Here is a 55,810-nt window from a genome sequence, read left to right as displayed (position 1 = left end):
ATCTGTGTGGTGAGGATCGGCCGGATTCCGAAATCAACGCTCCCTGTGACCAGGGCGATGCCAAGAAAGGCCGCCAGGATCAGAACGCCTGACACGGCTGTGACGATCAGAAACTTGGTTGAGGCATAGGCCCTGTTGGCGCCACCCCAGATCGCGATGAGCAGCCAGAGAGGAATCAGCTCCAGTTCATAGAACAGGAAGAAGAGCAGGAGATTCTGAGCGAGGAAAGCACCATTCACCGCACCGCTGATGACCAGCAGAAGAGCGAAATAAACGCGAGGACGGTTTTCGACCGAACGCGATGCTGCTGCTGCCACAAGACAGAGCACCCCGTTCATGAGCACAAGCGGGAGCGAAAGACCGTCAACACCGAGACTGAATTCGAGACCAACCTGAGGCAGCCAGGGGAGAATCTCCACCAGTTGCTGTCCAGGCTCGACCGCTGAGAAGGGAATCAGCAGGCCGAAGCTGAGCAGACTCTGCAGGGCGAGAGTGACCAGCGTGAATGTGCGGCTGCGGCTGGCCGTTTCGGCACCAGGTAGAACACTGATCAACAGTGCGCCGAGGAAGGGGATCAGAAGAAGAATCGTCAGCATGATGACCTCACTGCAGAACCCAGCTCAGAGACATGAGCAGCAACACGATGGCGCCGATCACCGTGAGCACATACGACTGGGTCTGACCGCTGATGCTGAGCTTCAGGCCTTCGGCACTCGACAGGGAGAAGCGTGCCAGACCATGCAGCACTCCATCAACGACATTGCGGTCAAACCAGCCGGCGAGCTGCGAGAAGGTGGCCACCACATTGACAATGGTGACCCGGTAGAAGCGCTCGGTGTAGAAGTCGTAGGCGAGCAGATCCTGGAACCAGCGAAGAATCGGATTGAGAGATCGTGACCAGGCCTTGTTGAGGGGAACGAGAGCCCCGGCAATCAACCCGGCGGCACCACTGGACACCACCAGAGCAGCGGCCCAGAAGGGGAAGGCGAGGAGACCGTCGAGCGATTCCAGACGGATCAGAAGAAACGGAGTCAGCACCACGATCACAGTGAGAGCCACCATCGGAAGCGCCATCTGCCAGTTGATCTCGGCCGCCCGTCGGGTCTTGGCCAGCGACGGACCAAGGAACACCTGTCGGAACACCCGGGTGAGGTTCAACGCTGTGAGGGCATTGGTGATCAGGAACACCGGCACGAACACCACCGCCCTGGCACCGACCAGCTCGACAGCCTGTGCCAGGCAGAGGAATCCTCCGAGTGGAAGCAATCCGACCAGACCGGCTCCGCCGACCAGAAAGGATCCGGTGGTGGCGGGCATGCGACTGCCGAGACCACCGAGCTCGGTGATGTCCTGACAGTTGGTCGAGGCGATCACACCTCCAACACTCATCGACAGGAGAGCCTTCGAGACGGCGTGGGCGTAGAGCAACAGCAGTGCCAGCACGGGCACCTGCAGAGAAATAGCGATGAACACAAGACCGAGATAGGCCGTTGTGGAATACGACAGCGTGCGCTTGATATCGACCTGGGCGATGGACACCAGGGAACCGCCGATGGCGCTGATGGTGCCGATCACCTGAAGCACCACGAGGGTGACCGGCGCGTGCTGCAGAAGAGGCATGACCTTCAGCAGCACAATGGCACCGCAGGTCACCACAACGGAGTTGCGCAGAATCGAGGCAGGATTGGGACCCTCCATGGCCTCATCAAGCCAGAGGTGCATCGGAAACTGGGCGCACTTGCCTGTGGGTCCGGCAACCAGTCCAAGACCGAGGAGTGTTGCAGCCAGTGGCGTCAGGGTGTCCTGAGCCGACCAGCTGTACAGATCGTCAAAGCCAGTGACTCCTGACCAGGCCGTTAGGGCCACCACACTCATCAGCAGCATCACGTCACCGACGCGTTTGGTCAGAAACGCGTCGCGGGCTGCGGTGACCACCAGCGGCTGGGCATACCAGAAACCCACAAGCAGATAGGTGGACAGGGTGAGCATCTCCAGAAGGAAATAGCTCTGAAACAACGAATCGCTCAGCACAACTCCCGACATGGCACCTTCGAAGAAACCGAGCAGAGCAAAGAAGCGGGCCAGCGCCCATTCCTTGTCGAGGTAGCCCAGCGAATAAATCTGGGAGAGAAGGCTCAGACCAGTGATCAGCTCGAGAGCGGAAACGTTGGTGAGCGAAAGACTGAAACTGATCTCAAGATTGAGATCACCCACAGACAGCCATGGCATGCCGATCACGGCCGGACCATTGGCCATCACATCCCTCAGCACAAGGCTGCCGTGGACCACGGCCAGCAGGGTCAGCAGGATGTTCAGATACGCCGGTGGACGATGGGCGTCCCTGCGGAACCATCCGAAGGCCCAGGGAAGGGACACCAGCATTCCTGCGAATCCATAAAGAGGAATCAACCAGGCGGTCTGAAGAGGCAGCGAAAGAGCTGGAGTCAAAAGCAACGAGACCTGAACGGCCGTTGAGGTGCGGGTTGGCCGGCGAATCTAGTCCGAAATGATGCAGAGGAACGTTATTGATCAACTACGCCTTCGCACATTGGTCGGCAGAAGCGCCGGCTCAACTTCCTGATGGGGACGGGCAATGATGTGGGCAGCCACAAGGCCGTCACCAACGCGTTCGCAGGCATCGGCACCTGCACGCACGGCGGCGTTCACAGCACCGGTCTCACCACGAACCATCACTGTGACGTAGCCACCGCCCACATATTCACGGCTGATCAGCTGCACTTCGGCAGCCTTCGTCATGGCGTCGGCGGCTTCGATGGCCGGCACCATGCCGCGGGTTTCGATCATGCCGAGAGCAATTCCCTGCACAGAAGGCTCCGGAGCAGCTGCGATCGACTTGGAGGCGCGACCTGAACCTGATGAGCCGGAAGACGATGAGGCGCTGCGGCGGCTGCCGCTCCGTGCCGACACGGCACGGCTGGAGCCCGACCTTGCGGTGGTGCTGCGACGGGTGGTTGTGGAGCGGCTGCTCGCGACCGGAGTCACATCCACTGTGGTTGAAGAGGCTTCGGTCTCAGCCGTCGAGGAAACCGCTTTTGACGCAGAACTGGTTGCTGCCCCAGCTGAGGCCTTGGCCGTCGTTGATGTGGTCGAAACTGCAGCAGCGGCTGCGGAAGAGCGACGACGGGAAACTGGAGAGGCCATGGTGAAGGTTTCAGGTGGATGGAATGGAGGGAGGGAGGGGTCGCGATCAGTTATCCATCCGGCATCCAGTGATCGATGATTCCACCGATGGTCAGATCCGTGAGCACTGAGCTGTTGGGGCATGCAAAACGGGCAGCGGAGCCACTGGAGGTGAAGACCCAGTTGCCCTCCCTGGCTCCGACAGGGTCAACGGCAACCAGCTGCTTGCCCTTGTTGTTCCTGAGAATGCGCAGGTGCATGTGATCCAACCCGGCCAGGCGGTAAGAGCAGACCAGTGTCCCCATCACCTGCATGATCTCCATCAGGGTTTCTCTCCTGGCTTGAGAGAGGGTGAGGGCTTGGAAGGTGCAGGGGCGGAAGGGGCTGCCGACGGGGGTTTGGGTGGATCCGGATCCCAGTGGTCGATGATTCCCACGATGGTGAGATCACTGGGGTAGGACTTGCTTCCGGCAGCTTCGCGGGCAGCGGAACTGCTGACGCAGATCACCCAGTCGCCTGGCTTTGCTCCGACTGCATCCACGGCCACTTTCTTGGTGCTGCCATCCAGAACCACCTGGAGGTGTTTGTGCTCGAAATCCGGAATCCGGTTGGTTGAAACCAGGGGCTTCAGGACCTTGACAATCAGCATGGTCAGTGAGCCTCCTGCTGGACGGGATCGAGTGTGGAACCTACCGCCACCGCAGGGAGCGGCTGGTCACGGTCGCGGATCGTGAGAAGCGTGTGGAGCAGACCTTCGTTGACGAGCGCTGAATAACGCTCATCGATGGCCTTCTGAATGCGCTGGCAATCGGCGATGGCACGCTCACGCGCACCGGGCACCTTGCCCGAATAATCGAAACGCACCACAACCGGAATCGGCAGATCGCGGGAGACATTGAGTCCCTTGAAGATTTTCACACCGACATCAAGATCAGGAGCTCCTTGTTCAACGGTGTCGAGGTGAGCGAAATAGGTGAGGTTGCGCAGATGCACCTCCTTGAAACCGATACCGACACCGATGAAGCGCTCAGCATGGCCGGCGTCGGGATAAGCGCCGTGATGAAGCGATCGAACGTAGTCCTGCTGGGAGATGTTGCTGACAAGCAATCGAGTAATGAAACGCACCATGCCTTCATCGGGAGCGGATGACACATGGGTCTGAACAGCCGCCTGAACAGCATCCCTGGCCTGCTGCACCGTGAGCGGAGCGGTGCTTTCGTAAAGCGATCTGGCACAGAGCCACTGATCGAGTCGGATCTCACCGTTCTGATCAGGAACATGAACACGTATGGCATCGGTGTCGGTGTCTAGACCGATCAGAAGCAGATCAACAGACGCACCACAGCAGAAGCTGTTTTCAACGGCTTCACGGAAGTCATGCAGACGCTGAAGTCCTGAAGCAGCAGCCAGCGCATCATCACTGCCATGGGCTGCACAACCCTGGTGTGATGGATCGAGCGAGCTGAAGTGATAGGCCACCACTTTCAGATACCTGGTCGGAGCCTGAGCCTCATTGGGCAGCTGCTCCCGGAAACGGCGATGTTCGGTCTTGATCCAGCGATTGACCGTGTTCTCGACATCAAACATCGCTCCTGCATGGGAGCGGCGGCGTACAGCACTGAAAGGAATTCTCAGCGCATAGGCGATCGTGTGCGCAAGACGACCATCTGCGCAGGGTGTGACGTCCAGCAGATGAAAACCACAGTCGAGAAGGAACGCATTGAATTCCTCCGAAGCTCGGCTGCCTGAAGCGGCTTCCAGGGGGTCGTCCTGGAAGAAACGTTCACTGAACAGCTGATGCGACTGAAAAACGCACCACGCAAACAGTGCGCGCATGTCGAGAGGTCTCACCCACGACTTCTCAAGAATGTGATCCGGAAGGTCGAAGCCGAGTTCCGCGCGGGCGAGGCGCTGAGCCTGAGCCAGAAAGTCGGGTTCGTGCTGCAGGGCAGACACCTGCTTCAGCAGAGGCACAATCCGGTCAAAACGGCCCTTCACCTCCAGCTCGTAGGCCTTGAGCCGTTCGTTCTCCGACTGGTCGGTCAGAGGATGGGAGTCCACCGACCAGGGGAGGGAAGTTCTGCTGAGATTGACGACCACGGACGTCCGGGATTCGCCACGCTTCATCCGGCCGGGCTGCTGGGGAGTGGGACGGCGCCGGTCAGCATGGGAACGGATGCGGCCACCGGATACGGAACCTGACTTGAGCAGAGCGGCCTTGCCGGAGACAGTCAGAGCCTGGCGCCGCTCAAGCGCCGACTGTCGCGCTGTGCTGCCGGTGGACGGGCTTGCCTCCCCTATGGATTCAGAGCCGGCGATGTCCCTGGCGAGTGATGCCTGGACCTGACGCCGCGTGGGAGCCGTGGGCGCAAGAGGTCGCCCGCCACGGGAAGGCATGGAGCGAACCATCTGCGAATCAGCCCCTTGCGCCGCCGGAGACGGTGATCAGAGAACCTTTATCGGTGTTGCCGTGGGAGCCGGTCACACGACAGACGGGCCACTCGGCCTGCTCATTGCGCTTGCGCTCGAAGGGAGCCATGGCCCCCATTGGACCGGGTCGGGTGGGGTTGCGGCGGCGTGCTGATGCACCCTCTGTACCGGTGACATGCTCGCCACGATCCCAGTCGTCACCTGTGACCTTGGTGGATGAACCCTCACCCGTCACGCGGGAGGTCGGCTCATCAGCCGGCTCACTGACAACGGCCACGGTGGGCTGGAAGTGTCGGCGCTGAAAATCGCGGTTGTCAAAACGGAACTGTTCAGTGCCGGTGACCTTGCCGCCGGCCATATCGAAAGGGCCGGTGATGCGATTGCCCTGTTCATAGGAGGTTCCGGTGACGGAACCCTGTGCATCACGCTGCTGTTGAGCCGCGCGGGCTGGTGACATCACACTGAAACGGGTCCAGGCGGCACCTTCCGGCGACTGACCGTGCGTGTCGGTACCGGCTGGAGCCTCGGCACCACAAGCTGCGGCAAGTTGATCCGCACCCACATAGGGAGTTCCGGTCACCGCTTCACAGGCACCACGCTTGTCACCTGTCATCACTCCGCCCACTCCGGGCTGAATACCGGTCATGGCGGCGGAAGGTGTCCCGGGACGAACGGGAGTACGTTCTCTGATCGCCTGGACTGCAGTCGTTCCGCAATGCTGACCCGCCTGCTCCAGGCCTGCATAAGGGGTGCCGGTCACGGCCTGACAGCTGCCGGGCTCATCACCGGTCACGTGCTCGGAACGTCCAGTGCGGGTGCCGCTGACGACCTGATTGCGGTTGGTGATGCTGAAACCGACCTTGGCCGCCTCGGGATCAGGTTTCCCTCCGCAGAAGCTGTTGACCTGTTCGGAGCTGATGTACTGGTCACCGGTGACGCGGTGACAGGATCCGAACTCATCTCCTGTGACTTGTGAGGAACGACCGACCAGGGTGCCGGTCACTCCCGTGCCTGAAAGGGTGGCTGACAGACCGACCTTCGCAGCAGGTCGACCATCGGGAAGAGGGTCGGAACCGAGATACTGATCACCGGTGAGACTTCGATTGGCACCTGCTTCGTCGCCGGTGACACTGGCGGAGCGGCCCACGATGACACCACTCACCGGGCGGCCTTCAAGAGTGAGGCTGTGGCCGACCTTGCGCGGTGATGGATTGGATCCGCCGCAATAGGCTGCAGCCTGATTGGCGGAAATGTATTCCGTACCGGTCACGCTCTTGCAGGTACCAGGCTCATCACCGGTGACCTTGCCCGACCGACCGACTTCGTTGCCGGTCACACGATTGCCGTGACTTGTCGCAGTGACGCGCACCTTGGCGGGCGTGGTGGGCTCGGGGGCTTGCTGACAGAAGGTCTGGAAGACTTCGGCGCCGAGGTACTCGGTGCCGGTGATCGAGCGGCAGGTGCTGGCTTCATTGCCCGTGGTCTTGACCGAGCGGTTGGCCTGCGTGCCGGTCACGGTCTGACCGGTGGTTGTGGTGCTTTCGCCAACTTTCCAGTGCGCATCAGCAGCAGCGGCCTGCTTGGCGCCATGGCGATTAGGGCCGCACGGGCGGGTGACACCGGCGTTCTGCTTGCTGATGGCACCGGCTTTGGCCCGCAGCTCGCGCACCTGTTGAGCAATCTCACGGCTGGAGAGATCGGGGTTGACCTGACGCGCAACCGCAGCAGCACTGGTGGGCTGCTTGCCTGCGGTTTTGCCATGTTTCGACATGGCTTCACGACGCGCCAGCACCAGGGCTCGGCTGGGATTGTCGATCGAGCGCCTCTTGGGAGTGGTTTTGCGTCGCTCGAGACCGGATCGGCCTGCACCGGAGCGAGGAGTCAGCTCGACAGTGACGGAGGGACGTTCGACTTTTTCAGGAGCAGCAACCGGTGCAGCGACGGAAGCTTCTCGAGCTACATCAGCACGGTTGCGATCCCGACTGGTAGACGCAGACTTGCCTCGACGGGAAAGTGCTTCACGACGGGAGAGGACCAGTTCGCGGCTGGGATGACGCTGCGCTTTCCCTTGGGGGCTGCGTGAGGGAGCCGCGGTTCGGGTCAGCGAGACCGGGGATTGCGCAACGCCGGCCACAGGAGCTGAGGTCGCTGGCTGAACCGCGTTTGTGGCATCGGTGCGAGTTGGACGGGCATCACTGGCCGACCTGATCCGATTGTTTCCACCGAGGGCAGCGGACGCTTTCTTCCCCGAGGTGGTCAGCGCTCTGCGGCGCTCAAGTGCGAGTTCTCGACTGGAAAGTCTTGCCATGTCCGCCCGGTGAAGTCGTCAAAGAGCAGGGGGCGCTGCCCCCGTTAAAAACTGGAGCCCTGAACAGAAATCAGGGCTCGGAACCAAGGGTTCGAAGGATCAGCGTCCTTCGAAAACCACGAAGCAGGCACCCTGGCTCTGGGTGTAGGCGTCGTAACCGACGATGCGCACGTGGTGGTCGGGGTAGGCGCGATGGCAGGCCTCGAGCTCACTCACGACAACATTGAGATCCTTCTCGCCGAAGAAGGGAAGCTTCCAATAGGACCAGTAGGTGGCCATGGAGTTGCTGGGATGGACATGCTCGATGAGCGGGCTCCAGCCCTGGGCGATGATGTAGGCGATCTGGTCGTAGATCTCGTCCTGGGTCATCGGCGGAAGAAAGCCGAAGGTCTCCAGGGTGGCGACTGTTTTGTAGTCACCCACGGTGCTCTGGAAAGGCATGGGGATCCTGGGTGTAAGTAAAAGGTGTGGCCGGTCGCTGAAACCGGCCGGGGTTGTGATCAGCTCTGAACGTCGAGCTTGTCGACGGTGTCGAACTCGAACTTGATCTCCTTCCAGGTCTCGAGGGCTATGGCCAGCTCAGGGCTGTGCTTGCCTGCTTCCAGGAGGATGTCGCGGCTTTCCTTCTCGATCTCGCGACCGGCATTACGTGCCTTGACGCAGGCTTCGAGAGCCACGCGGTTGGCAGCAGCACCTGCAGCGGAGCCCCAGGGGTGACCGTGGGTACCACCACCGAACTGCAGAACGGAGTCGTCACCGAAGATCGCCACCAGTGCGGGCATGTGCCAGACGTGGATACCACCGGAAGCAACGGCGAACACACCAGGCATGGAACCCCAGTCCTGATCGAAGAAGTTGCCGCGGCTGCGATCTTCAGGAACGAAGGATTCGCGCAGCTGGTCGATGTAGCCGAGGGTGGTCTGACGATCACCTTCAAGCTTGCCGACCACGGTGCCGGTGTGAAGCTGGTCACCACCGGACAGACGCAGACACTTTGCGAGAACGCGGAAGTGGATGCCGTGCTTGGGATGACGATCAATCACCGCGTGCATGGCGCGGTGGATGTGAAGCAGCATGCCGTTCTTGCGGCACCACTTCGACAGACCGGTGTTGGCAGTGAAGCCACCGGTGATGAAGTCGTGCATGATGATCGGCATTCCGAGTTCCTTGGCGAACTCGGCGCGCTCGTACATCTCCTCGGGAGTGTTGGCGGTCACGTTCAGATAGTGACCCTTGCGCTCACCGGTCTCCTGCTCGGACAGCTTGATGGCTTCCGCAACGAATTCGAAGCGGTTCTGCCAGCGCTGGAAGGGCTGGGAGTTGATGTTCTCGTCGTCCTTGGTGAAGTCCAGACCACCGCGCAGGCACTCGTAGACCACACGGCCATAGTTCTTGCCGCTCAGGCCGAGTTTCGGCTTGATCGTGCAGCCCAGCAGAGGACGCCCGTACTTGTTCATCCGGTCGCGCTCGACGCAGATACCGTTCGGGGGGCCGTAGCAGCTCTTGATGAATGCGATCGGGAAGCGGATGTCCTCCAGACGCAGGTGGCGAAGGGCCTTGAAACCGAACACGTTGCCGACCAGAGAGGTCAGAACGTTGGTGATGGAGCCTTCCTCGAACAGGTCGAGGGGATAGGCGATGAAGGCATAGAAGGATTCCTTGTCACCAGGAACATCTTCGATGCGATAGCAGCGGCCCTTGTAGAACTCGAGATCGGTGAGGAGCTCGGACCACACGGTGGACCAGGTGCCGGTGGAGGATTCGGCAGCCACAGCAGCGGCGACTTCTTCCTTGGGCACACCTTCCTGGCCGGTGCACTTGAAGCAGGCCAGCAGGTCGGTGTCTAGGGGAACGTAATCAGGAGTCCAGTAAGTGTCTCTGTACTCCTTTACCCCGGCGTCGTACTTCTTGCTCATGAGATAACTCCGTTAGGTCGTTGAAGGCGGGTGAGTCGTTGAAACCTCAAAATTTCAAAGGTTCAGACGATCTCAGTCCTTCTGACCGAGGAAGTTGCCGTTGCCGAGTGCAGGCTCAACTTCGCGGTGGGGGCGGGCAATGATGTGAGCAGCCACGAGGCCGTCGCCAACGCGCTCACAGGCATCGGCGCCAGCACGCACAGCAGCGTTCACAGCACCGGTTTCGCCGCGCACCAGAACGGTGACGTAACCGCCACCGACGAACTCACGACCGATCAGACGCACTTCGGCGGCCTTGGTCATGGCGTCAGCCGCTTCGATCGCAGGAACGAGGCCGCGTGTCTCGATCATGCCGAGAGCGATGCCCATGGTTTCGTTAGCCATTACCTACCGGGAATAGGGGGGGATGTTCGCCGGTGAGATTGCTCTGCCAGAGGTCGACCCGTCAAGGGCTAATGCGCTTTCTCTGGATCACTGTCCGTAGTGAACCTGATAAGCGCTGCTGATCACCCTGTCAGGGACTGATCCAAAGAACTGTGCGCTCAGCGGTCAGCACGCCCACACATGCGGTGGCCAAACCGGAAAAGACCCATAGCGTTATCCGCGGATACCTGAAAACCGGGCTTTCCGGGTGGGATGTTCAACCTGTTCAGGTCTCCACTGACGACAGAAGTTCAGAAGACTTACACCTGATCACACACAATGGTGCTCCCCATCCGGAGCCGCGCTTTGCGCACCCTGATCATCGCCAGCGGCAATCCTCACAAGGTTGCTGAGATTGAGTCGATGCTCGGGCCGATCGCCGTGGTCGTGCAGCGTCAACCGGCTGATCTGGATGTCGAGGAGACCGGCAGCACCTATCTGGAGAATGCGCGGTTGAAGGCCAGTGCCGCCGCGGCCAGAACCGGTTGCTGGGCTCTGGCGGACGATTCCGGGCTTGAAGTGGACGCTCTCAATGGAGCCCCCGGGTTGTACACGGCACGGCTTGCTTCCAGCAACGAAGCCAAACTCTCGAAGCTCATGGAGGCCATGGCGGGTGTTCCTTATCGAAGCGCCCTCTTCAGAAGCGCCATGGTGCTCTGTTCACCCGATGGTGTCTGTGATGAACAGGCGGAGGGAATCTGCTGGGGTGAGCTTCTGTCTGCACCGGCCTATCCGGGAGGCGGGATTGAATCGCTGTTCTGGGTGCGTGAGGCCGGCTGCAGCTATGGAGAACTGAACAGCTCACAGCTGGCCAAACTTGGAAGCCGAGGCAAGGCCGCCCGCGCTCTGGCTCCAGGCCTGCGCAGAAGACTGGCACTAGACTGAATGCTCAGCTCCGCGCGGCGCGTCGATTCACCAGATCAATCGCACGCATAGCGGCAGCTGCGGCCTCCTCAACATCGCCTTCCCGCCCCGCAAGCGTGAGGCGACCAAAGGCTCCCACGGCCTTGACATCGACCAGCGTGATGTTGGAAGACTTCTCCGCTTCATTGGCGGCAATCAGCACATAACCCGCAGGCTCTGTTTCCAGAATGAACATGCTCATTCCCGCCTCGATCATCGAGCCACGCCGGTTCTGACGGTTGATCAGGACAGCATGATCTGGAGTGATCGCACGAATCACTTCGGTCCAGCTCACCTCAGCGGGGGTTCGCTGGTCAACAGAGCTGCCGATGGCCTCCAGAACCACATCACCGGAATGGAGCACCGTGCTCTGGTCGCGGTGATAAAGCGCCATGGAGCCGAAGGCTCTTTCCACCACCATCTGACCCAGTCGCACATTGCTCGCTTTCAGAGCGATATCTGTGACTCGATGCACGGCCATGCCCGGCGAAACCTCCATCCACAGACAGGCATCCCCTGGAATCGGCAAAAACCCCTGACTCACCGTTCCCATATAAGCGGCCAACTGTGGCTGCAGTGAATCGATGAAGACATGGGTGCGCAGCTCGATTGACTGCACGAGACTGTTTTTCCGACTGAGCCGAGAAGACTCCGAGTCAGTTGTAACGACGCAGCTCGCTCCGCCGACAGAGGGGTTCACCTCCGTGCCAGTGACGAGAGCGCTTCCGCCAACCCGCCGCTCTCTGGCGTCGAAGCCGGCGAGACGATTCATAGCGCGGATCTTACCGGATGCCGATCGTCAAACAGCGCGCAGGTGCTTGCACAGCCCCACACAGCCGATAACTTCGGGCCATTCGCCCTGTGAGCCATGGCTTCCGCCCGTCGAAAATCAGAGGAACCTGGCCAGCTTTCCACTGAACTCAATGCCGAGCAGGCCCTGGGTCTGGTCAGCTACAGCCTGATGCAGCGTCTTGCCGGCGAAGGCCAGGCCGAGATGCCCTGGCTGGACACTGATGACAGCAGTCATGCCGGCATGGTTCGGAAGCTTCGTCAGAGACTGGAGCTCACCGCCCTTGCAGTGGATAGCGGAGCTCCCTTAACAACGACTGAAGTCACCTATCTGCTCGGGGCTCGCCCCGGAACGGAATCTGTTGAAAGGGGAGGCCTGACAGCTCGTCGTGTGAGTCGCAACGTCTGGCGCCTGAGCCGCATGGACGACTCCGATGGACGAGGCAGCGGCAGCTTTGCTGATGATCGCTTCCGCCGCCGTCTCTGATTACGTCTCTGAGTTCGTCTCTGGACAACCCTGATCAGGACTTCGGCTTCTCATCCGTCTTGACATCGGAGCTGTCATCGACAGCATCGACGCAGACTGTTGTGGATGCCAGTTGTGCTCGCGCCGCGAGCAGAGGAGCCGCCTTGCCCTTCAGTTGCTCTGCCGCTTCGGCCAGGGTTAGTTCCTTGTTCTTGCTGACTTCATCAACGGCTTTACGGAAGAGATCCACCTGATCTCGATACTCCTTGACCTCGGCCTTTTCAAGCTGACCCTCAGCTTTGTTGAGAGCAGAGAGAGCACCTTTGAGCTTGTCTCCCGCCTGTTGAGCATCCGCCACGGTGGAGTCAGGAGTGAGACCATTGACCTGCTCCATGGCGGCATCAACATCAGCCTGAGCCGCACAGACGGCTTCGACACCTTTGACGACCTTCACCTCATCGTTGTCAGCTTTCTTCTCGGCCGACTGGCAGGCCACAAGCGCCAGGCTCAGCGCAAGAGCGGCAGGTAGAACACGCAGAGAGGACATTGCCGGGAAAGAACTAGCCGAAATGTACCGAGATGCCCCAGAGCAGGCCGCAATGATCCCGAAGAGTTTCAGACACTTGCACTGTTGAGTCGATCTGGAGTCATGGTGAAGGGAAGGACAGATCAGGAATCCCGATGGGCGCCAATCTGCGGAAGGAATCTGGACCCCGGGAGGTGTTCTGTGGGCTTACATCGATCGTCTGGCTGCATCGACGCATGCCCGATGCCTTTTTTCTGGTGGTGGGGTCGCGCACCTGCGCCCATCTCATCCAGAGCGCAGCGGGCGTGATGATCTTTGCCGAGCCCAGATTCGGCACGGCCATCCTCAATGAACGGGACCTGGCAGGCCTGGCCGATGCCCACGACGAACTGGACCGTGTGGCCCGCGAGTTGCTGGCTCGACGCCCCGAGATCCGCACACTTTTCCTCGTGGGGTCCTGCCCAAGCGAGGTGATCAAGCTCGATCTTGCTCGCGCCTCCGAACGCCTCAACGAGGAATTGCAGGGCAGGGTTCGTGTGGTGAACTACTCCGGTAGTGGAATTGAAACCACATTCACCGAAGGGGAGGACGGAGCCCTGTCGGCCCTGGTGCCCTTCCTGCCCAGCACCGACAAGCGCCAGCTTCTGCTTGCGGGAACCCTGGCTGATGCGGTCGAAGACCGGCTGATTCACCTCTTCGCCCGTCTCGGAATCGAGACGGTGTGCAGCCTTCCACCAAGACAGTCCACGGAACTGCCGGGTGTCGGACCGGGCACCACCGTGCTGCTCACCCAGCCCTTTCTCAGCAACACCGCACGCTTGCTCAAGGAACGGGGCGCCAGGGTGCTGCATTCACCGTTCCCGCTCGGAGCGGAGGGAAGTCGCCGCTGGATGGAGACAGCCTGCAGGGATTTCAACCTGCCTGGAGATCGGGTTGCTGCCGTGCTGAACCCTCTGGAAGAGAGAGCACGCATGGCGCTTGAGCCCCACAGGGCGGAACTGGCAGGGAAACGCATCGTGCTGCTGCCGGAATCGCAGCTGGAAATCCCCCTTGCACGCTTTCTGCAACGCGAATGCGGAATGGAACTAGTGGAGGTTGGTACGCCCTATCTGAACCGCGAACAGATGGCGCTGGAACTGGAACTGCTGCCGGAGGGCACCGAGGTGACGGAGGGTCAGCACGTGGAGCAGCAGCTGGACCGTGTTCGCGACCAGCATCCGGATCTCGTGGTGTGCGGGATGGGACTGGCCAACCCCTTGGAAGCGGAAGGCATCACCACCAAATGGTCGATCGAACTCGTGTTCAGCCCCATCCACGGCATCGATCAAGCCGGAGATCTGGCCGAATTGTTCTCACGACCATTGCGCAGGAGGCAGCTGATTCATCCAGCACTGCATCCACAGACCTCGCATCCTTCCATCCACGCCTGATTCCCATGCAACTGACGCTCTGGACATACGAAGGACCACCCCATGTGGGGGCCATGCGCATCGCCGCCTCGATGCGCGGCGTGCACTATGTGCTGCATGCGCCTCAAGGTGACACCTACGCAGACCTGCTGTTCACGATGATCGAACGGCGGGGGCAGCGCCCACCGGTGACCTACACCACCTTTCAGGCACGCGACCTGGGAGGCGACACCGCGGAACTGGTGAAGCGCACTGTGCGTGAAGCCGCGGAACGCTTTCGTCCGGATGCCCTTTTGGTTGGCGAAAGCTGCACCGCTGAACTGATTCAGGATCAACCGGGTGCCCTGGCTCAGGGCATGGGACTGAGCATGCCTGTGGTGACCCTGGAACTGCCCGCATACAGCAAAAAGGAGAACTGGGGAGCAGCGGAAACCCTCTACCAGCTCGTGCGCAATCTGCTGAAGCCCCAGGTGCCTGAGCAGCCGCAGCATGACCCCAAAGCCTGGATGGCCGTCGGCCGTCGACCTCGGGTCAATCTGATCGGTCCGTCCCTGCTGGGATTTCGATGCCGTGATGACGTGCTCGAAATTCAGAGACTGCTGACCGTGCACGGAATCGATGTCGGGGTGGTCGCCCCGCTGGGAGCGGAGGTCAGTGATATCCAGCGAATCCCGCAGGCAGATCTGAATGTTTGCCTCTATCCGGAGATCGCTGAATCGAGCTGCAGCTGGCTGGAACGGAATTTCGGCATGCCCTTCACACGCACAGTGCCGATCGGCGTCGGGGCCACCCACCACTTCCTGGTGGAACTGCACACGCTGCTGGGCATGGACCCGCCAACGAACGAGGAGGGGTATCGCTGCTCAAGGCTGCCCTGGTATTCGGAATCGGTGGATTCCACCTACCTCACGGGCAAGCGGGTGTTCATTTTTGGCGACGGCAGTCACGCCCTGGCGGCAGCCCGGATCTGCAGTGAGGAGCTTGGATTCAAAGTGGTTGGCCTTGGCACCTACAGCCGCGAGATGGCGCGATCGGTCCGAACGGCTGCCAAGGAGCTTGGCCTTGAAGCACTGATCAGCGATGACTATCTGGAGGTGGAGGCGGCCATGGCCGAAGCAGCCCCCGAGCTGGTGCTTGGAACCCAGATGGAACGACACAGCGCAAAGCGCCTGGGAATCCCCTGCGCCGTGATCAGCACACCGATGCATGTGCAGGACGTTCCGGCTCGCAACAGCCCTCAGATGGGATGGGAAGGCGCCAATGTGATTTTCGATGCCTGGGTGCATCCGCTGATGATGGGGCTGGAGGAACATCTGATCGGCATGTTCCGCCATGACTTTGAGTTTGTGGATGGGCACCAGAGCCACCTGGGTCACCCCGGCGGCAAGGACCAGGCAGCTGAAGAACCCAGCCCGACCGCTGAGGTGAGTGCTGAGGAAAGGGGCCCGGTGTGGACCGCCGATGGTGAAGCTGAGTTGAAGAAAATTCCTTTCTTTGTGCGCGGCAAGGTACGCCGAAACACGGAAACTTACGCACGTCAGGAGGGGCGCCTGGAGATCAGCAGCGAAACGCTCTATGACGCAAAAGCCCACTACAAGGCATGAGCAAATTCACTCATTTCTTTTAATCAATACAAAGAAAATACAAGGGTCAAGCATTTCTGAAACGAAGGATCTTTTATTTCTTGGTGAATATCAGCTGGGGTGCATGTGTTGCTGTTGAATGAGATTGATCCCTTTTGCAAAGGTCCTGCATGACCACGACCCTGACGCGCCCAGCTGACGGAGAAGGCAGTGTGCAGGTCCTTCAGGACCCGTCGCTGAACATCCAGGAGGAGACCCTGGTGATCGCCGTCTACGGCAAAGGCGGGATCGGCAAATCCACCACATCCTCGAATCTGTCAGCCGCTTTCTCGAAGCTGGGTAAACGGGTTCTGCAGATCGGCTGCGACCCGAAACACGACAGCACCTTCACCCTCACCCACAAGATGGTGCCCACGGTGATCGACATCCTTGAGGAGGTGGACTTTCACAGCGAGGAGCTGCGACCGGAGGATTTTGTGTTCACAGGCTTCAACGGCGTGCAGTGCGTTGAAAGCGGAGGCCCCCCAGCCGGCACCGGCTGCGGGGGTTACGTGACAGGCCAGACCGTGAAGCTGCTCAAGGAGCATCACCTGCTGGAGGACACCGATGTGGTGATATTCGATGTGCTCGGGGATGTGGTCTGCGGAGGATTCGCTGCGCCCCTGCAGCATGCGAACTACTGCCTGATCGTGACAGCCAACGATTTTGATTCGATCTTTGCGATGAACAGGATCGTCCAGGCGATCCAGGCGAAGGCAAAGAACTACAAAGTGCGGCTCGGAGGCGTTGTCGCCAACCGATCCGCAGACACCGATCAGATCGACAAGTTCAATGAGCGCACGGGTCTGCGAACCATGGCTCACTTCAGGGATGTTGATGCCATTCGCCGCTCCCGCCTGAAGAAGTGCACCATTTTTGAAATGGACGACGACGATGAGGCGGTGAAGGCTGTCCGTCAGGAGTATCTGAATCTTGCGCAGAACATGCTCGACAAGGTCGAACCTCTTGAGGCCGTCTCGTTGAAGGATCGGGAAATCTTCGACCTGCTTGGATTTGATTGAGGCCTAGGTTCTGGCGCTCAGCCCCACCAACTGCATCGACAGCTCCCAGACCCTGCTGGCGGTCTGGGGATCGGTCACCTTGTCGGACAGATCCTGGCTGAACTGCTGTCCGTTTCTCTTCTGACGATTGCCCCAGCTCCAGTGCACCCCGGATTCTGCGAAATCCGGATCGGCAACGACCTTGGCAACACGCTCACCCGCCAGCGACTGGGAGACATAGCCGCCGGTGATGTTCTTCTGAAACCAAGGGAAGATTTTTCTGAAAAGCCTGGGGGTGTTGCGAAAGAGCGGCGTGTCGGCAACACACCCTGGATAGAGCGACGTGAAACTGATGCCGGTCTCGGTGCTGTAGCGCCTGTGCAGTTCCTGCGTGGTGATCATGTTGCAGAGCTTGCTGTCCTTGTAAGCCTTTCCAGGCTTGAAGGGTTGGCCACTGGCCATCGAAACGGGCTCCATGAAACCGGCCTCAAAACCGGAGAGATCACCCAGATCGGCTGGAGCTGGAATCGGTATCTTGCCTCCGAGCTCCTTGGAATTCGCTGTAACCGTGCCAAGGATCACCACACGGCGCGAAGGGTGGGTTGAAGCCTTCAGACGACGCATCAGCAACTGAACCAGCAGAAAATGGCCGAAGTGATTGGTGGCCATCGAGATTTCATAACCCTGAGGTGAGCGCTCCGGTCGTTTCAGCTTGGGCTTGTAAACAGCGGCATTGCAGACCAGGCAGTCGATCCGGTCCGGCATTCCCTCCACAGCCTGTCGGACACTGTCCAGGTCACCGAGATCCATCAGCACATGCTTCAACCGCTCTGCGGGCAGACCCAGCTCATCGGCGGCGGCCGCGGCACGCTGCGGAGAACGGTTGGCAGTGATCACAGTCCAGCCCTGTTGAACGAGAGCGCGTGCGGCATTCAGGCCGACCCCGGATGTGGTTCCGGTGATCAGGACAGTGCCTGGAACGGGCATCAGGAAAACGGTGCAGATCGCTCAGTCTGCCTTTCAGGCCAACACAACACCGCCCGCGGTCATGAATCTCTGCGGGCAGCTGTCAGCACAGACACAAGCTGATTCAGCGCCAGATCACCCTCAAACGGTTCGGCGCAATCCACTGCTCCTGTTCATCCATCAGGCGTTCATCCCCTCCGAGGGTGAACAGGCTGTCAAAACGATTCTGCAATCCCCTCAACTTGGTGGCTTCCACATCAACAACAGCCGCCAGCTCTCCATGTCGGTCGAGCCGCTCCTGATAAGCCATCGACAAACGCACGACACTTACCACCCCGAGAAAGATCAGACCAGACTTCACGGCAAGCGCCAGGGCGCTGCACAGCAGTTCCCGTCTGTCGTTCTGTTGCTGAAGCAGAGCCGCCAGCGAAGCGGCATCTGGTGCTGATGGAACGGGTTTCTGCATGTTCGCTTGTAACGCGGCACACCGCTCGTGCCAAGAGGCCAGGTGAAGTTCAGGCGCGATAGAGGCTCACACAGAGGCGGATCGCCAGCACGCCGGCATGGGCAGCCACCACGAGAGCGATGAAGATTTCGGTCTGGGTAAGGGTGCTGACCATGACGGAAGCTTGAAACCATTGCATTCTTTCCTGCGCAGGCCTCAGGGCGCCATCATTCGCAAAGGCCTGTCACACCCGCATGGAAGCCTTGAGTCCTGATTCCCTGGTGACCATCGATGCAGAAGCGATCAGGACACTGAACCTGCAGGCTCTCTCAGCCTGGATCGAACGGCCTCTTCATGTTCTGCTCGATGCCGGCGCTGTGCTGGAACTGCGCTACGAGTGGCCACGCGAGGTCGATGACCCAAGGGAACTGAGCGAATGCCCGGAGCCTCGTCTGTGGGCTCTGCGAGCAGACGCCCACTACCCCTGGCTTCCTCTGTTGCTGGATCGGTCCGGTGGGAGTCTGGCCCAGCATGTGGCCATGCTGGTTCCCCACGATTTCAGCCCCAGCGAAGGCATCCGCTTCGATCCTCAGGCCCTTGAGTTGTGGATCACCCATCGACTCATGCTGCTCAACCGGCTGGGCAGTTCGTCGGACGTTTCCGGAGGTCAGCGCGGCAACCTCAGTCTGATGGCGGCCAGCCTTGGTTTCGAGCTGGATGGGGGGTTCTGGGAGCTGCTCGATCAGACGCCATGAAATGCATCATGCGCCGCTGGGCCGGAGTATCTCTTCTGGCGATGACCCTCTGTTCCGGAGGCTGCGGATCCGAGGTGGAGTCAGGCCCACGGGGGCATCTCCCCGAAGCAGTACGGGTTCAATCGGCCCCGGAGCCCTTGCCACCAGGCCAGTCTGGGCCCAGCAGAACCTTGCTCACCAGCCTGCAGGGGAAGGCGGTTCAACTCAGGGCACGCCGCACAGACGTTCAACGAACGGACGGACAGCGTCAGTGGCTTCTCGAACTTCACGAGGGCGGAACGGTGCTGGCAAGGTGGAGTGCTGTGAGCGGAACCCCCAGCAGCCAGAACCGTGATCGTCGCTGGTCTCCCGGCAACGGAGCGCCCCTTCCGCAGGGCGACTACAGGCTGGGCCCTCCGGAACCCTGGGGCAACGACATCTGGATAACGCTCTCTCCTCTTTTTGACACGAGCCGCAGCGGACTGGGGATTCACCACTGCAATCCCGGCAGCGGCTGCCTCTGTCTGCCGGATCGTTCCTCGCTGCTGGCTCTCTCGGCCTGGATGCAGGAGGTCGAGCTCAAGACACTGAGCGTTTTGAACTGATCCCAGACGGTCAACCCAGCTGCATGGCCAGCTGAACAGCCCTTCTGCCGCTGTCGAAGGCCAGCAACAGCGACAGCAGCCTCAGCAGCCAGGCGAGTGTTCCTGTGTTGACGCGATCCAGCCGGGCCGCAGTCCACCGGGCTGACAACGCGGCAACGGCACCGAGAACGAAACCCAGCGTCCACTGACCGCGCCCTTCATGCAGAAACTGCAGTGAAGCGGCGCTGGCTGAGCAGGCCACCGCAAGGGTGCTGAGACGAATCGCCTGTCGAATCGGCAGCGAAAGGCCGTTCACCATCAAAGGAACCATCAGCAGACCACCGCCTAGTCCAAGCATCCCCCCTGCCAAGCCGGCGACGCCTCCCACCGCAGCAAGACCTTTCAGCGGCGGAGGCCCATCCGATTCAGGCCCATGGTCATCGCGATCACCACGAATCGTGAGCGCCAACAGCAGGTAAAGCAACGCCTGAAGCGTCAGCAGCTGCCAGCCTGCGGCGAGTCGACCCAGACGACTGAACACCAGTGCGGTGGCAAAGGCCGTCAGGCCGATCGACAGGCCTGGCCTGAGCTGAAGTGCCCGCGCGCGCCAATGGGTGTAACTGCCGCCGATCGCCGTGGGCACGATGGCAAAAGTGCTTGTCGCTAAAGCTTGGTGAGGACTGAGGCCCATCCAGAGCAGCAGAGGCGCGAAGATCAGACCACCTCCGATTCCCAGCAGACCGGCCAGAGCTCCTGCCAGGAGCCCCAAAGGCACGGCCAGCAGCACACCTGACAAAGTCATCGTTGCCATGACGCTGCATGCATCCTGCCGGTCCAGGCCTTCACGCCAGGGTCGTCTCCTGAACAACCTCACTCTCAGCGGCGCCGAACAGATGGCCTTGGACGCCCTGCTGCTGGAGCAGTGCTGGACCGAGGGACGGAAACAACCCGTCTTGCGCTTCTACCTCTGGGAAAGGCCTTCCCTATCCCTGGGCAAACATCAGCGGGAGATTCCAGACACCTGGCTGAGCCTTGCCAGAACAGGACAGCTGGATCTGCTGAGCCGCCCCAGTGGTGGCGGGGCCGTACTCCACGCCGGTGGGCTGACCTACGCACTCGTGTGGCCAGAGGCACCTCGGCAGAAACGGGAGGCCTACCTGCAGGTGAACCGCTGGCTGATGGCTGGCTTCGCCGAACTTGGCGTCAGTCTCAATCCGGGCAACTCCGCTGCGGAGCCAGGCGCAATCAACTGCTTCGCCCGTTCCACAGCGGCCGACCTGGTGGATCCACAAGGAACCAAGCGCATCGGCAGTGCTCAGTTCTGGCAGCGTGGTCATCTGCTTCAGCACGGTGAAATCCCCCTGAACCCACCGGCGGATCTCTGGGCTGCGGTGTTCGGGAACGAGCCACCGCAATGGACGCCGGAAACGCCTGATGTTTCGGCAGTGGAAAGGGCGCTCATCCGCAGTTTCGGCGAAGGGCTATCCAATCACGACTGGACTGATCAGCCCCTGAGCAGCGAAGAACGCACCTTGATGCAGCAAAGGGCTGAGGGTTATCGACTCGGCGCTTCAGCGCTTTGATCATCAAGCAACCCAGAAGCACGCATGCTCTTCACCACCTGGGCCAGGGGCATTCCGAACGGATAGGTGTTGGCGCGGCGAGCCGCCGTGAGCATGGCCTCCGGCAGTTTCACGGACAAGCCCCTGAGAACGGCCTCACCCAGGTCACAGCGATCGAGGGTTCCGTCAGGCAGACCGGCGGGGCCTAGCACCAGCAGACGCCCCTGCCCAGAATCTTCCAGAGCGAGAACCGCTTCCCAGAGAGGTGCGGACTGCTGAATCGAAGGAAGGCGCTCCAGCGGCTGAAGATGATCTCCAATGGTCTGGCGATCCCATTGCTGAACAGGAAGGTCCTTGAGCGGCTGATCCGTGATGAAGCCAATCCATCGACCGCCTCGACAGACAAGCACCCAGTCCGGAAGACAGGGCTCGCCACTGTCTGCCGTTCCCAGACGCAGCTTGCTGAGACTGCGCAGAGTCTGATCCGCCTCCACCACGCGGAATCGACGGGCCGTCGCCGGTCCGACCGTTTCTCTCTTGAGCACCTGTTGCAGAGCCAGGGTCTGGGTCTGACTGCGGGACGCGCTCATGCCGAACCAACCGAGAAGCACCAGCCAAAGACCGGTGAATCCTCCTCCCCTGAGCAGCAACCAGAAACCGATCATCACGGCGAGGAGTGACAGGAACCGACCACTGGCGGTCGCCACCTGAATGCCCCGACGTTGACTGCCAGTCCATTGCCAGACAATGGATTTGAGAATCAAGCCGCCATCCAGCGGCAAACCCGGCAACAGATTGAACAGCGCCAGAACAAGATTGAGGCCTCCCAGCTGAGCCACCAGATTTCCCAGGAGGGGGCTGACATGTTCAGCGGAATGAACACTGAACAGCAGCAAAGCTCCAAGAATCAGACTCACAGCAGGCCCCGCCGCAGCCACCCTCAGCGAGCCCATCGCCGTGGAGCATTCACGTTCCACCCGAGCGACTCCGCCCATCAGGAACAAGGTGATGCTGCTCACCTTCACTCCCTCGCGCAGAGCCACGAGGGAATGGCCGAGCTCATGCAGCAGCACGGACACGAACAGCAGCAGAGCGGTGAGAAGCCCCATTGACCAGCTGACCCAGACCGCACCGGCCGCCGCAGGCAGTTTGGCGACCTGCTGCTGAAAGGCCATGGTGAACAGCACCAGAATGATGAACCAACTGGGATGAACCTTCAGAGGGATCCCGCCGATACGCATCAGTTGCCAGCCGTCACCCAAATGTTTTTCCGGCGGGCTGGCCGGCAGTGTTGAAGCAATCCTAGAAAGGACACCTCATTCAGATCCACCATGGTCGATCGGGGCCTGTCCCTCAAGATCTGCGGCCTGACCGATTGCGACCAGGCCTGTGAGATCGCTGCCATGGGAGTGGATGCGATCGGCGTCATCGGAGTGCCGGCCACTCCACGATTCGTCGAGTCCGGTCAACGCAGGGCAATCTTCGCGAGGCTGGATCACGAGCATCCTCTGACCAAACGCGTCTGGGTTGTTGCAGACCCAGATGATGGACTTCTGGCAGCGGCACTGTCGGGGGAGGGACAGCCCTCGGTTGTGCAGCTGCACGGGGAGGAATCGCCTCGGCGATGCGCAGAGCTACGTCGGTTGTATCCCGGCATCAAATGGTGGAAAGCCCTGCGATTGCGTGGGGAGGAGGATCTCAACGGCATCGACGCCTATGCCGCCAGCGTGGATGCCCTGCTTCTGGATGCCTGGAGCCCGAAACAGTTGGGAGGAACGGGGCATCGCCTCGATCTTGCCTGGCTTGAGCGGCTGGAGACACGGATCTGCAGCGATCTTCCCTGGTGGCTTGCTGGAGGAATCAGTGCTGAGTGGGTCCCAGCACTGCTGGATCAGGTGAGCCCCTTTGGTCTGGATGCCTCAAGCCGGCTGGAGCACAGTCCGGGGGTGAAGGATCTCAGCCGTGTCGAAGAACTCGTCGAAGCGGTCAGGGCCAGTTCGGGTAACCGGAGATAGGTTGTGTCACCCCTTATCAGCAGCCATGTTCCGGGCCCTGTCAATTTGCCTCACCCTCGTGGCGGCAGCTCCGTTCGGGGCTTCAGCACAGGGCATGCTGCCGGGATGTCGACTGGAGAATGGCAGTCTTCAATGCGTGCCAGGTCTGACGGCCAGCCCTGAGCAACAGATTCAGGTGCTTGACGGACAGATCGACCGGGGGCTTCAACAGGAAGGTCATCTCGAGCAGACCATCGAAGGGCTGAAACGTTTCGCACTGGTTGGAGAGGCCAGGGAAGGCGCGTTACTGAAGACGAAACTGAATCCCCGGAGTGCTGATGTTGAAGAGCTCGACGTCCACTGGTATCGCCGCAGTGAACAGGGGAACTGGACCCTGGTGGAATCAGGATCCGGGCGTAATTACCGAATTGGCCCTAAGGATCAACGGAACGAGCTCATGGCGGTGCTCGTGGTGCGCAACCGCGATGGCAACATCAGAAGGATCAGCAGCAACGTGATCGGTCCGATCAGCGATTGAATGCCAGGGGTGCTGTTTGGGGCACCCCAATCCTCGACCAAGAGGCGACCGGATCAGATCAGTTACTCAGCAGCGCTTCCTGCTGGCGCACGAGCTCGAAGAATTCCTGCTTGAGGCTGGGATCATGACGGAAGTCACCCCGGACAACGGAGTTGACCATGCTGGTTTGGGGCTCTTTCACACCACGCCATTTCATGCAGTAGTGCTGTGCCTTGATGATGATCCCGAGGCCCTTGGGCTCACAGAGTTTCTCGATTTCGTCGGCAAGGATCATCACTGCCTCCTCCTGGATGTGAGGTCTTGAAAACACCCAGTCCGCGACGCGGGTGAACTTGGAGAGACCAATCACCCTGGCACCTGGCTTGATCCCGACCCAGCAGTTGCCCATGATGGGCACGAAATGATGGGAACAGGCGGATCGCACCGTAAGTGGGCCAACGGTGTAGATCTCGTCGAGCTGCTTCACATTGGGAAAGCTTGCGACCTTGGGCTGTTGGTGATAACGACCCTTGAAGACCTCCTGGATATACATCTTGGCGACACGTTCCGCCGTCTCTTCGGTGTTGTGGTCGTTCTCGATATCAATCACAAGGCTGTGCAGAAGATCGCGGAAACGATCCGCCACTTCCATCTGGAGGTCTTCCAGTTCACCGGGGAGAATATGGTCGGCGATGTTGTCGTTCGCAAGGAATGAAGCACCTTGCGAACGCAGACGCTCGCGAATCACATCGGAAATCTTGGCGTCAGTAATAGCGAACTGACCGCGGTTATGACTGAGCGCTGCATGCGAGCTCAGCTCACTCAGCGCTGCAGAACTGGTTCCGTTAGTGGAAGTAGGAAGTGTAGAAGTCATCTCTTTCAGAATTCAGAAAGCGCCTGTAGCTGGCATGAGGGTTAAATCCTCAACAACCTGAGTTGCAGGTTGCTGGGCCAAGTGAAGAAGGGCAGCAGCGGCCTGATTGACGGGCAGCATGGCACGTCGGTCGAAGTCACTGTCGACGGTCGGGGAGTCCCAGAGGGAGGTATCGACCGCACCGAGCGTGAGCGTGCAGGCACGAATGCCATGAGCACGTTCTTCCTCACCCAGGCAACGAGTGAAACTCGCCAGAGCAGCTTTGACGGTGCAATACGCTCCCCAGCCGGGAAAAGCGTTTCTGGCCGCATGGCTGCTCACGTTGATCACCAATCCTCCCGCTGGCCTCATGGCAGGGACGACGGCGGAACAAACCTGGAAGACACTGGTGAGATTGAGTTGAATCAACCAGTCCCAGCGCTCCAGAGGCATTCCAAGCAAATCCCCGGTCCATGCAGCACCCGCGTTATTGATAAGAACCGAGGGGCGAAGCCCCTGGTTCAGCAAATCATTGATACCGGGAGCAATGGCAGCCGAGTCGGTGAGATCGATCGCTTGATAAGCAACTCGAACACCACCAGCACTCAGTTCCGACTGGAGAGACTGCAGAGCAGCCTCGCTACGGGACACGAGAAGCAGATCCCAGCCAGCCTCGGCAAAAGCCTTGGCAGCAGCATGACCAATTCCACGTGATGCACCGGTGATCAGAACGGAAGGCAAGAAATCCGTGCAATCAGAAGCACCCTAGGCAGCAAATCCGTCTTCCGGCGAGGTGGCGTCGAGGAAACGCCCCATAGCCCTGAATTTCAAGTAGCGCTGATCTTTCAGATCCCCGACAGACAGAGCCAGCAGGTCGTCGAGATGGCGATTCAAGGCGGCCTTGAGCGTCTCACCGGCTTCGAGGGGAGCCCAGTTGTTGCCACCGGCCGGTTCAGGCAGGACTTCATCCACCACGCCGAGACTGAGCAGATCTTTGCCGGTGATTCGCAATGCGGCAGCAGCTTCGGAGGCCTTCGCCGCATCACGCCAGAGAATCGAGGCACAGGCTTCAGGGCTGGCCACGGTGTAGACGCTGTGCTCAAACATGAGCAATCGATCGGCGACTCCGATACCGAGTGCGCCCCCGGAGCCACCCTCACCGATCACCGTTGCGACGATGGGAACCCGCAGGCTGAACATCTCACGCAGGTTCACGGCAATCGCCTCACCCTGACCTTGCTCCTCCGCCAGAAGACCGGCATAGGCACCGGGAGTGTCGATGAAGGCCAGAATCGGGAGACGGAAACGATCGGCATGCTCCATCAGGCGCAGAGCCTTGCGGTAGCCACCTGGGGTCGCCATGCCGAAATTCCGTGCCACGTTCTCCTTGGTATCGCGCCCCTTCTGATGGCCGACCAGAAGGACCGAGCGATCTCCAAGTCGTCCAAGCCCACCAATCAGAGCCTGGTCATCACTGCCACGACGATCACCATGCAACTCAACCCAGTCATCGCAGAACATCTGGATGAAATCCAGGGTGCTGGGCCGATGGGGGTGACGAGCGACCTGAATTTTCTGAGCAGGGGTTAAGGAGCGAAAGATCTCATCACGTCGTCGCGCCGCCAGGGTTTCAAGCTGAAGAAGCTGCTGACTGACATCCACCTCCGAGTCTCTGGCGAGCTGGCGGATCTGCTCGATCTGCTGTTCGAGCTCCACCAGCGGTTTCTCGAAATCAAGCAGAGGGCGGGGTGCCATGGAGGAAGGGGAAAAAGACTTCAGACAACGACAGCCTGAGGCTGTCCTTGAAGATTGAGCGTGGAGAATCCATGGCGAACCGATGCGGCGCCGATGAAATCCATCTTCTCCAGGGTGATGTTGTTACGCCCCCAGCTGAAATTGGTGTGACACCCTTCGAATTCAAGCAACATCGCTTCAGCGAAACAGGCAAACATCTGTCGCTGCGGTTTTTCCATCTCAGCGATCTCCATCATCGTCCAGCCGATGTCACTGCCGAACTCAACGATTCCTCCCTTCAGAACATGAACACCTTCACTGGCGACTTTGGCATCGAGATTCTTTGGATAGCCGCCATCGATCATCAGACAGGGTTTCCGCAGCGAAGCTGAATCGATTTCGAGCGTGCGCGGCATGCTCGCAACCCAGACCACGACATCAGCCTCAGCGAGCGCTTCATCGAGTGTGAGCACTCTTCCGCCTCCCAGTTCGGCCTGCAGATCCTTGAGTGGCTGCTGCTGACGTGCAACCAGCAGCAGCTCAGCAACACCTGTTCGACTGGAAAGCCAGCGGCACACAGCGCTGCCGATGTCGCCGGTGGCACCCACCACGGCGACCTTGGCCTTGGTGAGATCAATACCCAGAAGTGGAGCGTTGTTTTCAACCTGGCGACTGATGACCCAGGCCGTATGGGTGTTGCCCGTGGTGAACCGCTCCCACTCCAGGGTTGTGCTGCGCACATGCTGATGCTGGAGCAGGTTGAAATTCTCGAAAATGATCGAGGTGAAACCACCGAGGGCTGTGATGTTGATGCCTTTCTTCTGGGCGAGCTCCATGGCATTGAGCACTTTGCGCCTCGCCGTCTTGAAGCGGCTCAGCATTTCAGGCACAAAGCAGGAATCGATGTAGGCACCGGAGATGGTCTTGCCGGTGGCGCTGGTGACCTCGACGTTTTCCACGAGCTGTGGGGGCGCACTGCACCAGACATCAAGATCTCCCCCGGCGATGTGATCGAAACCGAGATCTGAAGCTTTGCGCCTCGCTGCATCAAAGCTGGTGGAATGCCCGATCAGACCAAACATGTACTGCCGACGGTCGTACGTGTACGCATAGAACTGGGACTCACCCTGGCAAGGGTTGTCGATCATGCTCCCATGAAGGCAGTCTTAAAGGAAAACGTGCCTGTGATTGAACCGGACCTGAATCTTACAAACAGGATTTAAAAGGCTCTTGTCTGCCAGGGCTCAGAGAGCAGCTGCGGCCATACGAGCAATTTCACGCATGTTGAAGCCGATCTCGCTGAGGGCTTCCTGGTAGCCGATCAGAAAATCCTCGATCAAATCTTCCTTCTCCATATGAAGAGTGGCTGCATCAGAGGCAACCTGGTCGAGCATGGAACGAATGAGTGGAAGATTCTGCTTATTAGCAGCAAAAAGCTCTTCCTTACTTGCCTCAAAATTATTCTTCAACCAGATCTCTCCGTAGTTGAGATGAAGATATTCATCCTTGACAACACCCTCAGTAATCTTGCGAGCGAAGGGATCAGCAACTGGAATATAAATGTGATAGGCGGAAATAGCAAAAGCTTCAATCAGGAGTGCCTGAATCAGTAAACAGGTGACGACCTTGTCTTCCTTGAGAGCTTTCTGAAAGTTCTGATGAAGGGGCCCAAAGAACTCTTTTGCAAACGGCATGTCTGCTGTCACACCAAGATTACGGCCGCAAGAGGTGAAGCCTTTCATGTGCTTCATTTCCATCTTCGCCAGCTTGGCGAGCTCGTCTTTGTTTTCTGGGATCAATGTTCCCAGGGCCATGTAGTTGTCGTAGGCCTCCTGCTCCCCTTCAATCACGATCGCATTGATGCGGCTGTAGGCGTCCTTGTAGGCCTCAGTCGTGAAATCAGGCAATTGCTCTGCCGATGCATCCCGCTCGTCAAGGACGGCGACCTCGGTGCTGACGGGAGTCGACATAAATCTTTCCGTAACGTTCAACGCGGTTGAGTGTAACCAGTGTTGCCGAAATTGGATGTTCGGTTGATGGAGTTCAGATACGCCGCTGATCTCCACAAGGCGGCCAACTGGACGCCATCAGGCTTGTAAAGAGTCGATCCCAATGGGCCACAAGCGCAGTCTCCAACTGGCTTCCAAGCCTCGGGTCCGCGCCTCGGCTATCCCCGACAACACCGGAGCGGCTGAGGTCGGCGGTGAACCAGGCGAGAGGAGCAGGACCTTCAAGACTCCAGCCTTCAGGGGGAGTGGCGGCCGCCCCATCGCTGACATGATCTCCATCCAGAGGCCTCTGTTCGCCAACCAGCGATGGCTCAAGCGCCAGCATCAGACTCGTTTCGGCAAGTCCTGCATGCAATCCATGCGCAAGCTCATCAGCAGGAACGAGGGACTCGAGTCCTGCGACACCACTCCAGAGAAAACAGGGAAGAACGGCCATGGACGGCGTTTCCGCTGCAAGTGCGCGGGCAGCGGTCTGCAGCAGACCGATCTGTCCTCCGTGGGCGTTGAACAACACGAGACGCTGCACACCCTGATCCGCGAGCTGCTTGCCCACTTCCTTCACAAGGCGAATCAGGAGTTCAGCGCTGAGGCTCAGGGTTCCTGGAAAGCCGCGGTGTTCTGGTGAAAGACCGATCTTCTGTATCGGCAGCGCCCAGATCGGCAGAGATTCCGGCAGTCCCTCCAGAACGTGATCAAGAATCCTCTCGGCAAAAAGAGCATCGGTGAGCAGGGGAAGCTGCGGGCCGTGCTGCTCGAAAGCTCCGAAGGGCCAGACAAGGGTTGAACCGTTCCGTCCCAGAGCCTGAGCAGCTTCGGGCCAGCGCATGCATTCCAGACGCCTGAGGTTTTGTCCACCGTCGCCGCTCATCCTGAATCAACCTCCTGCTGTCAGACTGTCTTGCCAAGGACGATGGGTCCCATGGCCGGAACAGAACGTCAGAATTCAAGACTTGATGGTGGCAAAGCTGCTGCAACTTCTGCGCAGCCACCACGGAAACCGCTTCAGGTGATGCACATCAGCAAGCGGGAGGAGCAGGATCGGCTGCGCAAGGAAGCCGAGGACGCGCGAGCGGCAGCCAATGCAGCGGTAGAACACGCTGCTCAGCTCGAGCAGGCCGCACTGGCGGCGGAGGGTGGGCCGTCATTCGCTCCGAATCCCCCTTCAGCTCCGAGAGCGCCACTCCAGTCGTCCACCCCATCGAGGGATACGGATGACGATGATCTGGCCGGGATGACAATGGCCGACCTGCTCGGGCCATCTGATTCTGGTCGCAGGCTGAACACTGCGCCCAGCGACGCGTCAGCTGTAGCGAGCCGCAGCGTTGACGATTTTGATTTCGATGAGGATGCCTTCCTTGCAGCTCTCGATGCCAACGAGCCGGTTGGCACGACGGGGGAGGTGGTCACCGGCACCGTGATCGGCATGGAAAGCGATGGTGTCTACGTGGACATCGGCGGCAAGGCTCCGGGCTTCATGCCCAAAAGCGAATGCGGGCTGGGGGTGATCACCAACCTGAAGGAACGCTTCCCCAAGGGTCTCGAGGTTGAGGTGCTCGTCACCCGTGAGCAGAATGCCGACGGCATGGTCACCATCAGCTGCCGTGCCCTGGCCCTTCGCAAAAGCTGGGACAAGGTCAAGCAGCTCGCCAAGGAGGGCAAGGTGGTTCAGGTCAAGATCACTGGTTTCAATCGAGGTGGTGTCACCTGCGACCTGGAGGGTCTGAGGGGTTTCATCCCCCGATCTCAGCTGCAGGAGGGCGAAAACCACGAAGCACTGGTTGGCAAAACACTTGGCGTCGCCTTTCTGGAGGTCAACTCCGAGACCCGCAAACTGGTCCTCTCCGAGAAGCGTGCAGCAACGGCAGCCCGTTTCTCCGAGCTTGAGGTGGGGCAGCTGGTGGAGGGTCAGGTGGCGTCCATCAAGCCCTATGGACTGTTCATCGATCTGGGAGGCGTCAGCGGACTGCTGCATCAATCGGTGATCACCGGCGGCAGTCTTCGCTCAATGCGGGAAGTCTTCGGACAGGGCGAAACCGTGAAAGCCCTGATCACCGAACTTGACCCGGGTCGGGGCCGGATCGGACTCAACACCGCCTTGCTGGAAGGGCAGCCTGGAGAACTTCTCGTGGACAAGGACACCGTCATGGCTGAGGCTGCCGATCGAGCCAACAGAGCCCGTAACGTCCTCAGGCAGCAGGAACAGTCAGCTGGATGATCACAGCTTCCATGTCTGCCGGTGACGCCGGCCCCCAGTTGCGGACCCAGCGTCAGGCCGACTGGGAGCTCGATTTCTATTCAAGGCCCATCCTGGAAAAGGATGGCAAGAAGCGCTGGGAGCTTCTGATCATCAGTACCCCGGAGATCAACGCCGACGGATGCTTCCGTTTCGCGAAGATCTGCCCTGCGAGCGAAGTCAATTCCACCTGGCTGGCCGCGGCCCTGCGCGAAGCACTGGCAGAGGCTGAAGACCAGGGTTGGAAGCCACCGCAGAGACTGCGCGCCTGGCGCAGTGCCATGAAAACCATGGTGCAGCGTGCGGCCGCAGAGCTGCTGCTGGAAGTGGTATCGAGCAGGCGCACCTACGCACTGCTCGACTGGCTTGATGAACGTGAGCGGACGGTGTACCCCGAAGAAGAGGGTTTCATGGCTGGTCCCCTTGCCTTGCCTCCCTCTCCTGTTGAAACGCCGCCTCTACCATTGCCGGAAGCTGTCCGAGGCGACGCCTGGACCTGGGCAGGACTTCCGGTCGGCAGCCTGAAGGAGGCGAGTGAGTGGCCCCTCGGATTCAACGGCCTGATCCCTGTGCCACCCTCTCTTGAGGCGAAGCTGGAAGTTCCAGGACTGCGTCTGTTCAGTCGCACCAGAGCCCTGGCCCTGGCCGGTTGGCTGGGAGGACTGGAACCCGTTCGGCTGCGCGTGAGTTCCAGTCAGTTGATCCTCGATGCTGGTCAGGACGACTGCTGGCTCGTGAGTGACCTGAGCCAGCAGGAAGCCGAACAGATTTCAGCCGCACTGGAAGCGTCGCGCATGAATCTGCATGGTCTTCAGTTCATTGCTGTGCAGAGCGCTCCCGACAGTGAGAGGTTCGAAGGTTTCTGGATGCTGAGAGATCAGCCGCAACCGTGAGTTCCGCCGAGGCAGCCGACCAAGGGGTTGGGGCAAAGGATCCTCTGTCAGAGCCCGACAGCCGCTTCAACACGCTGCCGGGATGGACCTGGGTGGGATGTTACGGAGGGTATTACCTCTCAGCCGATCAGCTGCACGATGCAGGCTTTGAACATGGATTCTTCACGCGCCGCTGGCAAGGTCGTGGTCCCGACGAGCTGGCTGGGTACCTGTCATGCGGTGTCTCAGTGCATCGCCCGCAGCAGGTCCACGGGAGCGTCGTGCTTGAGGCCTCCTCCGCCTGTGCAGCGCCGTGGCCGGATGGCGACGGCCTGGTGAGCGACAGGGGTGGCCAGAGCCTCTGGGTTTGCGGAGCAGACTGCACTCCCGTACTGCTGGCAGATCCCAAAAGCGGCCACGTCGCCGCTTGCCATGCGGGCTGGCGCGGCGTTGCCAGCCGCATCCTGCCCGCGGCCATCGCCAGGCTTGAGCAACGAGGGGCCATCAGGGACCAGTTGATCGTTGCCCTTGGACCAGCTGTGAGTGGAGAGCGCTATCAGGTGGAGGAATCAGTGGCCCTTCAGGTGGGCGAAGCACTGGGAACCGATCCCAGCTCACTGAAGGAGCTGCAGAGACAAGCCGTGATCCGGCCAGATGCCGAGAAGGGGCGTTGCCGACTGGATATCCGACAAGCCGCCGTGCAGCAACTGAAAGCGGAAGGGATTGACGGCACCAGGATCAGCGCATGTCCTCTCTGCACCATGGCTGAACCCAGCCTGTTTCACTCCTGGCGACGTGATCAGGTGAAGGCGGTTCAGTGGAGCGGAATCGTGGGGCAGGCTGAGATCTGAATGGGTTCCGCCTCAGCTCGAGCTCTGCGCGAGCAGACGCAGTGCCACTGCTTCAGCCGCGCGGATGCCGTCGATGGCGGCAGAAAGGATGCCTCCGGCATAACCGGCACCCTCTCCGGCGGGAGTAAGCCCCAGCACATTGTTTGATTCCAGGCTGTCATCCCTGGTGATCCGCAACGGCGAGGAGGTGCGTGTTTCCACCCCAGTCAGCACCGCATCGGGATGGTCATAACCGGAGATCTTCTTGCTGAAGGCGGGAAGAGCTTCCCTCAGGGCTTCCACCATCGGAGCCGGCAGAAGGTCGGCAAGGTCTGAAGGTCGAACACCAGGTTGGTAGGAGGGACTGACCGTTCCAAGGCAGGTGGAGGGCCTCCCGGCCATGAAGTCCTCTTGTCGCTGCACCGGTGCGCTGTAGTCCTCACCGCCGAGGCGGAAAGCGAGAGATTCGAGCTCACGCTGAAACGCCAGGCCAGCGAGTGGATCCCCAGGCCAGCGCTCATGAGCCTCCAGGTCTGCATCCGAAACAGGCACCACCAGCCCGCTGTTGGCATTGCGTTCGTTGCGGGAATGCTGGCTCATGCCATTGGTGACAACACGCCCCGGCTCAGAGGTCGCACCCACCACAAATCCGCCAGGACACATGCAGAAGCTGTAGACGCAGCGGCCGTTGGCTGCGTGGTGCACCAGCTTGTATTCGGCGGCCCCGAGCAAAGGGTGGCCAGCGGCCTCTCCCCAGCGGGCGTTGTCGATCAGCGACTGCGGGTGCTCAATCCGTAGACCGATCGCGAAGGGTTTCCGCTCCATGGCGACACCGGCACGATCCAGCATCGCGAAAGTGTCCCTCGCCGAATGGCCAGGGGCCAGAACCACCTGACTGCAGTCAAGACGACTCCCATCAGACAGTTGCAGACCGGTGACCCGCATCGGCTTGCCGTGACTGACTTCCGCGGGCTCGAGCAGAAGCTGTTCAACCCGGGCATCGAAGCGGACTTCACCGCCGAGATTCTCAATCTGAGCGCGCAAACCTCTGACCACTGTCGCCAGCTTGAAGGTGCCGATATGGGGACGATGACGGGTGAGGATGTCGCGATTGGCGCCACATTTCACCAGCTCCTCCAGCACTTTCCGGCCGTAGTGAACGGGATCGCTGACCTGGCTGTAGAGCTTCCCATCGGAGAAGGTGCCGGCCCCCCCTTCGCCGAACTGCACATTGGATTCAGACTTGAACGCCGATTGACGACGCCAGAAACCAAATGTGTCGCGGCTTCGCTGCTTCACAGCCTGTCCCCGCTCCAGCAACAGTGGGCGAAATCCCATCTGTGCAAGCAGAAGTGCTGCGAAGTAGCCACAGGGTCCTGCACCGACAACCACGGGCCGCCCCCCCGAGGCATCCGATGGAGTGGAGGGAGAGCGGCCTACGTAGTGATAAGACTCATCCGGACTGCGACGAATGCGCCGGTCGGCCGAGCGTCGACGCAGCAGCGCTTTTTCCCCTCGCACCTGCACATCAACGCTGTAGATGATCCGGATTCGGTCCCGACGGCGAGCGTCAATGCTCTGCTTCACCAACTGCTGGGAGATGAGCTGCTCCCGGGGGACTCGCAGACAACGAAGAACAGCCTGTTCGAGATCACTCTCGGTATGGTCGAGTTCCAGTCGAAGCTCGCTTAGCCGCAGCACGAGCTCACTCCGTTCCTGGCCCTTCCTACAACCTTACCGGCCCGACATTGCTCAACTTCCATCGCCACAAGCGCGTTCCAAGAGGCCGAATTCCGGGTCCGCGTCGATGACCCGGACCATGACAGTTGGCCCGTGGAGAAACCGTTCAATGTGATTCCCCGGATTCATCGGCCTCTGGCTCCGGCTCTGGGCTGCCCGAGGGAATCGCCAGTGAAAGCAGACCGGCGATCAGCAGCAGACTGCCGATGCAGATGGCGAGAGAGCGATTGTCCGACGCCGCCTCTCCCCAGATGGCCGTGCTCAGAAACGCAGAACCAAGCAGCACGCAGGGCACCATGACAATCCCCGAGGCGATGCGGTTGCGTGCCATCTCAGGCTGCTGGACAAGTGACCTGAGCAAGCCCTTCGCTCACCAGAGCAGAGCCGAGGTCGAGGTCATCTCCGATCGGGGTGACCCTCGCCAGCAGAACACCATCGGCACTGCCCTCAGGCCGCAGGTTCACCCGTCGGCGGCGGGGAACCGCATGGCGTATCCAGTCCTGCGCTCGCTGTTCATCCTCAGGTTCAACCTGCACACAGGCCAGCTGCACGCTGTAATTGCGATTGCGATCCCCAACCTGCAGAAGAGTTGCCGAGCGCACCTGCAGAACCTCTGCGGCGAAAGCCTGGTGCGGCAGAACCAGCAGCAGCGTCAGGCTGAGGATCAAAGAGATGAAGATGCTGTCTCTCACTGGCCTGCAGGGTTGGGGGAAGCATTGCCAGAGTCCTGAAAAGCAAGCTCTGGATGGGCCGGAAGGCCAACCATCTGAGCGTTGCTGCAACCGGGAGGAACCATCGGGTAGCAGTTCTCTCCACGGCGGACATGCACATCCACCAAGGTTGGATGCGGAGAAGCGAACGCCTCGGTCAGTCGGGTATGCAGATCGTTGCGCTCGAGGATCTTGACACCCTCAACCCCAAAAGCTTTGGCCAGGGCTTCGAAATCCGGCATGCCACCGAGCATGTCCGAGGCGGAATAACGCTCCTCGTAGAAACTCTCCTGCCACTGACGGACCATGCCCTGCCAGTGATTGTTCACAATCACCACCTTCACCGGGAGCTTGTATTGCGCGAGGGTGCCCAGCTCCTGGATATTCATCAGCACACTGGCATCACCGGCGATGCAGACGACCTGACGATCAGGGCAGGCGACCTGGGCACCCAGTGCGGCAGGCATTCCGAAACCCATGGTTCCCAGTCCGGCGCTGCTGATCCAGCCGCGTGGACCATTGCGCAGATACTGGGCAGCCCACATCTGATGCTGACCCACATCGGTGGTGACGATGGCCCCAGGAGCCAGATCGCGGACAGCCATCAGAACTTCCTGGGGATAGATGGGTCCTTCCTGAGGCGGAATGGCAAGGGGATAACGCTGTTTCCATTCCCGGATCGTCTCGAGCCAGGCGCTTGTCTGTGGTTCGGAAGAACGGCGCAGACTCAGATCGACCATTGCGGCAAGACTGGTCCCCACATCTCCGAGAACAGCAACATCCGGACGTCGGTTCTTTCCGATCTCAGCCGGATCGATCTCGAAATGGATCACCCGTGCACGCGGGGCAAAGGTGTCGAGCTTTCCGGTCACCCGATCGTCAAAGCGAGCCCCGACTGCGATCAGAAGGTCGCAGTCGGTCACGGCAAAGTTGGCGTAGGCCGTGCCGTGCATCCCCAGCATGCCCAGCGCCAACGGGTGGTTCTCATCAAAAGCGCCTTTGCCCATCAGCGTTGTGGTGACGGGAATCCTGTACCGCTCTGCAAGCACGGCGATGCTGTCATGAGCGGACGATGCGATCGCACCGCCCCCCACATACAGAAGCGGGCGCTCAGCTTCGTCGATCAGATCGAGTGCTGCCTGGATCGCCTGGAGATCAGGCAATGGTGTGGAACCGAACCCTGCAGGAATCACCGATCCAGGTTCAACCGGGATGTAATCAAACTCCTCCTGGCCAACATCCTTGGGGATATCGATCAAAACGGGACCAGGCCGACCCGAAGCGGCGATATGAAAGGCCTGAGCGACCACAGAAGCCAGATCTGCGGGGTTTCGCACAACCCATGAATGTTTCACGATCGGCAGGGTGATGCCGAAGATGTCCGTTTCCTGGAAGGCATCGGTTCCGATCGCCGTCCTCGGCACCTGACCGGTGATCACCACCATTGGCACCGAATCCATCTGGGCGGTGGCGATTCCCGTCACCAGATTGGTGGCACCGGGACCGGACGTGCCGAAGCACACACCCACTTTGCCGGTCGCACGGGCGTAGGCATCGGCCGCATGGGTTCCGCCCTGTTCATGACGCACCAGGAAGTGACGCAACCAGCCCTCGCTTTCCGCCACATGCAGGGCGTCGTAGATCGGAAGAATGGCCCCACCCGGATAACCGAAAATCGTGTCGACTCCATGAAGCCGCAACGCGTCCATCAGGGCCTGGGCTCCGCTCATCCGACGGCTTCCATCACTGCTTGACGCTGCGTCGGCCGTGGGAGCGGAGATCAGCGTCACTGTGTTTTCACGGGGGACTGACCCTCAAGATTAAGGGCCGACCTGTCGGGTTGCTGCCGCCTCCTTAAAGCAGTCCGAGAGCATGCAGAGGACCCTGGCCGCTGATGATCTCCAGGAGGAAGGCTGAGAAGCCGAGCATGGCCAGCCGACCGTTCCAGACCTCGGAACTGTTGCTCCAGCCCCACTCCCATTTTTCCTGGGGATAGAGCTTCACCGTGTTGGGGAGCTCCGCTGCGGCGTCGAGGCTCACCTCAGGTCCTTCAAGGCTGGTGACCACAAGATCAGCCAGTCCCTCGATGAAGGGTGGATAGGTGTCGAGAGCCCGCACACGTCTGAAATTCACAACACCTGCTTCGGTGGCTAGCTCCCTGTACTCGATGTCGATCTCCTCGAGCGTTTCGATGTGCTCGCTGACGAAGCTGATCGGCACCACAACCAGATCGTTGATCTTGGCCTCGCCGAGTTCCTCCAGAGCTTCCTCGGTGTAGGGCTTGAGCCACTCCACGGGACCCACACGGCTCTGGTAGGCGAGGGTGTGGGGATTGCCATGCCCCATGAGCTCCTCAAGCTTCTTCATGATCAGGCCCGTGCAGGCCTCGATCTCCTGTTGGTAAGGGTCGCCCGCTTCCTCCACGTAGCTCTTCGGAACACCGTGGGCACTGAAGAACACGTGGGCCTGATGGGGGTCGTCGCTGTTGCGGACCTCTTCAGCGATCAGCTCGGCCATCGCCGTGACGTAGCCGGGGTGATCAAACCAGCTCCGGATGCAGCGGATCGGCAGCTTCTCGAAGACGCCGTCTCCCTGGCGAAGCCTCTGCAGCTCCCGGAAACTTGAGCCACTGGTGCTGATGGAGAAGTGTGGATAAAGGGGCAGCACCACCACCTCATCCATCCCGTCAGCCTTGATGTCTGCGACTGCGGACTCGGTGAAGGGATGCCAGTAGCGCATCGCCACGTAGCTGGTTGCGTCGATGCCTCGCTGACGCAGAAGGCTCTGCAGCTCCCTTGCCTGCTGTTCAGTGATTCGCCGCAGGGGAGAGCCGCCTCCGATGGAGCGATAGGCACTCTGTGACTTGCCGCTGCGCAGTGTGCTGATCAGCCATGCGAGTGGCTTCTGAAGCGCGGGGATCGGCAGCCGGATGATCTCCGGATCAGCGAAGAGATTAAAAAGAAAGGGACCTACGTCCTGAATCCGCTCAGGGCCACCCAGATTGAGCAGTACGACACCGACCCGAGCCATGTCTGGAAACGATTGCAGGGGTTGAGAGTAACCCGCATTAACGGCATCTTGGCGCTGTCCTGAGCGAAAGGATGAATCGCAGCGAAGAGTTGGACCAGATCAGGCGAAATGCGAATGCTTCTCTGGCGTCGATCGGCATCGGCCTGCGTATCGAATGTCGCGGTTGCCGGTTAAATCTGCGCGGAACATTGCCTGGTCGCAAAAAGCCTGATCTGCGATCGGTGCAAAGGCTCAGCCTGGGCCTTCAAAACGACAGGGATGGATTGCGTGAAGCCGAGCAGATCGCGCGGTTGATCGATACCCAGCTCAGACGCGATCAGTTCCGATGGGAGCAGTGGATCAAGACTCCAGCGGAGACAACGAGCACAGCCCCCACAGCAGGTCGAGATCGCGCCCTGCTCGACCAGCAACTGAAAAGCTTCGAGCAAGCCTTTTTTGCCGATCCAAGGCGCCGCCGCTCCACTTCCGGCAGTCGAACCACGTGGGCTGGGGCCTACAACCCCTATCTGCGTCGACTGCGCACACTCTCCGGGGAACAAACGGGCCCAATCACCACCGAGCTGCTGCTTCAAACCCTGCACAGCTATCCGGATGGAAGCCGCAGTCGGCAGCAATGCGGCACAGCCCTCGGCAGCCTGGCCAGACATCTGGAACTGGAACTACCTGAAAACTGGCGAGCGGAGGCAGCTGGTTATGGCCTGCATCGAGCCAGGTTCCGTCAGCTGCCGAGTGATCAGCAGATTCTGGAGAGCATCCTGCGCATTCCCAACCCGCGCTGGCGACTTGCCTATGGCCTGATGGCGACCTATGGCCTTCGCAACCATGAAGTGTTCTTCAGCGACCTGTCCTCTCTGAGTTCCCAGGGAGATCGTGTGATCCGCGTTCTGCCCACCACAAAAACAGGGGAGCACCAGGTGTGGCCGTTCAACCCTGAGTGGGTTGAACGCTTCGATCTTCTGCAACATGGACTTGAGCGGCATGCACTGCCGTTGATCAACACCGATCTGAGAACAACGACCCTGCAGCAGGTGGGACGACGGGTCACCGAGCAGTTTCGCCGCTACGAGCTTCCTCTCACCCCTTATGACCTTCGCCATGCCTGGGCGGTGAGAACCATCCACATCGGCCTTCCTGACACGGTTTCAGCAAGGATGATGGGCCATTCCGTGGCCATTCACACCCGGACCTATCACCACTGGATCACCCGCCGCGATCAGCAACAGGCTGTCGATGCGGCCCTGGCGCGTCAGCAGGCCTCATGAGCGGAACCGGGCTGGGGCAGGCGGCGCTGGTGCTTAACAGGCGATCCCAGTGAAATGTCCAGCTGAAAAGGCAGACCAAGGGCGTAACGCCCGGATGCATTCGTTGCTGCCTGCCAAGCTGCTTTTGCTCATTCGGTCCCGCAGGATTGCGCTCGAGCGTCAGGATGCATTTCTTGAACCAAGCCCGCATCTCTCCCTCCACTGATCCTGATGACGTCGTTTCTGCGGCCCCTCGCCTACCGCCATCGCTGGATCTATGACACGGTCACGGCAATTTCATCCCTGAGTGTCGGAGGTGTGGAGCGTCTGCGAGGCCTGGGACTGGAGGCGCTTCAATCCAGGCTGGAACCCGGCGGGCCGGTGCTGGATCTCTGCTGTGGGAGCGGCGAAGCCGCAGCCCCCTGGCTGGCGGCTGGATTCAGTGTCACAGGGCTTGATCTGTCTCCACTGGCACTCTCACTGGCCGCTCGACGGCATCCAGACCTCAAGCGGGTTGAGGGACTGGCGGAGAACCCGCCGCTGAAGGATGAAAGCTTTCTTGCCGTTCAGCTGAGCGTGGCGCTGCATGAATTTCCGCGCCAAGAGCGTGCACAGGTGCTGCGCCAAAGCCTGCGTCTGCTGAAGCCGGGAGGCTGGCTGGTGCTTGTGGACCTGCACCCAGCAGGCCCATGGCTGCGTCTGCCCCAGCAGTTGTTCTGCGCTTTATTTGAAACCGATACGGCCACGGCCATGCTGGAGGACGACCTCCCCTCTCAACTGCATCAGCTCGGTTTCACAGCCGTGAGGCAGGAGTTGTTGGCAGGTCGGGCCCTGCAGCGGATCACCGCCGCTAAGCCCAGCAGCGACACAGCTTCTTCATGAGCAACAGCAATCTCGATCAGACGGCGGCGGAACTGGGCATGGGAGGCAATCTTGCTCCGGAGCAGGACGATGCCGGCTACCGAAAGCGGATGGAACGACGCCAGGAGGTTCAGCGTCAGCGCGTCGAGGAGCGCAACAAGGAGAAAGGACTGATCCTGGTGTTCACCGGGCACGGCAAGGGCAAGACCACGGCGGGCCTGGGACTAGTGCTGCGCACCCTCGGCCATGGTGAACGCGTGGCCGTTGTGCAGTTCATCAAAGGCGGTTGGGAACCGGGTGAAGCCAGGGCGCTCAAAGCCTTCGGCGAGCAGATCTCCTGGCATGCACTGGGGGAGGGATTCACCTGGGAGACCCAGGACCGGCAGCGTGATCAGCAACTGGTGACGGAAGCCTGGCGAACCGCCCTCGGCCATCTGCGAGACCACCGGATCAAGCTGGTTCTGCTTGATGAGCTCAACGTGGCCATCAAACTGGGCTACATCGACCCCGAGACAGTCATCGCTGGGCTAAGGGAGAGGCCTGAGCTCTGTCATGTGGCCGTCACCGGCCGCGGGGCACCGAAACCATTGATCGAAGCTGCCGATCTGGTGACGGAAATGACCTTGAGCAAACACCCATTCAGGGAACAGGGTGTCAAGGCTCAGGCAGGCATTGAATACTGACTATCAATCTTGGGTCAGATCACGTCTGATCAGGCCGGAGGCAGCGGTCAGAACCGTTAAACCGCTGACCAGCAGAGCACGATGAACAACAGGATCGCGCCAGCAGGACGGATCCTGACTGGCACGGTCCAGGGCGGAAAGGGTGAGGCGTGCCATCACCGAACTGCGTCCACCGATCTCTTCGGACATGGGGGCTTTGACGTTGAACAATCCAAGCGGTTCCACCGCGGCCGCGCCAGTGGCAAGAGAGTCCAATCCTGCTTGCTACTGTCAGCTGGATCAGGTGGATGAATGGCCTACGCGCGTGCACTCCTGAAACTCAGCGGAGAGGCGCTGATGGGAGACCAGGGCTATGGAATTGATCCCGCCATTGTTCAGTCCATTGCTGAAGACGTTGCCAAGGTGATCGCTGGCGGCACCCAGCTGGCGATTGTCGTGGGCGGCGGGAACATCTTCCGGGGCCTGAAAGGCTCAGCAGCAGGAATGGATCGCGCCACCGCCGATTACGTGGGCATGCTGGCCACCGTGATGAACGCGATCACACTCCAGGACGGACTTGAACGCGCGGGTGTCCCGACCCGTGTGCAGACCGCCATTGCCATGCAGGAAGTCGCGGAGCCCTACATCCGTCGCAAGGCGATCCGCCATCTTGAAAAAGGCCGTGTGGTGGTCTTTGGCGCCGGTTGCGGCAATCCCTTCTTCACCACCGACACCACCGCAGCCCTGAGGGCAGCCGAGATCAACGCGGATGTGGTCTTCAAGGCCACCAAGGTGGATGGTGTCTACGACAAGGATCCCGCCAAACATGCCGATGCCGTAAAACACGAACACCTCACGTATCAGCAGGTTCTCAGCGGTGAACTTGCCGTGATGGACAGCACTGCCATTGCCCTATGCAAAGACAACAACATCCCAATTGTTGTTTTCAATCTGTTTGAACCTGGCAACATCGGCAAAGCCGTCGCTGGAGAGCCGATTGGCTCCCGGATCAACAACTGACAACCGTTATGTCGAAGCAAGACCTCGAAGCGAGCATGCAGAAGTCGGTGGAATCCACCCAGCGCATGTTCAACACCATCCGAACGGGACGGGCCAACGCGTCGTTGCTCGATCGCATCTCCGTTGAGTACTACGGCGCCGACACTCCGCTGAAATCTCTGGCGACCCTCACCACACCCGACTCACAGACCATCCAGATCCAGCCCTTCGACATCAGCGCTCTTGCGGGAATCGAAAAGGCGATCGCCATGAGTGAACTGGGCTTCACCCCCAACAACGACGGCAAGATCATCCGCATCAATGTGCCGCCACTCACGGAGGAGCGTCGCAAGGAATTCTGCAAGCTCGCCTCCAAATACGCCGAAGAAGGCAAGGTCGCGCTGCGGAACATCCGCCGTGATGCCATCGACAAGATCAAGAAACAGGAGAAGGAGGGCGAGTTCTCCGAAGATCAGAGTCGTGACGAACAGGAGAGCATCCAGAAAACACTCGAGAAATTCATCACGCTGCTCGAGAAGCATCTGGCCGACAAGGAGGCCGACATCCTCAAGGTGTGATCGATACTGACGTTGCCGTGATCGGTGCCGGAGCTGCCGGCACTTCAGCAGCTTTTCACCTTGCTAGCGCCGGGCATTCAGTCACCGTTCTCGAGGCAGAGACCGGGGCAAGGATCAAGCCCTGCGGGGGAGGCATGGCGTCCTCCGTGCAGAACTGGTTCCCTTTCGACCTGAGTCCAGCGGTTGATGATGTGATCCGTCGGGTTGACTTCAGCTGGTGTCTCGAGGATCCGGTTGTCGCGGATCTACCTGGGGAGGCACCATTCTGGATTGTCAGGCGTGAGCAGCTGGATTCATTGCTGCTTGAGCAGGCGATGCATGCCGGCGCCGACGTTCTGCGGCCTAGTCGCGTCACAGACATGCAACGCAGCGGTGAGGGATGGATTCTGAAGGAAGATCGTGGCGAAACCATCCAGGCCAGAGCCGTTGTGATCGCCGATGGTTCAGGGTCTCCCTGGCCGCAGCAGGTCGGCATCGGTCCGCGCTCCCTGCACATGGCGAGCACCCTGTCGGTTCGCCTTGAGGGACTGGGAGCACTCACGCCTGGAACGGCGCGGTTTGAGTTCGGCCTGGTGCACCATGGTTTTGCCTGGGCTTTCCCTATGGCAGATGGCATCAATGTGGGTGTGGGCACCTTCATCGGCAGAGACGTCACTGATGCAGAGACGATCCTCAGTGCACTGCTGCCGGACCTCGGCTTTGCAGCGGATGCAGGTCTCAGGCAGCAGGCCAGCCTGAGGGTCTGGAACGGTCACAGCCCACTGCATTCCGACGGGGTGGTGGCGGTCGGTGATGCCGCCTCCCTCTGCGATCCCTTTCTTGCGGAGGGCTTGCGGCCGGCTCTGATGAGCGGCTGCGAAGCAGCCAAACACCTCGACCGCTGGCTCAGTGGCGAGGAGCGCTCCCTTCAGGGCTACTCAAGGGAGATGCGACAGCGCTGGGGAGACTCGATGGCCTGGGGGCGCCGGATTGCACAGGTGTTCTACCGATTCCCGGGCGTGGGCTATCAGCTGGGTATCAAGCGGCCCACCGCGCCCAGACGAATCGCCCAGATCCTTTCCGGAGAGATGGGCTACGGCGATATCGCCCAGCGCGTGATTCGCCGGTTGCTGCTGCAGCGCAGCTAGAGATCGAGGGCCAGCTGCTGCATGGATGGATCAATCACGCGGCCACGCGATCGTCGCCGGGATGATGCGGGCAGGCCGGCACGCCTTGACCCGTGTCTCCTCTGAATGGCATCGGCATGGCGATCAAATCCCGCTAAACGTCTGATCGCAAAGATCATCTCCTTGGCCTGTCTGGCCGAATCAGCACAATCAACGATCGGGTTCACACCATTGAAGGCCCAGGGTTCATGCAGATGCACCGCAGGCACATCCGCCAGTTCCGGGCACCAGCGACGGATGAAGACTCCGTCCGGATCGTGGTCGCGTCCCTGCTTGATCGGGTTGTAGATCCGGATGGTGTTGATGGAGGTGCTGCCCGACTGCATCTGGCACTGACTCCAGTGAATCCCAGGTTCGTAATCCACAAATTGCCGCGCCAGATGCAGACCGCTGTCTCTCCAGGGCAGCCAGAGGTTGTAGCTCGCGAACGACATCAACATCGCCCGCATCCTGAAGTTGATCCATCCATGCGCCCTGAGGGCTCGCATGCAGGCATCGACGAATGGAACACCTGTCTTCCCCTCAGCCCAGGCGATCAGACGATCGGCATCGGCATCTCGCAGGTCACGCATGAAAGGGTGAAAGTCCTGCCACTCAATCGATGGCTGATCCTCGAGTTTCTGGATGAAATGGCAGTGCCAGTGAAGCCTCGAGCCAAAGCTGAGGACACCGCGTCCCTGCATAACCCTGCTGCGCTGCAGAACCTCGCGCATGGACAGGCAGCCCCAGGTGAGATAAGCGGACAGCCTGGAACAACCCGTGAACGCCTTGTTGGGACTGGAGATGGATCGGCAGTAATGCTCCACTCGATGCTGCAGGAAGTGCTCGAGCTCATCGAGACCGGCTTGGCGGCCTCCCTGCTGACGATGGGGACAGGGGTCCGGATCGAGTCCCAGTTCAGCGGACGTCGGTGGTTCACCAGCCGAGAGCCCATGGAGCGGCACAAGACGGCTCGGAGCGGGAGTGATCGATTCCGCCATCCGCGCCTCCCATCGCTGAGCCCAACCCTTGCGACTCCGCAGCGGTCGGATCACACCGAATTGCGGAATCTCTCTCCAGGGAATGCTCTGCTGTCTTGCCCACGCAGCCACCCGCCTGTCTCTGGCATAGGTCCAGTCATTTCCGGTTTCTTCATGACTCCAGAGGCCGGTCACACCAAGCTGTCGCCTGGCACGCTCAAGCACCGCCACCGCATCCCCGCAACGGATGACCAGAGGCTGTCCCAAAACAGACATCGCCTGCCGGAGATCGAGAAGTGCCTCCCGACAGAATTCCCACTGACGACCTGAAGCGTCCTGCTGAAGCCAGAATTCAGGTTCAACGATGTAGAGAGGGAGCACGTCACCGAGAGACAGTGCCTCGACCAGTGGCCTGTGGTCCTCCAGCCTCAGATCCCGCTTGAACCAGACCAGCTGCATCGCCATCGAACGCGGAACGGCCCCACAGGACACTGACGAAACTAATCAGATCCGGATCATGGTTGGGTTTTGATCTTCAGATCACGCAAACGCGCATCAACCGAGGCCAGCAGCTCGATGGCGAACATGGGTGACTCCTGAACGGCAAACAGGAATTTCTCGCGGTTCATCTCGATCAGGCGGCAATCGCTCTGGGCCTGTGCCGTACCCAGCCTTCGATGGCCTTCCATCACCAGCGCACCGGCACCGAAAACGTGACCGGCCTCGATCAGTTCATAGCCCTCCTGACCGTTCTCATTGGTCCAGGACAGTCGGACCGTGCCCTCGAGCACGCCGAACATCGACGCACCCGGGTCATCAGCCTTGAAGATGACGTCACCGGCATTGACGCCGTGCACCTCACTCTTGCGAGCGAGGGCACGCATGGTGTCAAGAGCATTCACAGGCGACTGGGGGCAGAACGGAGCAGAGGATCAGGCCGTCGTAAGGGACAGAGCTGATCCGAAACCACGCCGCACCTCCTCCTGGGTGAGCCGGCCGTCATGATCAAGATCAAGGGCATCGAAAACGGCATCGCTGCCAAGCCACTCATCCCTGGTGATGCAACCGTCGCCGTTCATGTCGTTGAGCATGAAGATCTCCTGCACGGCATGACCGAAGGCCTGTCCTCCCTCGATTTCCGCCAGTCGATGAGCCAGCATGCTTTCGAGGGTTTCGATCGCCTTGCTGAATCCCTTGATGCCTTCACCGAGCTTGTCGGTGGCCATGCGGTCAGAAGCCATCATGGAATCGAATGTGGTCCGGTCGACCTGAATCTTGGCCTCGCTGTTCGTGGGGTTGGCACCATCGAGCTTGCGATCGAGCCTGGCGTCGCTGGCACGCAGCTGATCGAGGAGTTTGGGTGAGATGGTGAGCAGATCACAACCGGCAAGCTCGGTGATCTCGTCGATGTTTCGGAAACTGGCACCCATCACCTCGGTTTTGTAGCCATAGGCCTTGAAATAATTGAAAATCCTGGTGACCGACAGGACTCCGGGATCTTCAGGACCGGGGTAGGAATCGCGGCCGGTGTCAGCCTTGTACCAGTCGAGAATTCGACCGACAAACGGAGAGACCAGTGTGACGCCGGCCTCCGCACAGGCAGCCGCCTGACCAAAGCCGAACAGAAGGGTGAGGTTGCAGTGAATTCCTTCCTTCTCCAGAACTTCCGCCGCCTTGATGCCCTCCCATGTGGAAGCGATCTTGATCAGGACACGATCATTGCTGATGCCGGCGTCGTTGTAGAGACGGATCAGTTTGCGCCCTTTTTCAATGGTGGCATCGGTGTCATAACTCAGACGTGCATCCACCTCCGTCGAGACGCGGCGGGGAACGATCTTGAGAATCTCCTTGCCGAAGATCACGCTGATCTCATCAAGAGCTTCCCGCACCACTGTCTCAACGGGCGCGCTGTCGCCGATCAGACGACGGGAAGAACGGAGTGCCTCGTCGATCAGACTCTGATAAGCGGGAATCTGAGCTGCAGCGAGGATCAGGGACGGATTGGTGGTGGCATCCCGTGGCGTGAATTTGCGGATCGCTTCAAGATCGCCGGTATCCGCCACGACGACGGTCATCGCAGAGAGCTGCTCGAGGAGGGAGGCCATGTCTCTAAAGGCTTGTTGTTCGTAACGTAGCGGCGTTTCCTGAGCTGACATCCCGCGTAAAGTCCTGCGGATTCTCCTCTTCGTCAGGGTTCAACCAGGCTGAGCCGTAGCGGGTGTGCGAGCCGTGCTCGGAGGAATCTTTTCAATCACCAGCAGACCGTCGATGATTGATTTGGCAACAGGCAGAGCCACAGTTGAGCCGTAGGCATTGTCTCCCTTGGGCTCATCCACCACCACCAGCACGACATAGCGCGGGTCGTCAACGGGAAGCGTTGCCACAAAGCTGCAGATCAGAGCACCGGGAACGTAAACACCGTTGAGGGCCTTCTGAGCAGTGCCCGTCTTGCCGCCGATGCGATATCCCGGCGTTTTCACTCCCTTGCCGCTGCCTTTTTCAACCACGGATTCCATCCAGGCCATCACGGTTCGGGTGACCTCGGGCTTCAGCAGAGGCTTGCCCTGACGTGATCCGGGGGGCGCCAGTGCATCACCAGCTCTGAGCCCCCTGGTGATGTGGGGACTGACCAGACGGCCACCATTGGCAAGCAGGGCGTGCAGCTGCACAAGCTTCAGGGGAGTCAGGGAAAACCCCTGTCCGAAGGAGGCTGTAGCAGGCTCAATCGGCTGGGTCGTGAACTGCTCCTTGGTCTTGAGCTGACCGGCAACGGCTCCTGGCAGGTCGGTGTCGGGCCGTGCGTCGAGACCGAGTCGGCTCAACCAGTCCCAGTAGGTCGAGGAGGGCAGATTGCGCATGGCCTGGACCATGCCCACGTTGCTGGACACCTGCAGGACCGTGGCGAAGTCAATCAGACCGTTCGCTCGCTTGTCGTGATTGTTGATCGGCCATCCGCCGATCGTGACGGACCCGCTGTCCTGAACGCGGCCTGCAGACTGAATTGCATTCTCCTGAAGAGCCAGCGCGAGATTGATGGGCTTGAACGTGGAGCCTGGTTCATAGAGATCCTGAACAGACCATTCCCTGAAACGACCTGCCGGAAAACTCCAGTAACTGTTGGGGTCATAGGTGGGCACGGATGCCAGTGCCAGGAGCTCACCGTTGGTGACATCCATGACGATGGCAACCCCTTTCTGAGCTTTCCAGGTTTTGATCTGAGCGGTGAGAGCCTCGGCTGCCACAGCCTGGAGGCGCGCATCGAGTGTGAGCTGAAGTCGCAGATCGTCTCCGAAGAAGACACCGGCATCAAGATTGTCGGGGAGCGGGGTCCCATCAGCTCCGCGCCGCAGACTTCGGGCCTGCTCATGGCGTTGCAGGTCGTCATGTCGGCTTTGTTCAAGACCTGCCTGAGGTTCTCGATCCTGGTTGAGGAATCCGACCACATTGGCGAACAGGTCGCCCTGGGGATAGACGCGGTGGGGGTAGGACTCAAGGTCAACACCAGAGATGCCTGCTGCTCGGATCGTCGAAGCCGTCTCGGGATCCAGTCCCTCGATCAGTTTGATCCCGGAGGGTCGATTGCCGATTCGTTGAAGAATCTCCGCCTGTGTGAGTGCCAGCAAAGGAGCCAGGCGTGCCGCAACATCGGCAGGAGGGCGAATCAGAGTGGGGGCATCACCTGGAAGATTGAAATAGCGGGGATGCAGCCAGACCCTGTAGCGCTCTTCGTCGAGAGCGACAAGACGACCGGTGCGATCAACAATCGGTCGACGCGTTCCCAGAGGCTTGGTGCGCTGGGTCTGAACAGATCGGGCACGCGCTTCCAGTTCACTGGCCTGAAACAACTGCAGCCAGGCCATTCGCCCCATCAGGCTGACAAGCCCCAGACACAGAAGGGCGAACACGGAGCGCATGCGACCTGCCGGGACTGGCTCAAGAGGGACAACCCGTCTTCGCTGTCGGCTGGCTGGCCGGGAGGGCTTGTCGGAACGGCCCATGAATCAGTAGCCGTGGTGGATGGTGCGTTCCATCAGCGAACCGAGCATGGCCAGGTGGTCGATCCCTGGCTTGGTTGAAGCCGTTGAAGGACGCTCGAGATACACCAGATTCGCCACCGTGGTGGGAACCATCTGCTTTGGAGTCTGAGAGCGCTCCAGCAGATGTCGCTCGAACATGGCCGTGGATTCGGTCAGACGATGGCCCAGCTCCCGCGTCATTTCAAGCTGACGGAAGGCCAGTGTCCAGCGATGCTGCCAGTGCAGCGTGAGCCCGCTGAGCACGAGCACTGCCGCGAAGACCCCAACCAGGCTGCCGTCTGCCATGCGATGCAGTCCCGCCAGGAGTGGGGATTTGCGTGCAACGCGACGTGCGGAGAGAGACCCCTGAATGACCTCGAACGGACCGCTGGAGGCCTGACGTTGTGCGGAAGACTGTTGTGACTGCGGAACCGCGACCACGGACAAGGCTCATCAATGCGCCAGTGAACCACCTGAGGGAGGACATCGCAAGCCTGAAACCTTGACCAGGACTGAAGATTGAATCAACCGCCCAGCAACACCAGGTTCAGGAAGGTCACACCGTTCCAGAGTGAATGCATCAACACGCAGGGGAGCAGACGTCCTGTGCTGAGACGCAGCAGACCTAAACCGATGCCGAGCACAAGCAAGGGAGCCAGTTCTCCAATGCTGAGATGAGCCACAGCGAACACCAGAGCGCTCACCAGCACACCCCCTGATCGACCGAGGGACTGGCCAAGCACCGGCAGCAGCACTCCACGGAAAATGGTCTCCTCAAACAGAGGTGCCAGAACCACAGCTGTGAGAGACAGCAGCGTCAGGGCGACGGGATCCTGGCTGTTGAGAACGATTTCAAGCAGTGGGTTACTGCCCCCCTGATCTCCGATCAGACGCGCAATCAACCAGCCACAGAGAACAACGGGAGGCAGAACCATCAGCCAGCCTCTGGCCCCCTGCAACAGCGCACTGCCAACGGGCTTGAGGCGCCACTGCAGCCACCCTTGCGATGGCGTGAGTGCCTGGTCCAGCTGCCCCAGCTGTTGCCGCAGGATCAGCAGTGGCGGTGCCGCCAGGGCCACATACCCGAGAAACACATTGATTCCCTGAGTCAGAGGTTCCGACAGACCACGCGTCAAGACGGAGGACATCGGGATCACCAGCAATGGCATCAACACCTCCCCGAGCACCACGAAACCGCCCGCCACAAGCAGCACCATGTCAAGAATCCCAAGAGGAGGTGCCGTCAAAGTCGGCCACGACGGCAGTCGTCGTCGCAGCAACTGCCAGAGATGGCGCACCAGCAACAGTCCACCGATCAACAGGGCCAGCAGAGGAAGAAGCTCACTGATCACCAGACGGCGAGCGGCGTTTCTGGCTGAGGTCTGATCGAGACAGCTCTTCTCTTCGCCACCGAGGGCCTCACAGGCGAGTCGACGGATCAGAGGGTCAGAAGTCAGGAGCAGAAGCCTGGAACGCTCTTCCGCCGAGACATGGCGAGTCTCGACTTCCGCAAGAGCTTTCTGAAGCTGAAGAAGATCACTGGATTCGAGCTCCACCTGCTGGAGGCTGCGCCGATGCTCCGCGTCCGTCTCCAGGGCAGTGAATAGAATCTTCTGTCGATCATCGAGCCGTTCCAGGGGAATTTGGCGCAGGCTGCTCAACAGGGAATCAGAGGCATCCGCGCCAATCAGAAGCGTTCTCAGAGGAGCGGGAATCTGAGGTTCTGCCAGCAAGGTCAGCTCCTGTTGCTCCAGCGACAACGCAGGCGCGACAGTGGGTTTGGAAAAACTGTCCACCAGGCCGAAAGCCCAGACCGTGGTGGCCAGCACCAGCGACAGAAGGGAAAGCAGCACCTTCCAGGACGGGGCCGCCGTTGAACGTCCGGAGGGTGGGCTGGTCACACGGATCGGGCAACTTCGACGGATTCTCGTCGGTAGCGCGTGCCGCAGCCGATGAAGTGCCTCTCTGGTCACACTCATACGATGGCGGCGCTCTCTCAGCAAGAACCGGTGCCCCTGCGTCTTCTTCTCGTTCGCCACGGTCTTAGCAGCTTCAATGTGGAGCGGAGGATTCAGGGGCGTGACGATCTCTCCACACTCACTGCCTCAGGACAGGCTCAGGCTCGCCGGCTCGGTCAGGCTTTGACCGATGTGCCCATCAAGGCGGTTTACAGCTCTCCGCTGAAGCGAGCTGCATCCACAGCGGCGGTAATCCTCGAGACCAGGGTCGACGGACTTGAACCAACCTTCGATGACGGCCTCCTGGAGATTGATCTCGAGCCCTGGAGCGGACTGACGGCGGCCGAACGATCGGAACGCTTTCCGGATGAATTCGCCACATGGAAAAAGACACCGGAAACTCTGGAGCTGATCAGGAAGGACGGGAGCCGTTATCGCCCTTATGAGGAGTTGCTCCAGCAGGCCCGCCACTTCCTGAACGAACTGCTCAGTCGGCATCCCGCCAACAGCGAGGACACCGTGCTGCTGGTGGGACACAACGCCATCCTGCGTTGCCTGATCGTGACCCTGCTGGGAGAACCGGAACGTGGCTTCCGCCGACTCCGCCTCGACAACGCTTCACTGTCGGTTTTCAATCTCAGCCCCCGTGACAACGGTTACCAGGTGCAGATCGAGTGTCTGAACAGCACTACTCACCTTGACCCACCACTTCCAGCCAAAGGGGAAGGGTCACGACTCCTCCTGGTGCGACACGGCGAGACAAACTGGAACAGGGAAGGTCGCTTCCAGGGACAGATCGACATCCCCCTCAACAGCAACGGGCATGCGCAGGCTGAGGCTGCGAGGGGCTTTCTGCAGAACGTGCCGTTGCAAAAGGCCTTCAGCAGTTCAATGTCACGCCCCCGCCAGACAGCTGAGGGCATTCTGAAATCCCACCCGGGAATCTCCATCACGCTCACGGACGGCCTGATGGAAATCGGTCATGGACTCTGGGAAGGCAAGCTTGAATCGGAGATCAGCGCGGATTGGGGAGATCTGCTTGAAGAGTGGAAACGCTCCCCTGACACGGTGCAGATGCCTGAAGGGGAGACAATCCAGGACGTCTGGAATCGCTCCGTTGACAGCTGGAATGCCATTGCATCAAGCCTCGATGCCACGGAAACCGCCCTCGTGGTGGCCCATGACGCTGTCAATAAAACAATCCTCTGTCACCTTCTCGGCCTGAGCCCTGCTGATATCTGGGCTGTGAAACAGGGCAACGGAGGTGTCACGGTGGTCGACATGCCACCCGAACAGGGCCAGCCTGCAGTGGTCGCCTGCCTGAATCTCACCTCCCACCTCGGCGGTGTGCTCGATCGCACGGCGGCAGGAGCGCTCTGACACTGAGACCGATGACCGAGATGATCCTGCTGGACCCGGTGAGGGTGCTGGTCGGGCCCGACCAGCCGCTGCAGGAACAGGGCGCTGCCCTGCTGAAAGACGGATGTCTTGAGGCACTGGGAGATCAGGCCCGCGAAACGGCTCGGTCAGCGGGCATCGCCCCCCTGGCAGCAGGGCATCAACTTCTCGCTCCATGCCTGGTCGACAGTCATTCCCTTTTACCTGAGCCTTTCCAGAGCCAGGGCGAAACTCTGCAGAGCCTTGTGAGATCGGCCGCTGCAGGCGGTTATGGACAGATTGCCCTGCTGCCTGAGGCGTCGGGGAACCGCCGTGAACTGCCTGATCAGCTTCAAGGATTTCGGCCGGACGGCTGTGATGTGGCTGTCCATCTCTGGGGGGGATTCAGCCAGGGAGGGAAGGGGGAGCAACTGACTCCCCATGCCGACCTGATCGAAGCAGGGGCTATTGGACTCTCCGATGGAACCAGCCTGCCGCCTGTCCCTTTGCTCGACCGCGCCCTGACCCTGGGTGAATCGGGTGCATCACCCGTTCTGATCCCACCCCTTGATGCCGTTCTGCGGGGTGAGGGACTGCTTCGGGAAGGACCCGAAGCACTGAGAGCAGGCTGGCCCAACGATCCTCTGAGCAGCGAAACGCTGCCCCTCAGTCAGCTCGCTCAGCTTCAGCTGGAGCACCCACAGCGCAAGCTGATCTTAATGGGTCTTTCCACTGCCGCAGGGATTGATCTGCTTCGGCGGTCGGCGTCACCTCCTGCCGCAACCGTGAGCTGGTGGCACATTGTGACCAGCAGCAGTTCAAGTGCGGCAACGGCAGCCTCATGGTTCGTCTCACCGTCTCTGGGTAACAGCAAAGACCGTGATGCGCTGATCGAAGGACTGAGCGAGGGCCTGATCCAGGCGATCGCTGTGCACGCATCACCGCTTGACGATGAAGAGAGCCTGCTGCCTCCTGATCAACGCCAACGAGGGATTGCCGGTCACCAGCACGTGCTTCCCTCCCTCTGGAAAGCGCTTGTTGTTTCAAGCGGCTGGACACCTGAACGTCTCTGGGACGTGCTCAGTTTCGGACCCTCCAGAATGCTCGGGATCTCCGAGGAGCGTCTGATTCCGGGCAGCAATCGCTGGCTTCTGTTCGATCCGGATGAGGTCTGGACACCCACGCGATCGGATCCATGGTCTTCAAAGGCAGCCAATCAACCCTGCCTCGGCCGTCCTCTTGATGGACGCGTGCTGCAATGCGGACTCAGGACCCCAGCGAACCCAGACGATTGAGCGGCCAGAACCTCCAGAGAGCGCGTCCGATGATCTGATCCTCAGGCAGAAAAGGACCGCCTGGCCAGTAACGTCCATCCCAGCTGTTGCTGCGGTTGTCGCCGAGCGCCAGAACATGACCTTCCGGCACCGTGACATTGAGCGTTCGGCAGAGACTCATTCCCTGTTCATCAACAGGGCAGTACTTGGTCACGTAGGGCTCTTGCACACGATCTCCATTCACGCGCAGCTCACCCCGCGGGTTGACTGAGACCTGGTCTCCTCCGACAGCGACAACCCGTTTGATGTAGGCGTCACAGGCAGGATGGCCGATACCTGGAATCAGGCCCAGCAGCGGAAAATTGGCCAGAGCGCAGCGGAACGTTGGGGGTGAACCAGCGGTTTTCAGTGCCGGATCAAAAGCATGCGGAGAGTTGAACACCACAATCTCTCCACGCCTGGGGCCTCGCGTTGCGTAGGAGAGTTTCTCAACGAGCAGGCGATCCTGAATCTGCAGACCTGGGAGCATCGAACCCGATGGAATGAAGCGCGCCTCCGCCACGTAATGACGAATCCCCAGATAAAGGGCCAGAGTGAAGATCACCGGTCCCCAGAAATCCCAGAACGGATGTCCTTTTTGATTCTTGGGCTTATTGGAGGACGAAGACGCATCCGATTGAGTGTCAGCTTGTGATGGCGAAGCGTCGTGTGGGGCGTCTGGCAACGGAAACCTTGCTGGCCTTTGGTCACCCAAGATAGGCCTGTTGGCGACGGCCACCTAGCCTCAGGACAGAACGCTCACACCCATGGTCAGGCCCCGGTGGTTAGGTGTGAAACCCTCCGCGAGCCATCGCTTCTGGCTTGGCTGGGATCGGGTGATCGCGGGAATCGCCGCACTCAATCTGGCCTGGGTCGTCTTCGATGTGACCTATGTGCCGCTGCGCAACTTCTGGCTGCAGCGCACACTCTTTCCTCTGCCCTCCATCAGCCTTGCGGTTCCACTGCCATGGCTGCCCGACATCACACCCCTCTATGACCCGGTGAAGGGAATTGAGCCCCATCGGGACACCGAGGCCTACGTACGACATTTCCAGCAGCTGGAAACCACCGCCGCGTCAAGCGGAATCAACAGCCCTGCTGCAAAACAGCTGCGGCTGGAAATGGTGGTGCGCAACAGCCAGCTGATTGATGAAAACCCTTTTGTCAGTTCAGACAAAACCGGAACCCTGGAGAAACTCAAGAGTCGACTGAGAGCGAGAGCAGGGATGGATTCAGCCAAGCAGTCCGCAGCCCATCTGCTTGGAGACAGCTATCTCTCGGATGAACGATGGCCGGAGGAACAACGGTTCTGGCGCAAGAGCATTCTTCCCCTGGCTGCCACCAATTACTGGCGCGGCACGGATGAAAACGGGCAGCCGGTCGATCTGTCATGGAGGATCGATCTCCCCTTCCAGATCCTCTTCGTCCTCGACATCATGCTGCGTGCCATCAGGCTGAAGCAGCGCTATCCGGGCATTGCCTGGAGAGACGCACTGCTGCGTCGATGGATTGATGTGCCGCTGCTGATTCCGTTCTGGAGACTGCTGCGGGTTCTGCCGGTCACCGAGCGGCTGTCCAGCGCACGCATGATTCAGCTTGAGCCCCTCAGGGCAGCGGTCAGCCGCGGTGTCGTCGCTGTTCTCGCGCTTGAGCTTTTCGAGGTGATCACGCTGCGGATCCTCGATACCGCCCAGGATGCAGTTCGCTCACCCCACTGGCCGGAAAAGATCCGTCGTCTGTGCAGTCATCAGAGCATCGAATCCGATGGCGAACAGGAACTCTCAGAACTGCTTCGTCTCTGGCTTCCGTTGGTGCTAACTCAGGTTGGACCTGGCATGCGCCCCCAGCTTGTGGCACTGGTGAGCCATGCCCTGAGACGCAATCTCGAGGAAACGGCGGTCCCGGCGTCACTCCGGTCCCTACCTGGAATCGGTAAAGCTGAAGCTGAGCTCAGTCAGCAACTTTCCGCCGGACTCGTTGATTCACTTCTGAACCTTTCCCGCAGCGCTGGAGATCGTCTGGCTCAGAAAGATCCGATGCTTGTTGATCTCGGGGTCCAAACCGTGGACCGTTTCTGGGAAGAACTGGCCAGAACACTCGAGCAAGGACCGGTGCTGGAACGCAGCCAGATACTCGTGTCTGCATTTCTCGAGGATCTCAAGAGAAGCAGCATGAATCAGCTGAGGCTGCAGAGGAATGTCGACGAGTTGATCACGGAGCTGGATGGATTGAACTTCAATTCAGAAGAACCTCAGACCAGACCTCGGGCCTGAAGCCCACAAGAAATTGACCGTCAGGGCAACGGACAAAAGGACGCTTGATGAGCTTCCCATCAGCTGCCAGTGCCTGCAGTGCCTGTTCGATGGTCATCGCTTTGACCGCATCAGCTCCAAGGGCTCTGTAGCTCTGACCACTGGTGTTGAAGAGGGGTTTGACCTGACCGAACTGTTCGTACGCCTTGCGCAGGAGTTCAGCTGATGGAGGGGTAACCGTGATATCGAGCACTTCGGAATCCAAACCCTGATCATGGAGCCATGACAAGGCTTTTCGACAGGTGTTGCAGCGTGAATAACCGAAGACCGTAAGAACAGCCACCGTCAACGGGCAAGAAGATTCTTGACGGCGCCGATGAGGCTGTTGGAGCCCTGACCTACCCCATCGTCGGGGCGGGTACGGATTGTCACATCTCCATTGACCGTGGTTCGGCAGCTGAGGCGGTAGTTCGCAGGTCGATCGGAGAGGTAAACCTCCTCAACATCACTGAGTGGGGAGAGATTCTGGGAACCCTCGAGTACCTCAATGACGCAGGTCCCACACTGACCGACCCCGCCGCAGTTGTTGAGGTTGTTGAGACCCTTGTATGGATTGACCCCTGCAGACAGAGCCGCTTTGCGCAGATTGGCGCCTTCGATGCAACTGACCTGTTGGCCTTC

The 55,810-nt window shown here is 60.0% G+C and carries 60 protein-coding genes (2 of these 60 cut by a window edge); 22 read left to right on the top strand and 38 right to left on the bottom strand.

Going from position 1 to position 55,810, the window contains the following annotated elements:
- The 10 genes from SIB83_RS12310 to SIB83_RS12265 all read right to left on the bottom strand — a co-directional run.
- Window positions 1-599: the 5' end (the start) of an NADH-quinone oxidoreductase subunit M gene (locus SIB83_RS12310; protein ID WP_413747377.1), read on the bottom strand. Its footprint begins 907 nt before the window's first position; only the first 599 of its 1,506 coding nucleotides appear in the window; its start codon is at window positions 597-599; its stop codon lies off the left edge, out of view.
- Between the two features lie 4 nt (window positions 600-603).
- Window positions 604-2,448: an NAD(P)H-quinone oxidoreductase subunit F gene (locus SIB83_RS12305; protein WP_413406347.1), complete on the bottom strand. Its 1,845-nt coding sequence runs from the start codon at window positions 2,446-2,448 to the stop codon at window positions 604-606.
- 81 nt (window positions 2,449-2,529) lie between these two features.
- Entirely contained in the window at window positions 2,530-3,162 is a 633-nt protein-coding gene (locus tag SIB83_RS12300) for a BMC domain-containing protein (protein ID WP_413401564.1), read from the bottom strand.
- Between the two features lie 50 nt (window positions 3,163-3,212).
- Entirely contained in the window at window positions 3,213-3,464 is a 252-nt protein-coding gene (locus SIB83_RS12295; RefSeq protein ID WP_413401562.1) for a carboxysome peptide B, read from the bottom strand.
- A complete protein-coding gene (locus SIB83_RS12290) occupies window positions 3,464-3,790 on the bottom strand; it encodes a carboxysome peptide A (RefSeq protein ID WP_413745972.1) in 327 nt (108 codons plus the stop codon). The genes SIB83_RS12295 and SIB83_RS12290 overlap by 1 nt, the downstream gene beginning before the upstream one ends.
- A 2-nt stretch (window positions 3,791-3,792) precedes the next feature.
- Window positions 3,793-5,550 (bottom strand): carboxysome shell carbonic anhydrase, encoded by a 1,758-nt coding sequence (locus SIB83_RS12285; protein WP_413745971.1) that lies wholly within the window; start codon window positions 5,548-5,550, stop codon window positions 3,793-3,795.
- Between the two features lie 7 nt (window positions 5,551-5,557).
- Entirely contained in the window at window positions 5,558-7,879 is a 2,322-nt protein-coding gene (locus tag SIB83_RS12280; RefSeq protein ID WP_413745970.1) for a CsoS2 family carboxysome shell protein, read from the bottom strand.
- A 99-nt stretch (window positions 7,880-7,978) separates the two neighbouring features.
- Window positions 7,979-8,320, bottom strand: coding sequence for a ribulose bisphosphate carboxylase small subunit (locus SIB83_RS12275; protein WP_066905746.1), 342 nt, complete (start codon window positions 8,318-8,320; stop codon window positions 7,979-7,981).
- A 59-nt stretch (window positions 8,321-8,379) separates the two neighbouring features.
- Complete coding sequence (locus SIB83_RS12270) at window positions 8,380-9,795, bottom strand: form I ribulose bisphosphate carboxylase large subunit (RefSeq protein ID WP_066905748.1); 1,416 nt, start codon at window positions 9,793-9,795, stop codon at window positions 8,380-8,382.
- A gap of 72 nt (window positions 9,796-9,867) precedes the next feature.
- Window positions 9,868-10,179 (bottom strand): BMC domain-containing protein, encoded by a 312-nt coding sequence (locus SIB83_RS12265; protein WP_006169870.1) that lies wholly within the window; start codon window positions 10,177-10,179, stop codon window positions 9,868-9,870.
- A 318-nt stretch (window positions 10,180-10,497) separates the two neighbouring features.
- On the opposite strand from SIB83_RS12265, the gene SIB83_RS12260 reads away from it, so the two are divergent.
- Window positions 10,498-11,103, top strand: a complete 606-nt coding sequence (locus SIB83_RS12260; protein WP_413745969.1) for a non-canonical purine NTP pyrophosphatase — start codon at window positions 10,498-10,500, stop codon at window positions 11,101-11,103.
- A gap of 4 nt (window positions 11,104-11,107) precedes the next feature.
- Here the strand turns inward: SIB83_RS12260 and SIB83_RS12255 are convergent, their stop codons facing one another.
- The gene (locus SIB83_RS12255; RefSeq protein WP_413401553.1) at window positions 11,108-11,893 is read right to left on the bottom strand and encodes a BMC domain-containing protein; all 786 of its coding nucleotides are present in this window, start codon (window positions 11,891-11,893) and stop codon (window positions 11,108-11,110) included.
- A 96-nt stretch (window positions 11,894-11,989) separates the two neighbouring features.
- On the opposite strand from SIB83_RS12255, the gene SIB83_RS12250 reads away from it, so the two are divergent.
- Complete coding sequence (locus SIB83_RS12250; RefSeq protein ID WP_115125018.1) at window positions 11,990-12,397, top strand: hypothetical protein; 408 nt, start codon at window positions 11,990-11,992, stop codon at window positions 12,395-12,397.
- Between the two features lie 34 nt (window positions 12,398-12,431).
- Here the strand turns inward: SIB83_RS12250 and SIB83_RS12245 are convergent, their stop codons facing one another.
- Entirely contained in the window at window positions 12,432-12,923 is a 492-nt protein-coding gene (locus tag SIB83_RS12245) for a hypothetical protein (protein WP_413745968.1), read from the bottom strand.
- Between the two features lie 134 nt (window positions 12,924-13,057).
- On the opposite strand from SIB83_RS12245, the gene SIB83_RS12240 reads away from it, so the two are divergent.
- The 3 genes from SIB83_RS12240 (at window position 13,058) to bchL (ending at window position 16,955) form a co-directional block, all read left to right on the top strand.
- Window positions 13,058-14,332: a ferredoxin:protochlorophyllide reductase (ATP-dependent) subunit N gene (locus tag SIB83_RS12240; protein ID WP_413401548.1), complete on the top strand. Its 1,275-nt coding sequence runs from the start codon at window positions 13,058-13,060 to the stop codon at window positions 14,330-14,332.
- Window positions 14,333-14,337: 5 nt separating this feature from the next.
- Window positions 14,338-15,915, top strand: coding sequence for a ferredoxin:protochlorophyllide reductase (ATP-dependent) subunit B (locus tag SIB83_RS12235; protein ID WP_413745967.1), 1,578 nt, complete (start codon window positions 14,338-14,340; stop codon window positions 15,913-15,915).
- Between the two features lie 149 nt (window positions 15,916-16,064).
- Window positions 16,065-16,955 (top strand): ferredoxin:protochlorophyllide reductase (ATP-dependent) iron-sulfur ATP-binding protein, encoded by an 891-nt coding sequence (bchL, locus tag SIB83_RS12230; RefSeq protein ID WP_413401545.1) that lies wholly within the window; start codon window positions 16,065-16,067, stop codon window positions 16,953-16,955.
- Between the two features lie 3 nt (window positions 16,956-16,958).
- Here the strand turns inward: bchL and SIB83_RS12225 are convergent, their stop codons facing one another.
- From SIB83_RS12225 to psaM, 3 genes are all read right to left on the bottom strand, one after another.
- On the bottom strand, window positions 16,959-17,921 hold the full coding sequence (locus tag SIB83_RS12225; protein WP_413401543.1) for a protochlorophyllide reductase: 963 nt from the start codon (window positions 17,919-17,921) through the stop codon (window positions 16,959-16,961).
- A gap of 103 nt (window positions 17,922-18,024) precedes the next feature.
- The gene (locus tag SIB83_RS12220; RefSeq protein WP_413745966.1) at window positions 18,025-18,366 is read right to left on the bottom strand and encodes a hypothetical protein; all 342 of its coding nucleotides are present in this window, start codon (window positions 18,364-18,366) and stop codon (window positions 18,025-18,027) included.
- A gap of 49 nt (window positions 18,367-18,415) precedes the next feature.
- Window positions 18,416-18,520, bottom strand: coding sequence for a photosystem I reaction center subunit XII (gene psaM / locus SIB83_RS12215; protein ID WP_186489668.1), 105 nt, complete (start codon window positions 18,518-18,520; stop codon window positions 18,416-18,418).
- Between the two features lie 79 nt (window positions 18,521-18,599).
- On the opposite strand from psaM, the gene SIB83_RS12210 reads away from it, so the two are divergent.
- Together SIB83_RS12210 and SIB83_RS12205 are read left to right on the top strand one after the other, a co-directional pair.
- Window positions 18,600-19,100, top strand: coding sequence for a CRR6 family NdhI maturation factor (locus tag SIB83_RS12210; protein ID WP_413745965.1), 501 nt, complete (start codon window positions 18,600-18,602; stop codon window positions 19,098-19,100).
- Complete coding sequence (locus tag SIB83_RS12205) at window positions 19,097-19,684, top strand: hypothetical protein (protein ID WP_413401537.1); 588 nt, start codon at window positions 19,097-19,099, stop codon at window positions 19,682-19,684. Before SIB83_RS12210 ends, SIB83_RS12205 begins: the two co-directional genes overlap by 4 nt.
- Window positions 19,685-19,694: 10 nt before the next feature.
- Here the strand turns inward: SIB83_RS12205 and SIB83_RS12200 are convergent, their stop codons facing one another.
- Complete coding sequence (locus tag SIB83_RS12200; RefSeq protein ID WP_413745964.1) at window positions 19,695-20,474, bottom strand: TSUP family transporter; 780 nt, start codon at window positions 20,472-20,474, stop codon at window positions 19,695-19,697.
- Between SIB83_RS12200 and SIB83_RS12195 the strand changes: the two genes are divergently transcribed.
- A complete protein-coding gene (locus tag SIB83_RS12195; RefSeq protein ID WP_413745963.1) occupies window positions 20,473-21,246 on the top strand; it encodes a lipoate--protein ligase family protein in 774 nt (257 codons plus the stop codon). The two genes, SIB83_RS12200 and SIB83_RS12195, sit on opposite strands and share 2 nt — an antisense overlap.
- On the opposite strand, the gene SIB83_RS12190 is transcribed toward SIB83_RS12195, so the two are convergent.
- On the bottom strand, window positions 21,219-22,487 hold the full coding sequence (locus SIB83_RS12190; protein WP_413401534.1) for a site-2 protease family protein: 1,269 nt from the start codon (window positions 22,485-22,487) through the stop codon (window positions 21,219-21,221). The two genes, SIB83_RS12195 and SIB83_RS12190, sit on opposite strands and share 28 nt — an antisense overlap.
- 69 nt (window positions 22,488-22,556) lie before the next feature.
- Here SIB83_RS12190 and SIB83_RS12185 point away from each other — a divergent pair, with 69 nt between their 5' ends.
- Window positions 22,557-23,240, top strand: a complete 684-nt coding sequence (locus SIB83_RS12185) for a phosphoribosylanthranilate isomerase (protein WP_413745962.1) — start codon at window positions 22,557-22,559, stop codon at window positions 23,238-23,240.
- A gap of 25 nt (window positions 23,241-23,265) precedes the next feature.
- Window positions 23,266-23,757 carry a hypothetical protein gene (locus tag SIB83_RS12180; RefSeq protein ID WP_413745961.1) on the top strand — a complete coding sequence of 164 codons (492 nt, stop codon included), beginning with the start codon at window positions 23,266-23,268 and terminating at the stop codon, window positions 23,755-23,757.
- 58 nt (window positions 23,758-23,815) lie between these two features.
- Here SIB83_RS12180 and folE read toward each other — a convergent pair whose 3' ends face one another.
- From folE to SIB83_RS12150, 6 genes are all read right to left on the bottom strand, one after another.
- Complete coding sequence (gene folE / locus SIB83_RS12175; RefSeq protein ID WP_413745960.1) at window positions 23,816-24,610, bottom strand: GTP cyclohydrolase I; 795 nt, start codon at window positions 24,608-24,610, stop codon at window positions 23,816-23,818.
- Window positions 24,611-24,622: 12 nt separating this feature from the next.
- Complete coding sequence (locus SIB83_RS12170; RefSeq protein ID WP_413745959.1) at window positions 24,623-25,330, bottom strand: SDR family oxidoreductase; 708 nt, start codon at window positions 25,328-25,330, stop codon at window positions 24,623-24,625.
- 24 nt (window positions 25,331-25,354) lie between these two features.
- Window positions 25,355-26,344, bottom strand: coding sequence for an acetyl-CoA carboxylase carboxyltransferase subunit alpha (locus tag SIB83_RS12165; protein WP_413745958.1), 990 nt, complete (start codon window positions 26,342-26,344; stop codon window positions 25,355-25,357).
- Window positions 26,345-26,364: 20 nt separating this feature from the next.
- Window positions 26,365-27,405: a long-chain acyl-[acyl-carrier-protein] reductase gene (locus tag SIB83_RS12160; protein WP_413747376.1), complete on the bottom strand. Its 1,041-nt coding sequence runs from the start codon at window positions 27,403-27,405 to the stop codon at window positions 26,365-26,367.
- 162 nt (window positions 27,406-27,567) lie between these two features.
- Window positions 27,568-28,293 carry an aldehyde oxygenase (deformylating) gene (locus SIB83_RS12155; protein ID WP_413401525.1) on the bottom strand — a complete coding sequence of 242 codons (726 nt, stop codon included), beginning with the start codon at window positions 28,291-28,293 and terminating at the stop codon, window positions 27,568-27,570.
- A 73-nt stretch (window positions 28,294-28,366) separates the two neighbouring features.
- Window positions 28,367-29,200: a creatininase family protein gene (locus tag SIB83_RS12150; protein ID WP_413745957.1), complete on the bottom strand. Its 834-nt coding sequence runs from the start codon at window positions 29,198-29,200 to the stop codon at window positions 28,367-28,369.
- 51 nt (window positions 29,201-29,251) lie between these two features.
- On the opposite strand from SIB83_RS12150, the gene SIB83_RS12145 reads away from it, so the two are divergent.
- Genes SIB83_RS12145 through pgeF form a run of 3 tightly spaced genes read left to right on the top strand, consistent with a single transcriptional unit; the run spans window position 29,252 to window position 32,288 of the window.
- Complete coding sequence (locus tag SIB83_RS12145) at window positions 29,252-30,547, top strand: S1 RNA-binding domain-containing protein (RefSeq protein ID WP_413401521.1); 1,296 nt, start codon at window positions 29,252-29,254, stop codon at window positions 30,545-30,547.
- 11 nt (window positions 30,548-30,558) lie between these two features.
- A complete protein-coding gene (locus SIB83_RS12140; protein WP_413745956.1) occupies window positions 30,559-31,458 on the top strand; it encodes a Tab2 family RNA-binding protein in 900 nt (299 codons plus the stop codon).
- On the top strand, window positions 31,455-32,288 hold the full coding sequence (gene pgeF / locus SIB83_RS12135) for a peptidoglycan editing factor PgeF (RefSeq protein WP_413745955.1): 834 nt from the start codon (window positions 31,455-31,457) through the stop codon (window positions 32,286-32,288). The genes SIB83_RS12140 and pgeF overlap by 4 nt, the downstream gene beginning before the upstream one ends.
- 12 nt (window positions 32,289-32,300) lie before the next feature.
- On the opposite strand, the gene SIB83_RS12130 is transcribed toward pgeF, so the two are convergent.
- The 5 genes from SIB83_RS12130 to hemH all read right to left on the bottom strand — a co-directional run bounded on the left by SIB83_RS12130 (window position 32,301) and on the right by hemH (window position 37,747).
- A complete protein-coding gene (locus tag SIB83_RS12130) occupies window positions 32,301-33,968 on the bottom strand; it encodes an NAD(P)/FAD-dependent oxidoreductase (protein WP_413401515.1) in 1,668 nt (555 codons plus the stop codon).
- Window positions 33,969-34,113: 145 nt separating this feature from the next.
- The gene (locus tag SIB83_RS12125; protein ID WP_413745954.1) at window positions 34,114-34,338 is read right to left on the bottom strand and encodes a GIVxVP protein; all 225 of its coding nucleotides are present in this window, start codon (window positions 34,336-34,338) and stop codon (window positions 34,114-34,116) included.
- Between the two features lies 1 nt (window position 34,339).
- The gene (locus SIB83_RS12120) at window positions 34,340-34,699 is read right to left on the bottom strand and encodes a nuclease (protein ID WP_413745953.1); all 360 of its coding nucleotides are present in this window, start codon (window positions 34,697-34,699) and stop codon (window positions 34,340-34,342) included.
- Complete coding sequence (ilvB, locus tag SIB83_RS12115) at window positions 34,696-36,507, bottom strand: biosynthetic-type acetolactate synthase large subunit (RefSeq protein ID WP_413745952.1); 1,812 nt, start codon at window positions 36,505-36,507, stop codon at window positions 34,696-34,698. The genes SIB83_RS12120 and ilvB overlap by 4 nt, the downstream gene beginning before the upstream one ends.
- A gap of 64 nt (window positions 36,508-36,571) precedes the next feature.
- A complete protein-coding gene (gene hemH / locus SIB83_RS12110) occupies window positions 36,572-37,747 on the bottom strand; it encodes a ferrochelatase (RefSeq protein ID WP_413401509.1) in 1,176 nt (391 codons plus the stop codon).
- A 71-nt stretch (window positions 37,748-37,818) separates the two neighbouring features.
- On the opposite strand from hemH, the gene SIB83_RS12105 reads away from it, so the two are divergent.
- The 3 genes from SIB83_RS12105 (at window position 37,819) to cobO (ending at window position 40,532) form a co-directional block, all read left to right on the top strand.
- The gene (locus SIB83_RS12105) at window positions 37,819-39,009 is read left to right on the top strand and encodes a site-specific integrase (protein ID WP_413745951.1); all 1,191 of its coding nucleotides are present in this window, start codon (window positions 37,819-37,821) and stop codon (window positions 39,007-39,009) included.
- A 210-nt stretch (window positions 39,010-39,219) separates the two neighbouring features.
- Window positions 39,220-39,870: a class I SAM-dependent methyltransferase gene (locus tag SIB83_RS12100; protein WP_413401505.1), complete on the top strand. Its 651-nt coding sequence runs from the start codon at window positions 39,220-39,222 to the stop codon at window positions 39,868-39,870.
- Window positions 39,867-40,532, top strand: a complete 666-nt coding sequence (gene cobO, locus SIB83_RS12095) for a cob(I)yrinic acid a,c-diamide adenosyltransferase (protein ID WP_413401504.1) — start codon at window positions 39,867-39,869, stop codon at window positions 40,530-40,532. The genes SIB83_RS12100 and cobO overlap by 4 nt, the downstream gene beginning before the upstream one ends.
- A 3-nt stretch (window positions 40,533-40,535) precedes the next feature.
- On the opposite strand, the gene SIB83_RS12090 is transcribed toward cobO, so the two are convergent.
- Window positions 40,536-40,721: a hypothetical protein gene (locus SIB83_RS12090; protein ID WP_413747375.1), complete on the bottom strand. Its 186-nt coding sequence runs from the start codon at window positions 40,719-40,721 to the stop codon at window positions 40,536-40,538.
- 102 nt (window positions 40,722-40,823) lie between these two features.
- Between SIB83_RS12090 and pyrH the strand changes: the two genes are divergently transcribed.
- From pyrH to SIB83_RS12075, 3 genes are read left to right on the top strand one after another with little or no spacing between them, the layout of a single operon-like run.
- Window positions 40,824-41,531: a UMP kinase gene (pyrH, locus tag SIB83_RS12085; protein WP_413401503.1), complete on the top strand. Its 708-nt coding sequence runs from the start codon at window positions 40,824-40,826 to the stop codon at window positions 41,529-41,531.
- 8 nt (window positions 41,532-41,539) lie between these two features.
- A complete protein-coding gene (frr, locus tag SIB83_RS12080) occupies window positions 41,540-42,088 on the top strand; it encodes a ribosome recycling factor (protein ID WP_413401502.1) in 549 nt (182 codons plus the stop codon).
- Window positions 42,085-43,215 carry an NAD(P)/FAD-dependent oxidoreductase gene (locus SIB83_RS12075; RefSeq protein ID WP_413745950.1) on the top strand — a complete coding sequence of 377 codons (1,131 nt, stop codon included), beginning with the start codon at window positions 42,085-42,087 and terminating at the stop codon, window positions 43,213-43,215. Before frr ends, SIB83_RS12075 begins: the two co-directional genes overlap by 4 nt.
- Here SIB83_RS12075 and SIB83_RS12070 read toward each other — a convergent pair.
- From SIB83_RS12070 to SIB83_RS12045, 6 genes are all read right to left on the bottom strand, one after another.
- Window positions 43,212-44,678 (bottom strand): FAD-binding domain-containing protein, encoded by a 1,467-nt coding sequence (locus SIB83_RS12070; RefSeq protein WP_413745949.1) that lies wholly within the window; start codon window positions 44,676-44,678, stop codon window positions 43,212-43,214. The genes SIB83_RS12075 and SIB83_RS12070 overlap by 4 nt on opposite strands.
- Before the next feature lie 50 nt (window positions 44,679-44,728).
- The gene (locus SIB83_RS12065; RefSeq protein ID WP_413401497.1) at window positions 44,729-45,115 is read right to left on the bottom strand and encodes a Crp/Fnr family transcriptional regulator; all 387 of its coding nucleotides are present in this window, start codon (window positions 45,113-45,115) and stop codon (window positions 44,729-44,731) included.
- Window positions 45,116-45,145: 30 nt separating this feature from the next.
- Window positions 45,146-46,318, bottom strand: coding sequence for a transaldolase (locus SIB83_RS12060; protein ID WP_413401495.1), 1,173 nt, complete (start codon window positions 46,316-46,318; stop codon window positions 45,146-45,148).
- 90 nt (window positions 46,319-46,408) lie between these two features.
- Window positions 46,409-48,211, bottom strand: coding sequence for a peptidoglycan D,D-transpeptidase FtsI family protein (locus SIB83_RS12055; RefSeq protein ID WP_413745948.1), 1,803 nt, complete (start codon window positions 48,209-48,211; stop codon window positions 46,409-46,411).
- A gap of 3 nt (window positions 48,212-48,214) precedes the next feature.
- On the bottom strand, window positions 48,215-48,670 hold the full coding sequence (locus SIB83_RS12050; protein WP_413747374.1) for a hypothetical protein: 456 nt from the start codon (window positions 48,668-48,670) through the stop codon (window positions 48,215-48,217).
- A gap of 83 nt (window positions 48,671-48,753) precedes the next feature.
- Window positions 48,754-50,130: a CPBP family intramembrane glutamic endopeptidase gene (locus SIB83_RS12045; RefSeq protein ID WP_413745947.1), complete on the bottom strand. Its 1,377-nt coding sequence runs from the start codon at window positions 50,128-50,130 to the stop codon at window positions 48,754-48,756.
- Between the two features lie 108 nt (window positions 50,131-50,238).
- On the opposite strand from SIB83_RS12045, the gene SIB83_RS12040 reads away from it, so the two are divergent.
- On the top strand, window positions 50,239-51,567 hold the full coding sequence (locus SIB83_RS12040) for a histidine phosphatase family protein (protein ID WP_413747373.1): 1,329 nt from the start codon (window positions 50,239-50,241) through the stop codon (window positions 51,565-51,567).
- 11 nt (window positions 51,568-51,578) lie between these two features.
- The gene (locus SIB83_RS12035) at window positions 51,579-52,859 is read left to right on the top strand and encodes a dihydroorotase (protein WP_413745946.1); all 1,281 of its coding nucleotides are present in this window, start codon (window positions 51,579-51,581) and stop codon (window positions 52,857-52,859) included.
- Here SIB83_RS12035 and lepB read toward each other — a convergent pair.
- A complete protein-coding gene (lepB, locus tag SIB83_RS12030) occupies window positions 52,831-53,442 on the bottom strand; it encodes a signal peptidase I (protein ID WP_413401485.1) in 612 nt (203 codons plus the stop codon). The genes SIB83_RS12035 and lepB overlap by 29 nt on opposite strands.
- A 202-nt stretch (window positions 53,443-53,644) precedes the next feature.
- Between lepB and SIB83_RS12025 the strand changes: the two genes are divergently transcribed.
- Window positions 53,645-55,150, top strand: coding sequence for a hypothetical protein (locus SIB83_RS12025; RefSeq protein ID WP_413401483.1), 1,506 nt, complete (start codon window positions 53,645-53,647; stop codon window positions 55,148-55,150).
- Here the strand turns inward: SIB83_RS12025 and SIB83_RS12020 are convergent.
- Window positions 55,113-55,472, bottom strand: coding sequence for an arsenate reductase family protein (locus SIB83_RS12020; protein WP_413745945.1), 360 nt, complete (start codon window positions 55,470-55,472; stop codon window positions 55,113-55,115). The two genes, SIB83_RS12025 and SIB83_RS12020, sit on opposite strands and share 38 nt — an antisense overlap.
- A 2-nt stretch (window positions 55,473-55,474) precedes the next feature.
- Window positions 55,475-55,810 carry the 3' portion of a 2Fe-2S iron-sulfur cluster-binding protein gene (locus SIB83_RS12015; protein WP_413745944.1) on the bottom strand. 24 nt of this gene lie beyond the right edge of the window, so only the last 336 of its 360 coding nucleotides appear in the window; its start codon lies off the right edge, out of view; the stop codon is at window positions 55,475-55,477.

Source organism: Synechococcus sp. MIT S9507, assembly GCF_047304715.1.
Lineage (GTDB): Bacteria > Cyanobacteriota > Cyanobacteriia > PCC-6307 > Cyanobiaceae > Synechococcus_C.
Note: the sequence above shows the minus strand (reverse complement) of the source record. Positions and strands in the feature narration are given on the sequence as shown.

Bases quoted from the DNA above. Each gene is read 5' to 3' on its own strand.
- SIB83_RS12055 (WP_413745948.1), bottom strand. From the start codon at position 48,211: ATGGGCCGTTCCGACAAGCCCTCCCGGCCAGCCAGCCGACAGCGAAGA.
- SIB83_RS12035 (WP_413745946.1), top strand. From the start codon at position 51,579: ATGACCGAGATGATCCTGCTGGACCCGGTGAGGGTGCTGGTCGGGCCC.
- SIB83_RS12260 (WP_413745969.1), top strand. From the start codon at position 10,498: ATGGTGCTCCCCATCCGGAGCCGCGCTTTGCGCACCCTGATCATCGCC.
- SIB83_RS12220 (WP_413745966.1), bottom strand. From the start codon at position 18,366: ATGCAGAAACCCGTTCCATCAGCACCAGATGCCGCTTCGCTGGCGGCT.
- SIB83_RS12100 (WP_413401505.1), top strand. From the start codon at position 39,220: ATGACGTCGTTTCTGCGGCCCCTCGCCTACCGCCATCGCTGGATCTAT.
- SIB83_RS12225 (WP_413401543.1), bottom strand. From the start codon at position 17,921: ATGCCCGTTCCAGGCACTGTCCTGATCACCGGAACCACATCCGGGGTC.
- SIB83_RS12250 (WP_115125018.1), top strand. From the start codon at position 11,990: ATGGCTTCCGCCCGTCGAAAATCAGAGGAACCTGGCCAGCTTTCCACT.
- SIB83_RS12185 (WP_413745962.1), top strand. From the start codon at position 22,557: ATGGTCGATCGGGGCCTGTCCCTCAAGATCTGCGGCCTGACCGATTGC.
- psaM (WP_186489668.1), bottom strand. From the start codon at position 18,520: ATGGTCAGCACCCTTACCCAGACCGAAATCTTCATCGCTCTCGTGGTG.
- SIB83_RS12150 (WP_413745957.1), bottom strand. From the start codon at position 29,200: ATGAGCGGCGACGGTGGACAAAACCTCAGGCGTCTGGAATGCATGCGC.
- SIB83_RS12210 (WP_413745965.1), top strand. From the start codon at position 18,600: ATGGAAGCCTTGAGTCCTGATTCCCTGGTGACCATCGATGCAGAAGCG.
- SIB83_RS12280 (WP_413745970.1), bottom strand. From the start codon at position 7,879: ATGGCAAGACTTTCCAGTCGAGAACTCGCACTTGAGCGCCGCAGAGCG.
- SIB83_RS12300 (WP_413401564.1), bottom strand. From the start codon at position 3,162: ATGGCCTCTCCAGTTTCCCGTCGTCGCTCTTCCGCAGCCGCTGCTGCA.
- SIB83_RS12255 (WP_413401553.1), bottom strand. From the start codon at position 11,893: ATGAATCGTCTCGCCGGCTTCGACGCCAGAGAGCGGCGGGTTGGCGGA.
- SIB83_RS12160 (WP_413747376.1), bottom strand. From the start codon at position 27,405: ATGTTTGGTCTGATCGGGCATTCCACCAGCTTTGATGCAGCGAGGCGC.
- SIB83_RS12240 (WP_413401548.1), top strand. From the start codon at position 13,058: ATGGGCGCCAATCTGCGGAAGGAATCTGGACCCCGGGAGGTGTTCTGT.
- pyrH (WP_413401503.1), top strand. From the start codon at position 40,824: ATGGCCTACGCGCGTGCACTCCTGAAACTCAGCGGAGAGGCGCTGATG.
- SIB83_RS12090 (WP_413747375.1), bottom strand. From the start codon at position 40,721: ATGTCCGAAGAGATCGGTGGACGCAGTTCGGTGATGGCACGCCTCACC.
- SIB83_RS12180 (WP_413745961.1), top strand. From the start codon at position 23,266: ATGTTCCGGGCCCTGTCAATTTGCCTCACCCTCGTGGCGGCAGCTCCG.
- SIB83_RS12205 (WP_413401537.1), top strand. From the start codon at position 19,097: ATGAAATGCATCATGCGCCGCTGGGCCGGAGTATCTCTTCTGGCGATG.
- SIB83_RS12270 (WP_066905748.1), bottom strand. From the start codon at position 9,795: ATGAGCAAGAAGTACGACGCCGGGGTAAAGGAGTACAGAGACACTTAC.
- SIB83_RS12200 (WP_413745964.1), bottom strand. From the start codon at position 20,474: ATGGCAACGATGACTTTGTCAGGTGTGCTGCTGGCCGTGCCTTTGGGG.
- SIB83_RS12290 (WP_413745972.1), bottom strand. From the start codon at position 3,790: ATGCTGATTGTCAAGGTCCTGAAGCCCCTGGTTTCAACCAACCGGATT.
- SIB83_RS12070 (WP_413745949.1), bottom strand. From the start codon at position 44,678: ATGGCGATGCAGCTGGTCTGGTTCAAGCGGGATCTGAGGCTGGAGGAC.
- folE (WP_413745960.1), bottom strand. From the start codon at position 24,610: ATGACTTCTACACTTCCTACTTCCACTAACGGAACCAGTTCTGCAGCG.
- SIB83_RS12265 (WP_006169870.1), bottom strand. From the start codon at position 10,179: ATGGCTAACGAAACCATGGGCATCGCTCTCGGCATGATCGAGACACGC.
- SIB83_RS12140 (WP_413745956.1), top strand. From the start codon at position 30,559: ATGTCTGCCGGTGACGCCGGCCCCCAGTTGCGGACCCAGCGTCAGGCC.
- SIB83_RS12060 (WP_413401495.1), bottom strand. From the start codon at position 46,318: ATGGCCTCCCTCCTCGAGCAGCTCTCTGCGATGACCGTCGTCGTGGCG.
- SIB83_RS12155 (WP_413401525.1), bottom strand. From the start codon at position 28,293: ATGTCGACTCCCGTCAGCACCGAGGTCGCCGTCCTTGACGAGCGGGAT.
- SIB83_RS12145 (WP_413401521.1), top strand. From the start codon at position 29,252: ATGGCCGGAACAGAACGTCAGAATTCAAGACTTGATGGTGGCAAAGCT.
- SIB83_RS12105 (WP_413745951.1), top strand. From the start codon at position 37,819: ATGAATCGCAGCGAAGAGTTGGACCAGATCAGGCGAAATGCGAATGCT.
- SIB83_RS12285 (WP_413745971.1), bottom strand. From the start codon at position 5,550: ATGGTTCGCTCCATGCCTTCCCGTGGCGGGCGACCTCTTGCGCCCACG.
- cobO (WP_413401504.1), top strand. From the start codon at position 39,867: ATGAGCAACAGCAATCTCGATCAGACGGCGGCGGAACTGGGCATGGGA.
- SIB83_RS12025 (WP_413401483.1), top strand. From the start codon at position 53,645: ATGGTCAGGCCCCGGTGGTTAGGTGTGAAACCCTCCGCGAGCCATCGC.
- SIB83_RS12275 (WP_066905746.1), bottom strand. From the start codon at position 8,320: ATGCCTTTCCAGAGCACCGTGGGTGACTACAAAACAGTCGCCACCCTG.
- SIB83_RS12235 (WP_413745967.1), top strand. From the start codon at position 14,338: ATGCAACTGACGCTCTGGACATACGAAGGACCACCCCATGTGGGGGCC.
- bchL (WP_413401545.1), top strand. From the start codon at position 16,065: ATGACCACGACCCTGACGCGCCCAGCTGACGGAGAAGGCAGTGTGCAG.
- SIB83_RS12195 (WP_413745963.1), top strand. From the start codon at position 20,473: ATGACGCTGCATGCATCCTGCCGGTCCAGGCCTTCACGCCAGGGTCGT.
- hemH (WP_413401509.1), bottom strand. From the start codon at position 37,747: ATGGCTCGGGTCGGTGTCGTACTGCTCAATCTGGGTGGCCCTGAGCGG.
- SIB83_RS12125 (WP_413745954.1), bottom strand. From the start codon at position 34,338: ATGGCACGCAACCGCATCGCCTCGGGGATTGTCATGGTGCCCTGCGTG.
- SIB83_RS12245 (WP_413745968.1), bottom strand. From the start codon at position 12,923: ATGTCCTCTCTGCGTGTTCTACCTGCCGCTCTTGCGCTGAGCCTGGCG.
- SIB83_RS12295 (WP_413401562.1), bottom strand. From the start codon at position 3,464: ATGGAGATCATGCAGGTGATGGGGACACTGGTCTGCTCTTACCGCCTG.
- SIB83_RS12165 (WP_413745958.1), bottom strand. From the start codon at position 26,344: ATGGCACCCCGCCCTCTGCTTGATTTCGAGAAACCGCTGGTGGAGCTC.
- frr (WP_413401502.1), top strand. From the start codon at position 41,540: ATGTCGAAGCAAGACCTCGAAGCGAGCATGCAGAAGTCGGTGGAATCC.